The 57,671-nt window shown below is 62.5% G+C and carries 37 protein-coding genes (1 of these 37 running past the window's edge); 26 read left to right on the forward strand and 11 right to left on the reverse strand.

Annotated elements, in window-relative coordinates:
- The 3 genes from B9A31_RS04575 to B9A31_RS04585 all read left to right on the forward strand — a co-directional run.
- Nucleotides 1-5,955: non-ribosomal peptide synthetase (locus B9A31_RS04575; RefSeq protein WP_084296698.1), on the forward strand; the 5,955-nt coding region annotated here is incomplete at its 5' end.
- Complete coding sequence (locus B9A31_RS04580; protein ID WP_084296699.1) at nucleotides 5,952-15,068, forward strand: non-ribosomal peptide synthetase; 9,117 nt, start codon at nucleotides 5,952-5,954, stop codon at nucleotides 15,066-15,068. The genes B9A31_RS04575 and B9A31_RS04580, both read left to right, overlap by 4 nt.
- Nucleotides 15,069-15,106: 38 nt before the next feature.
- Complete coding sequence (locus B9A31_RS04585) at nucleotides 15,107-16,078, forward strand: alpha/beta hydrolase (protein ID WP_084296700.1); 972 nt, start codon at nucleotides 15,107-15,109, stop codon at nucleotides 16,076-16,078.
- Between the two features lie 83 nt (nucleotides 16,079-16,161).
- On the opposite strand, the gene B9A31_RS04590 is transcribed toward B9A31_RS04585, so the two are convergent.
- The 5 genes from B9A31_RS04590 to B9A31_RS04610 all read right to left on the reverse strand — a co-directional run bounded on the left by B9A31_RS04590 (nucleotide 16,162) and on the right by B9A31_RS04610 (nucleotide 23,819).
- Nucleotides 16,162-18,573: a TonB-dependent siderophore receptor gene (locus B9A31_RS04590; RefSeq protein ID WP_019096332.1), complete on the reverse strand. Its 2,412-nt coding sequence runs from the start codon at nucleotides 18,571-18,573 to the stop codon at nucleotides 16,162-16,164.
- Nucleotides 18,574-18,691: 118 nt separating this feature from the next.
- Nucleotides 18,692-20,341 carry a cyclic peptide export ABC transporter gene (locus tag B9A31_RS04595; RefSeq protein WP_084296701.1) on the reverse strand — a complete coding sequence of 550 codons (1,650 nt, stop codon included), beginning with the start codon at nucleotides 20,339-20,341 and terminating at the stop codon, nucleotides 18,692-18,694.
- Between the two features lie 113 nt (nucleotides 20,342-20,454).
- Nucleotides 20,455-21,549, reverse strand: coding sequence for a pyoverdine biosynthesis transaminase PtaA (locus tag B9A31_RS04600; RefSeq protein WP_084296702.1), 1,095 nt, complete (start codon nucleotides 21,547-21,549; stop codon nucleotides 20,455-20,457).
- A gap of 21 nt (nucleotides 21,550-21,570) precedes the next feature.
- Nucleotides 21,571-22,446, reverse strand: coding sequence for a dihydropyoverdine dehydrogenase (locus tag B9A31_RS04605; protein WP_019096330.1), 876 nt, complete (start codon nucleotides 22,444-22,446; stop codon nucleotides 21,571-21,573).
- An 8-nt stretch (nucleotides 22,447-22,454) separates the two neighbouring features.
- Complete coding sequence (locus B9A31_RS04610; RefSeq protein ID WP_050580620.1) at nucleotides 22,455-23,819, reverse strand: dipeptidase; 1,365 nt, start codon at nucleotides 23,817-23,819, stop codon at nucleotides 22,455-22,457.
- Between the two features lie 146 nt (nucleotides 23,820-23,965).
- On the opposite strand from B9A31_RS04610, the gene B9A31_RS04615 reads away from it, so the two are divergent.
- Nucleotides 23,966-25,576 (forward strand): pyoverdine maturation tyrosinase PvdP, encoded by a 1,611-nt coding sequence (locus B9A31_RS04615; RefSeq protein WP_081011234.1) that lies wholly within the window; start codon nucleotides 23,966-23,968, stop codon nucleotides 25,574-25,576.
- 56 nt (nucleotides 25,577-25,632) lie between these two features.
- Here B9A31_RS04615 and B9A31_RS04620 read toward each other — a convergent pair whose 3' ends face one another.
- The 3 genes from B9A31_RS04620 to B9A31_RS04630 are packed head-to-tail and all read right to left on the reverse strand — an operon-like array spanning nucleotide 25,633 to nucleotide 30,198.
- On the reverse strand, nucleotides 25,633-27,051 hold the full coding sequence (locus B9A31_RS04620; protein WP_084296703.1) for an efflux transporter outer membrane subunit: 1,419 nt from the start codon (nucleotides 27,049-27,051) through the stop codon (nucleotides 25,633-25,635).
- Nucleotides 27,048-29,015 (reverse strand): MacB family efflux pump subunit, encoded by a 1,968-nt coding sequence (locus tag B9A31_RS04625; protein WP_019096325.1) that lies wholly within the window; start codon nucleotides 29,013-29,015, stop codon nucleotides 27,048-27,050. Before B9A31_RS04625 ends, B9A31_RS04620 begins: the two co-directional genes overlap by 4 nt.
- A gap of 1 nt (nucleotide 29,016) precedes the next feature.
- Nucleotides 29,017-30,198, reverse strand: a complete 1,182-nt coding sequence (locus B9A31_RS04630; protein WP_019096324.1) for an efflux RND transporter periplasmic adaptor subunit — start codon at nucleotides 30,196-30,198, stop codon at nucleotides 29,017-29,019.
- 139 nt (nucleotides 30,199-30,337) lie between these two features.
- Between B9A31_RS04630 and B9A31_RS04635 the strand changes: the two genes are divergently transcribed.
- Nucleotides 30,338-30,928: a sigma-70 family RNA polymerase sigma factor gene (locus B9A31_RS04635; protein WP_256204580.1), complete on the forward strand. Its 591-nt coding sequence runs from the start codon at nucleotides 30,338-30,340 to the stop codon at nucleotides 30,926-30,928.
- 37 nt (nucleotides 30,929-30,965) lie between these two features.
- Here B9A31_RS04635 and azu read toward each other — a convergent pair whose 3' ends face one another.
- The gene (azu, locus tag B9A31_RS04640) at nucleotides 30,966-31,427 is read right to left on the reverse strand and encodes an azurin (protein ID WP_016711661.1); all 462 of its coding nucleotides are present in this window, start codon (nucleotides 31,425-31,427) and stop codon (nucleotides 30,966-30,968) included.
- 299 nt (nucleotides 31,428-31,726) lie between these two features.
- Between azu and B9A31_RS04645 the strand changes: the two genes are divergently transcribed.
- Together B9A31_RS04645 and B9A31_RS04650 are read left to right on the forward strand one after the other, a co-directional pair.
- Nucleotides 31,727-32,206, forward strand: a complete 480-nt coding sequence (locus tag B9A31_RS04645; protein ID WP_084296704.1) for a histidine kinase — start codon at nucleotides 31,727-31,729, stop codon at nucleotides 32,204-32,206.
- 72 nt (nucleotides 32,207-32,278) lie between these two features.
- A complete protein-coding gene (locus tag B9A31_RS04650; RefSeq protein ID WP_025753269.1) occupies nucleotides 32,279-33,604 on the forward strand; it encodes an MFS transporter in 1,326 nt (441 codons plus the stop codon).
- Between the two features lie 178 nt (nucleotides 33,605-33,782).
- On the opposite strand, the gene B9A31_RS04655 is transcribed toward B9A31_RS04650, so the two are convergent.
- Nucleotides 33,783-35,465 carry an electron transfer flavoprotein-ubiquinone oxidoreductase gene (locus B9A31_RS04655; protein ID WP_080578077.1) on the reverse strand — a complete coding sequence of 561 codons (1,683 nt, stop codon included), beginning with the start codon at nucleotides 35,463-35,465 and terminating at the stop codon, nucleotides 33,783-33,785.
- A gap of 532 nt (nucleotides 35,466-35,997) precedes the next feature.
- Here B9A31_RS04655 and B9A31_RS04660 point away from each other — a divergent pair.
- The 9 genes from B9A31_RS04660 to B9A31_RS04700 all read left to right on the forward strand — a co-directional run bounded on the left by B9A31_RS04660 (nucleotide 35,998) and on the right by B9A31_RS04700 (nucleotide 42,925).
- Nucleotides 35,998-36,747: an electron transfer flavoprotein subunit beta/FixA family protein gene (locus B9A31_RS04660; RefSeq protein ID WP_016498683.1), complete on the forward strand. Its 750-nt coding sequence runs from the start codon at nucleotides 35,998-36,000 to the stop codon at nucleotides 36,745-36,747.
- Nucleotides 36,748-37,677 carry an electron transfer flavoprotein subunit alpha/FixB family protein gene (locus tag B9A31_RS04665; RefSeq protein WP_084296705.1) on the forward strand — a complete coding sequence of 310 codons (930 nt, stop codon included), beginning with the start codon at nucleotides 36,748-36,750 and terminating at the stop codon, nucleotides 37,675-37,677.
- Between the two features lie 75 nt (nucleotides 37,678-37,752).
- Entirely contained in the window at nucleotides 37,753-38,574 is an 822-nt protein-coding gene (locus B9A31_RS04670; protein ID WP_019096321.1) for a substrate-binding periplasmic protein, read from the forward strand.
- 9 nt (nucleotides 38,575-38,583) lie between these two features.
- A complete protein-coding gene (locus B9A31_RS04675) occupies nucleotides 38,584-38,937 on the forward strand; it encodes a DUF4398 domain-containing protein (RefSeq protein ID WP_019096320.1) in 354 nt (117 codons plus the stop codon).
- The gene (locus tag B9A31_RS04680; RefSeq protein WP_019096319.1) at nucleotides 38,934-39,746 is read left to right on the forward strand and encodes an OmpA family protein; all 813 of its coding nucleotides are present in this window, start codon (nucleotides 38,934-38,936) and stop codon (nucleotides 39,744-39,746) included. The genes B9A31_RS04675 and B9A31_RS04680 overlap by 4 nt, the downstream gene beginning before the upstream one ends.
- Nucleotides 39,747-39,920: 174 nt before the next feature.
- Nucleotides 39,921-41,363 (forward strand): aminotransferase-like domain-containing protein, encoded by a 1,443-nt coding sequence (locus B9A31_RS04685; protein WP_012273358.1) that lies wholly within the window; start codon nucleotides 39,921-39,923, stop codon nucleotides 41,361-41,363.
- Nucleotides 41,364-41,427: 64 nt separating this feature from the next.
- Nucleotides 41,428-41,901 carry a hypothetical protein gene (locus tag B9A31_RS04690; protein WP_027608712.1) on the forward strand — a complete coding sequence of 158 codons (474 nt, stop codon included), beginning with the start codon at nucleotides 41,428-41,430 and terminating at the stop codon, nucleotides 41,899-41,901.
- 130 nt (nucleotides 41,902-42,031) lie between these two features.
- The gene (locus B9A31_RS04695; RefSeq protein ID WP_009684718.1) at nucleotides 42,032-42,286 is read left to right on the forward strand and encodes a YkgJ family cysteine cluster protein; all 255 of its coding nucleotides are present in this window, start codon (nucleotides 42,032-42,034) and stop codon (nucleotides 42,284-42,286) included.
- A 33-nt stretch (nucleotides 42,287-42,319) separates the two neighbouring features.
- Nucleotides 42,320-42,925, forward strand: a complete 606-nt coding sequence (locus B9A31_RS04700; RefSeq protein ID WP_025753288.1) for an START domain-containing protein — start codon at nucleotides 42,320-42,322, stop codon at nucleotides 42,923-42,925.
- 99 nt (nucleotides 42,926-43,024) lie between these two features.
- Here the strand turns inward: B9A31_RS04700 and gltA are convergent, their stop codons facing one another.
- Nucleotides 43,025-44,314: a citrate synthase gene (gene gltA / locus B9A31_RS04705; RefSeq protein ID WP_016711651.1), complete on the reverse strand. Its 1,290-nt coding sequence runs from the start codon at nucleotides 44,312-44,314 to the stop codon at nucleotides 43,025-43,027.
- Nucleotides 44,315-44,666: 352 nt separating this feature from the next.
- On the opposite strand from gltA, the gene sdhC reads away from it, so the two are divergent.
- The 10 genes from sdhC to brnQ form a co-directional block, all read left to right on the forward strand.
- On the forward strand, nucleotides 44,667-45,053 hold the full coding sequence (sdhC, locus tag B9A31_RS04710; RefSeq protein ID WP_012315350.1) for a succinate dehydrogenase, cytochrome b556 subunit: 387 nt from the start codon (nucleotides 44,667-44,669) through the stop codon (nucleotides 45,051-45,053).
- Nucleotides 45,047-45,415 (forward strand): succinate dehydrogenase, hydrophobic membrane anchor protein, encoded by a 369-nt coding sequence (sdhD, locus tag B9A31_RS04715; RefSeq protein WP_003254214.1) that lies wholly within the window; start codon nucleotides 45,047-45,049, stop codon nucleotides 45,413-45,415. The genes sdhC and sdhD overlap by 7 nt, the downstream gene beginning before the upstream one ends.
- Nucleotides 45,416-45,418: 3 nt before the next feature.
- Complete coding sequence (sdhA, locus tag B9A31_RS04720; protein ID WP_016711650.1) at nucleotides 45,419-47,191, forward strand: succinate dehydrogenase flavoprotein subunit; 1,773 nt, start codon at nucleotides 45,419-45,421, stop codon at nucleotides 47,189-47,191.
- A gap of 11 nt (nucleotides 47,192-47,202) precedes the next feature.
- Entirely contained in the window at nucleotides 47,203-47,907 is a 705-nt protein-coding gene (locus B9A31_RS04725; protein WP_016711649.1) for a succinate dehydrogenase iron-sulfur subunit, read from the forward strand.
- Nucleotides 47,908-48,153: 246 nt separating this feature from the next.
- Complete coding sequence (locus B9A31_RS04730; protein WP_084296706.1) at nucleotides 48,154-50,985, forward strand: 2-oxoglutarate dehydrogenase E1 component; 2,832 nt, start codon at nucleotides 48,154-48,156, stop codon at nucleotides 50,983-50,985.
- 42 nt (nucleotides 50,986-51,027) lie between these two features.
- Nucleotides 51,028-52,251: a 2-oxoglutarate dehydrogenase complex dihydrolipoyllysine-residue succinyltransferase gene (gene odhB, locus B9A31_RS04735; RefSeq protein WP_028614360.1), complete on the forward strand. Its 1,224-nt coding sequence runs from the start codon at nucleotides 51,028-51,030 to the stop codon at nucleotides 52,249-52,251.
- A gap of 93 nt (nucleotides 52,252-52,344) precedes the next feature.
- A complete protein-coding gene (gene lpdA / locus B9A31_RS04740; RefSeq protein ID WP_003254207.1) occupies nucleotides 52,345-53,781 on the forward strand; it encodes a dihydrolipoyl dehydrogenase in 1,437 nt (478 codons plus the stop codon).
- A 172-nt stretch (nucleotides 53,782-53,953) separates the two neighbouring features.
- Entirely contained in the window at nucleotides 53,954-55,120 is a 1,167-nt protein-coding gene (gene sucC / locus B9A31_RS04745; RefSeq protein ID WP_003254205.1) for an ADP-forming succinate--CoA ligase subunit beta, read from the forward strand.
- Nucleotides 55,120-56,004 carry a succinate--CoA ligase subunit alpha gene (gene sucD / locus B9A31_RS04750; RefSeq protein ID WP_003254203.1) on the forward strand — a complete coding sequence of 295 codons (885 nt, stop codon included), beginning with the start codon at nucleotides 55,120-55,122 and terminating at the stop codon, nucleotides 56,002-56,004. The genes sucC and sucD overlap by 1 nt, the downstream gene beginning before the upstream one ends.
- Nucleotides 56,005-56,379: 375 nt before the next feature.
- Nucleotides 56,380-57,671, forward strand: partial view of a branched-chain amino acid transport system II carrier protein gene (gene brnQ, locus B9A31_RS04755; RefSeq protein ID WP_016711645.1) — the 5' portion only. It continues 22 nt past the right edge of the window; only the first 1,292 of its 1,314 coding nucleotides appear in the window; the start codon lies at nucleotides 56,380-56,382; the stop codon falls past the right edge of the window.

Here is a 57,671-nt window from a genome sequence, read left to right on the forward strand (position 1 = left end):
ATCTACACCTCCGGCTCCACCGGCCGGCCCAAGGGCGCGGGCAACAGCCATCGCGCGCTGGTCAACCGCCTGTGCTGGATGCAGCAGGCCTACGGCCTGGATGCCGGCGATACGGTGCTGCAGAAAACCCCGTTCAGTTTCGATGTCTCGGTCTGGGAGTTCTTCTGGCCGCTGCTGGCCGGCGCACGCCTGGCCGTGGCGCAACCGGGCGAGCACCGTGATCCGGAGCGCCTGGTGGAGGTGATCAGGCAGTACGCGGTGACCACGCTGCACTTTGTCCCGTCGATGCTGCAGGCGTTCATGGGCAGCGCCGAGGTCGAGCGCTGCAGCAGTCTCAAGCGCGTGGTGTGCAGCGGCGAAGCCTTGCCTGCAGAGCTGGCGCAACAGACCCTGGCACGCCTGCCCGGCGCACAGTTGTACAACCTCTACGGCCCGACCGAAGCAGCCATCGATGTCACCCACTGGACCTGCCGCCCGGGCGACAGCGGCGTGCCGATTGGCCGCCCGATCGACAACCTGAAAACCCACATCCTCGGCGCGGGGCTGCAGAGTGTGGCCCCGCGCGCGGCTGGCGAGCTGTACCTGGGCGGCATCGGCCTGGCCCGTGGCTATCACCGTCGCCCGGCGCTGACGGCCGAACGCTTCGTCCCGGACCCCTTCGACAACACGGCACAAGGCGGCGGTCGCCTGTACCGTACCGGCGACCTGGCGCGCTACCGGGCCGACGGGGTGATCGACTACAAGGGCCGCCTCGATCACCAGGTGAAAATCCGCGGGTTGCGCATCGAGCTGGGCGAGATCGAGACGCGCCTGCTCGAGCAGCCGAGCGTACGCGAGGCGGTGGTGCTGGACATCGACGGGCCGGGTGGCAAGCAACTGGCCGCGTACCTGGTCATGGCCGGCGACCTGCCGAGCGACCCACAGCAACAGCACGCGCTGCGCGGCGAACTGCGCGAGCACCTCAGGCTCGGCCTGGCCGACTACATGGTCCCGACCCACTTGCTGTTCCTCGAACGCCTGCCGGTGACGGCCAACGGCAAGCTGGACCGCAAGGCCCTGCCCAAGCCCGATGCCAGTGTGCTGCAGGACAGCTACGTGGCCCCGCGCAACGCGCTGGAGCAACAGATCGCGACGATCTGGGCCGAGGTGCTGAAGCTTGATCAGGTCGGCGTGACGGACAACTTCTTCGAACTGGGAGGGGACTCGATCATCTCGATCCAGGTCGTCAGCCGGGCAAGGCAGGCCGGTATCCGCTTCACGCCCAAGGCGCTGTTCCAGCATCAGACCGTACAAGACCTAGCCTCGGTGGCCACGCGCATGGAAGGCAACGGTCCGCAGATCGACCAGGCGCCGGTGATCGGCGAGACACGCTTGCTGCCGATCCAGCAGGCGTTTCTCGAGCAGTCGATCGCCGAGCCACATCACTGGAACCAGGCGGTCCTGCTGACCTCGACCAAGGTCATCGATAGCACCGCGCTGGAGAAGGCCTTGCACACGCTGCTCGAGCATCACGATGCGTTGCGCCTGCGCTTCACGCCACCCCAGGGCGCGGGCGCATGGCACGCCGCTCATTGTGCGCCGGGCGATGTCGAGGCCGGGTTGCTGTGGGCCGAGACCCTGACCGATCCGGACGCGCTACACGCCCTGTGCGAGCACGCGCAGCGCAGCCTGAACCTGCAACAGGGGCCGCTGTTGCGCGGTGTGTTGGCGACCCTGCCCGATGGCAGCCAGCGCCTGCTGCTGGTGATTCATCACCTGGCGGTGGATGGCGTGTCCTGGCGCATTCTCCTGCAAGACCTGCAAACCGCCTATGACCGTCACGTGGCAGGTCAGCCTGCCGTGTTGCCCGCCAAGACCACCTCGACCAAAGCCTGGGCCGAACGGCTGCAGGCCTACGCGCAAAGCGATGCGCTGCAGGCAGAGCTCGGCTATTGGCAGTCGCAGTTGCAAGGGGTTGACCCGCAACTGCCTCTGGACAGGGCGGATGGATCGTTGCATGGCCGCCACGGCGCGACGGTGCATGTGCGCCTGGACCGGCAGCAGACCTTACGGCTGTTGCAACAGGCGCCGACGGCATATCGCACCCAGGTCAACGACTTGCTGCTGACCGCACTGGCCCGGTTGGTTTCCCGTTGGACCCAACGCGAAGACGTGCTGGTGCAACTGGAAGGACACGGCCGTGAAGACCTGTTCGATGCAGTCGACCTGACGCGGACGGTCGGCTGGCTGACCAGCCTCTTCCCCGTGAAGCTGACCGCTGCGGCGGACCTGGGCGCCTCCATCAAGCAGATCAAGGAGCAACTTCGCGCCATCCCCGACAAGGGCATCGGCTATGGCGCGCTGCGCTATCTTGGAGATTCGCACGCGCACAATGTGCTGGCTGGCCTGCCAGTGCCCCCCATCACCTTCAATTACCTGGGGCAGCTTGACAGTACCTTTGCCGAAGGCGCGGGCCCGGGCACCGAGCGATTCCTGCAGCCAGCCAGCGAAAGCAGCGGCGCAAGCCAGTCTGCCGAGGCCCTGCTGGAAAACCTGCTGTCGATCAACGGGCAGGTCTATGCCGGTGAGTTGAGCCTGGCCTGGACCTTCAGCCAGGCCATGTTCGACCGCGCCACGGTCCAGGCCCTGGCCGACGACTACGTGACCGAACTCCAGGTGTTGATCGACCATTGCGTCAGCCAGGGCGCGGTCGGCCTGACACCGTCCGATGTGCCGCTGGCTGCGCTGGACCAGGCCCAGCTGGATGCGTTGCCGATCCCGGCGGGCGCAATCGATGACATCTATCCGCTCTCGCCCATGCAGCAGGGCATGCTGTTTCACACGGTCTTCGAGCAGGGCCAGGGTGAGTACGTCAATCAGATGCGAGTCAACGTCTCGGGGTTGGATATCGAGCGTTTCAAGCGCGCCTGGCAGGCAATGCTGGATCGACACGACGTATTGCGCGCCGCATTCGTCGCCCATCTGGAACGCCCGGTGCAGGTGATTCGCAAGCAGGTCGAGTTGCCGTTCGAGGTGCTTGACTGGGCCGACCAGGACGACCTCGAGGGGCGTCTGGATGCCTGGGCCGAGGCGGATCGTCGGCGTGGCTTCGACTTGCAGGCCGCACCGTTGCTGCGACTGACGGCCATCCGGACAGGCAGCGGCCGGCATCACCTGATTTTTACCAGCCACCATATCCTGATGGATGGCTGGAGCAATGCGCAGCTGCTGGGCGAGGTGTTGCAACACTACGCAGGCGTTGCCCTGAAGCACCCGGCAGGCCGCTACCGCGACTATATCGAGTGGCTGCAGCGCCAGGACGCCGGGCAGAGCGAGACGTTCTGGCGTCAGCAATTGCTGCACCTCACCGAGCCCACGCGCCTGGCTCAGGCGCTGCGTCAGGATCGCAGCCGCGTTGACACTGGCCATGGCGAACATCATCAGACGCTCGACCCGGCGTGCTTCCAAGCGTTGAGCGCATTTGCCAGGCAACGGCGGGTGACGGTCAATACCTTGCTGCAGGCCGCCTGGCTACTGCTGTTGCACCGCTATACCGGCCAGGAAGGCGTGGCATTTGGTGCCACGGTTGCCGGACGGCCGGCAGACCTGCGTGGAGTCGAGCAGCAGTTGGGCCTGTTCATCAACACCTTGCCGGTGGCTGGCAGGCTGCAGCCTGACCTGCGGGTGGGGGAGTGGGTCGAACGTCTGCAGGCGCAGAACCTGAGCATGCGCGAACATGAGCACACGCCCCTCTATGACATTCAGCGTTGGGCGGGCTCGGCCGGTGAGCAGCTGTTCGACACGCTGCTGGTGTTCGAGAACTACCCGGTCGGTGAAGTCCTGCAGCAGGGTTCCAGCGCAGGCCTGGTGTTTTCGGGCACGCAGAATCGCGAGCGGACCAACTATCCGTTGACGCTGATGATCGAGTCGGGCAATGCGCTGACGATTCATTACCACTACGACCGCAGCCACCTCGGCGACACCGGCGTCGAACAGATCGCCCGGCACTTTGCCAATCTGCTGCACGCGCTGGTGCAACACGCCGATACCCCTGTCGGTGAACTGCAGATGCTCGATGACCAGGAACAACAGCGCATCGTCCACGACTGGAACCGTACCCAGATGCAGTACCCGCAGGCGCACTGCCTGCCCGCGCTGTTCGAAATGCAAGTTGCGCGTACCCCTGAGGCCCCGGCACTGCGGTTTGCCGAACAGACCTTGAGCTACCGTGAGCTCAACCAGCGAGCCAACCGGCTGGCGAGCAAGTTGCGCACCTTGGGCGTCGGGCCAGATGTGCTGGTCGCGATTGCCGTCGAACGGTCGGTGGAAATGGTCGTGGGCCTGCTGGCGATTCTCAAGGCCGGCGGCGCCTATGTGCCACTGGACCCGGAATACCCCCGCGAGCGCCTGGCGTACATGATGGAGCAGAGTGGGGCGCACTTGTTGCTGACCCTCAGTCATTTGCTGCCGCAGCTGCCCACGCACGGCGAGCAGGCCTGGTGCCTGGACAGCGACTGGCATCAGGTCGAAGGCTTCGATGGCGAGAATCTCGGCGTCGTGCAGCATCCCGAGCATCTTGCCTATTGCATCTACACCTCCGGTTCCACCGGTCGTCCCAAGGGGGTCGAGGTACGCCACCAGGCACTGGTCAACTTCCTCGCCAGCATGGCTGTCGAGCCTGGGATCGACGCCAGCGACCGGGTCCTGGCGCTGACTTCGCTGTCGTTCGACATCGCCGGCCTTGAACTGTACCTGCCGCTGTTGGCCGGGGCTTCGGTGGTACTGCTCGGCGAGCGCCAGAACAAAGACCCGTCGGCGCTGCAGGCGGTGATCGAGCGCCACGCCATCACTACCATCCAGGCCACACCGTCGACCTGGCGCATGCTGCTGCAGGCGCTGCCGGCGCAGACCTTGCGTGGCTGTAAGGTCATCAGTGGCGGTGAGGCACTGCCTGTCGACCTGGCCGAGCAGCTTCTGCCGTTGTGCGGGCGCATCTGGAACCTGTACGGGCCAACCGAAACGACGATCTGGTCGGCGGCGTACTGCCTGGACAACGAACACCCCTTGCCGTTGCTGGGCAAGCCGATCGCCAACACCACCTTGCAGGTCATGGCGCACGATCTCTCGACAGCCGCGGCCGGCATGGCCGGGGAACTGATGATCGGTGGCGATGGCCTGGCCCGGGGGTATCAGCGCCGTGCGGCACTGACCGCCGAGCGCTTCGTCCCGGACCCCTACGACCGCAGCGGACAGGGCGGTGGCAGGCTGTACCGTACGGGTGACCTGGCCTGCTATCGCAGCGATGGCCTGCTCGAGTACGTGGGCCGCATCGACCACCAGGTGAAGGTGCGGGGCTATCGCATCGAACTGGGCGAGATCGAGGCAAGGCTGATTGATGATCCTGCGGTGCGCGAGGCGGTGGTCATCGACATCGATGGCCCTGGCGGCAAGCAACTGGCCGGCTACCTGGTCTCGAACGGCGAAGCGGTCGCGACGGAGGAACAGCGCAGCGCCTTGCGTCGGCACCTGCGCGAACAGCTGCGCGCGTCCTTGCCGGATTACATGGTCCCCGCGTACCTGACCTGGCTCGATGCGCTGCCGCTGACGCCCAACGGCAAGCTCGACCGCAAAGCTTTGCCCCAGCCTGACCTTGGCGTATCGCAGCAAGGCCATGTCGCGCCGCAGAGCGAGGTCGAGCAGCAGGTCGCTGCCGTCTGGGCGCAGCTGCTGAATGTCGAGAAGGTCGGTCTCAATGACAACTTCTTCGACCTGGGAGGGCATTCGCTGCTGGCACTGTCGGTGCTCTCGCGCTTGCAACTTTCCCTGGGATTGACCGTGGAACCGGCCGTGCTGTTCCAACACCCGGTCATGGGCGATTTCGCCAGATACATCGAATCCATCGGCGATGCGTCGGCTTTCGACGAAAAACTGCAGCGTCTGGATAGGCTTTTTGAAGAGTTCGAGGTGAATGAATGAGTAATGATGCCGCGCTGAAAATCGCCAAGCGTTTTGTCACGCTGCCGCTGGCCAAGCGCAAGCTGTATCTGCAGAAGATGCACGCCGAGAACATTTCTCCGGCCAACTTGCCAGTGCCCAGCGTTCAAACACTGTTCGACGTCATCCCGGTTTCGTTTGCCCAGCAGCGCCAGTGGTTCCTTTGGCAGATGGACCCCCAGGGATCTGCCTACAACCTGCCAGTCGCCTTGAGGCTCAAGGGCGAACTGGATAGCGAGGCGTTACGCGCGAGCTTCGAGGCACTGCAGGCACGCCACCAGACCCTGCGAACCACGTTTGGTCTGAACGACGATCAGGTGGTGCAGATCATTCATCCACAAAGCGTGTTCACGCTCGATGTCGAGCAGGTAGACCGCGAACCGGCAATCGATCTTGAACAGCGCCTGCAGGCGCTTGTAGAGGCCGAGGCCCGCGCGCCTTTCGATCTTGAGCACGAACGGCCTGTTCGAGTCAGGTTGCTACAGGTAGCAGAAGATGATCATGTGCTGATCATTACGCTGCACCATATCGCCACTGACGGCTCGTCGATGCACCTGATGGTCGAAGAGCTGATCCAGCACTACGCGCATCACTGCATGGGCCAGCCCCTCGCGCTTCCCGAGATGCCGATCCAGTACGCCGACTATGCCATCTGGCAAAGGCACTGGATGGAAGCGGGGGAGCAGGAACGACAGTTGGCATTCTGGAAGCAGCACCTGGGTACCGAGCACCCGGTTCTCGAGCTGCCCAGCGACCGCCCGCGCCCAGCGAACCAGTGTTTCGAGGGCGCCAGCGTGCACCTTGAGGTCGAACGCCGTCTGGCCGATGCCCTCAAGCAACTGGCGCAGCAGCAGGGTGCGACACTCTTCACGCTGCTGCTGGCCAGCTTCCAGACCTTGCTGCATCGGTACTGTGGGCAGGATGATATCCGCATCGGCATCCCGGTCGCGAACCGCAACCGTGTCGAAACCGAGCGGCTGATCGGCTTTTTCGTCAACACCCAGGTGCTCAAGGCCGAGTTCGGTTCGCTTGTGCACTTCAGCGACCTGCTGGCCCAGACGCGTCAGATGACGCAGGATGCCCAAGCCCACCAGGACCTGCCTTTCGAACAACTGGTCGAGGCGCTGCACCCTGAGCGCAGCCTGAGCCATAGCCCGCTGTTCCAGGTCATGTACAACCACCAGAAAGTCGCCGCAGGTACGCGGCGTAGCTTGCCTGGCTTGCTGGTCGAGAACATTGCCTGGCAACGCAAGACGGCGCAGTTCGACTTGACCCTGAACACCGTCGAGCACGACGAAGGTATCTCGGCAGAGCTCAATTACGCCACGGCGCTGTTCGATGAGCCAACCGTGCAACGCATGGCGCGGCACTGGATCAACCTGCTGCAATCGATCGTCGACCATCCTCGGCAACGGATCGGCGAGCTGCCCCTGCTCGCGGCCGATGAGCAGCAGGAAATTCTCGAACACTGGAACCACACCCAGGCACCCTATCCCGCTGATCGGAGCGTGCATCAGTTGATCGAGGCGCAGGCAGGCGAAACACCTGATGCCTCGGCCGTTCTGTTCGGCGAACAGCAGCTTACCTATCGACAGCTCAATCAGCGCGCCAACCGCCTCGCTCACGCATTGCGCGAGCAGGGGGTAGGGCCCGACGTGCTGGTCGGCATCGCGGTCGAACGCTCGCTGGAAATGGTCGTGGGCCTGCTGGCTATCCTCAAGGCCGGCGGCGCCTACGTTCCCTTCGACCCTGAGTATCCGAGGGATCGGCTTGCTTACATGATGGACGACAGCGGTATCGGGTTACTGCTGACGCAGCGTGCGTTGCTCGAACACCTGCCGATCCCTTCCAGTGTACGCAGCATCGTGCTGGATGACGACGACAGTTGGCTGACGGCTTTCAGCGCCAACGATCCCGTGCACCTCACCCACCCCGAACACCTTGCCTACGTGATTTACACTTCGGGCTCGACAGGGCGACCGAAAGGTGCGGCCAACGCGCACCAGGCATTGGTCAACCGCCTTTTCTGGATGCAGAAGGCCTATGGTCTGGGCGCCACTGATACGGTCCTGCAAAAGACCCCCTTCAGCTTCGACGTCTCGGTGTGGGAGTTCTTCTGGCCCCTGTTGACCGGCGCCAGGCTGGCGCTTGCGCAACCGGGTGACCACCGCGACCCTGAGCGCTTGGTGAGCACCATTCAGAGGCACGGCGTGACGACGTTGCATTTCGTGCCATCGATGTTGCAGGCCTTCATGACCTGCGAGCATGTCGAGCGCTGCGATACCTTGCGACGTGTCGTCTGCAGTGGCGAGGCGTTGCCTGCCGATCTGTCGGAGCAGACCTTGGCCCGATTGCCACACGCCAGCCTGTACAACCTTTATGGCCCTACCGAAGCTGCGATCGACGTAACCCACTGGACCTGCCGGCCATCGTGCCCGGGCAGCGTCCCGATCGGCACGCCCATCGACAACCTCAAGACGCACATTCTCAGCCGCGATCTGCTTGCGCTTCCTCATGGCGCAAACGGCGAGCTCTACCTGGGCGGTGTCGGCTTGGCGCGAGGCTACCATCGCAGGCCGAGCCTCACCGCCGAACGGTTCGTCCCGGACCCTCATGATGCCAGCCAGCAGGGTGGGGGGCGGCTGTACCGCACCGGTGACCTGGCGCGTTATCGAACAGGGGGCGTGATCGAGTACGCGGGGCGTATCGATCATCAGGTGAAGATCCGTGGCTTGCGCATCGAGCTGGGCGAGATCGAATCCAGCCTGCTTGAGCATCCGGGTGTTCGCGAGGCGGTAGTGATCGACATCGACGGGCTCCATGCCAAGCAGCTGGCTGCGTACCTGGTGCTTGAGGAAGGGGCGGCCAGTCATGAGGAAATCCTGCAACATCTCAAAGCGGCATTGCCCGACTACATGGTGCCGAGCTACCTGGTGTCGCTGCAGGCCTTGCCGCTTACCCCCAATGGCAAGCTGGATCGCAAAGCGCTGCCCAAGCCGGATGTGAGCCAGCAGCAGAAAGCCTACGTGCCGCCGCAGAGCGCGCTGCAAGCGAAGCTCGCGAGCATCTGGGCCGATGTGCTGAAGCTTGAAAGAGTGGGCATCACCGACAACTTCTTCGAGCTTGGAGGCGACTCGATCGTGTCGATCCAGGTCGTCAGTCGGGCCCGCCGGGAAGGTATACGTTTCACGCCCAAGCAGTTGTTCCAGCATCAGACCATCCAGGGGCTGGCGTGCGTGGCAGAGCAGGATGACGGCGGCACGTCGACCCTCGACCAGGGGCCGATCATCGGCAAGGTGCCCTTGCTGCCCGCCCAGGCACGCTTTTTCGAACTGCAGGGCAATGGTGATGCGCCTGGCTGCGTGGTGATGACGCTCAGGCCCACCCGTGCGCTTGACCCCGACACGACGGAAAAGGCCTTGCAGGCTGTATTGGCGCACCACGACGGGTTGCGGTTGGCGTTCAATGTGGCGCAGGAGGCGCACGGGGCGCCGCTTTCCGAACACCAGACGCTTTGGCAGAAGGACCCCGTGCTGTGGCTTGCAGCTGTGCAGGACCCGGCACAGTTGGATGCGTTGGCCAGGCAGGCGAGTGCCAGCCTCGATGTGCATAGAGGCATCCTGGTCCGGGCAGTCCTGGCGACGCTGGCAGATGGCAGCCAACGGCTGCTGCTGGTAAACCATGCGCTGGCGATGGACGAGGCATCCCGGGACATCGTCCTGCAGGATCTGCGCCTGGCCTGCGAGCAGCTCGACGCAGGGCAGCCTGTGGCGCTTCCTGCCAAGTCCACCTCGGTTCAGAGCTGGGCGTATTCCGTGCATGCCTCGCTCGAGGATGCCCCGAGCGCATTGATCCATTGGCAGAAGGCACTGGCCGGGATCAGTCACGAGCTGGTTGGCAGCCCACGAGAAGCAGGGGCGCCCGCCGACAGTGCAACGTTCGGTACCTGGCTGGACATCGACCTGACCCGGCGCCTGACAGAGCAGGCCGCCGCAGCCTACCGCGCCGAGCCCGGCGACCTGCTGCTGGTCGCGCTGACGCGTGTGCTGGCCCGCTGGACAGGCCAGGACAGGGTCTTCCTTGGCGTGCAGGCTGATACCCGTCGCCAGGCAGGCTCGGGTGTCGACCTGGGCCGCACGATTGGCTGCCTGGATTATCCGTTCCCTGTCGTGCTCGACATTGACAAGACCACGCTGGATGGCGCGATCAAGGGGCTCAAGCAACAGTTGCGTACGGCTGCCGACAAGCGCCTGTCGTTCGCCGCGTTACGCTATCTGGGAGACGAAGCCAGCAGGGAAACCTTGGCCGCATTGCCGGTGCCGCAGTGCTCTTTCAGCTACCGCAAGGCGCTGGCCAACGTGCTATTCGAGCCATTGAAGAACGGGGAAGGGCGTGAATCGTCGTGCGGCACCGGTCTGTCGGTCGATGCTCGGGTATGGCCGGAGGGGTTGCGCATCGACTGGCGCTTCAGCTCACGGCGTTTCAGCGAGTCCACCATTCAAGGCCTGGCTGAAGCGTTCCATCTGGAGCTTCTGGCGCTGATCGAGCACTGCACCCTGCCAGGTGTCGCAGGGGCCACCCCGTCCGACTTCCCGCTGTGTTCGCTCAGCCAGACGCAACTGGACGAGCTGCCGGTTCCGATCGCCGAGATCGCAGACATGTACCCGCTGTCGCCTGCACAGAAGGGCATGCTGTTCCATTCGATTGAAGACAGCGGCAATGATCTTTACATCAACCAGGTCAGCCTGCCAATCAGCGGGCTCGATATCGAGGCGTTCGTCGGCGCATGGGCAGCGGTCATCGCCCGGCACGAGGTATTGCGCACCAGTTTCCACTGGGTCGGGCTGGATGAGCCGGTACAGATCGTGCACGCCCAGGCGCACATGCCGATGCGCGAAATCGACGCCCGGGTGGATGCAGCGCCGGACAGGGTGGCCGGTGAGGTCGCGCGTGAGGAACTGGTGGCAGGTTTTGACCTGACGCAGGCGCCGTTGCACCGCATGGTTCTGGTTCGACTGACGTCTTCGAGTTACCAGATGATATGGACGAGCCATCACCTGTTGATGGATGGCTGGAGCAAGTCCAGGCTGTTTGCCGAACTGATGCAGCATTACGCCGGCCAACCGGTCACTGGCACCAGCGGCCGCTACGGCGATTTCATCGCCTGGTTGCAGGCGCAGGACAAATCTCGTCAGGAAGCGTTCTGGCGCGACAGCCTGGCGCACAGCGAGGTGACCTCGCTCAGTCAGGCCGTGTACCCACGGCACACTTCGGATGAACCGGGCCACCACGCGCTGTATACCCGGCGTGACGCCGCATGGACCAAACGCCTTCAGCAGTACTGCCGAACGTTGCGTATTACCCCTAACACCTTGATCCAGGGCGCCTGGCTTCTGCTGCTGCAGCGCTACACGGGCAAGCGCAACGTCACGTTCGGCGCGACCGTGGCCGGGCGCCCAGAGTCGCTGCAGGATGCCGATACCACCTTGGGCCTGTTCATCAATACCTTGCCTGTATCGCAGACGCTGGACCCTCAGATGCGCCTGGCGGACTGGCTGCAGGCCTTGCAGGCCTACAACGTCGAGCTGCGCAACTGGTCGCATACGCCGTTGAACGAGGTTCAACGCTGGTCGGCCGTGCCGGGGCAGAAACTCTTCGACAGCATCATCGTCTTCGAGAACTACCCCATCGACGAAGGTTTGCGTGAGGCGCCCGAGGCAGGTCTGGAGTTTGGTGATTCCAATGACGTGGGGGTCACCAACTTCCCCATGGACCTTGCGGTTCACCTCAACGATACGCTGATGATCGAGTACCTTTACCTGCGCAATGCGTTCAGCGAACAGGCGGTCGACGGTATTCGCCAGACCATGGAGTCGGTGCTTGAAACCCTGCTGCAGGATGCGCAGGCACGCCTTGGCAACCTGGACATTGTGCCCGCTGCGCAGCGCGCCCCTGTCGCCGAAACTGCCACGCAAGCGCTGGCAAGCTACCGCCCGGAACGGATGGCAGAGCTGATCATCGAGCACGCCCACGATCGCCCCGATGCCATCGCCCTGGTCTGCGGGGATGAGCGCATCAGCTATGCCGAGCTGGACCGCCGTTCGGGGCGCCTGGCGCTTGCCTTGCAGGCAAGCGGTGCCGGACCTGAAACGGTGGTTGGGGTGGCATTGCAACGCTCGGCGGAGCTGGTGGTCGCGCTGCTCGCCGTAATGCGTACAGGCGCCGCCTATGTGCCCTTGGACCTGGAGTATCCGATGGAGCGCCTGGCCTGGATGATCCAGGATTCAGGCATGTCGTTGATGATCACCCGGCCAGCGTGCCGCGACGCTCTGCCGGAGCATGGCCACCTGCCCGTTCTCGCGCCTGATGCGCAGCCTGCCGATGCAGGCCCGGCGTTCGTCGACATTGCCGTGGACGAGCGTTGCCTGGCCTATCTGATCTATACATCGGGATCGACCGGCAGGCCCAAGGCCGTGGCGGTGTCTCAAGGCCCTCTGAGCCGGCATTGCCAGGCGATCATGCGGCTCTATGAAATGGGGCCTGCGACGCGAGAACTGCACTTCATGTCCTTCGCCTTCGACGGGGCCCAGGAGCGCTGGCTCAGCGTGCTTGCGAGCGGAGGCGCTCTGGTCATTCGCGATGGCGAGTTGTGGACCGCCGAACAGACGCTTCAGGCACTTTGGCAGCATGAAATCACGATCGCCTGCTTCCCTCCCGCCTACCTGAAACAGCTGGCAGAAGCAGTGCATGACGCGGGGCACGAGCCACCGCCAGTGGATATCTACTGCTTTGGCGGCGATGCCGTGCCCGAGCAGACCTTCGAGCAGGTCAAGGCTGCACTCAGGCCACGGCTGTTCACCAATGGCTATGGCCCGACCGAGACCGTGGTCACGCCGTTGCTATGGAAGGCGGGCGGCGGCGCACGCTGCGAGGCTGCCTATGCACCCATCGGCCATGCGGTCGGCTGCCGTACGCTGCACATCCTCGACAATGACCTCAATCCGTCTGGTATTGGCTTTGCCGGTGAACTGATGATCGGCGGTGATGGCATCGCCCGTGGTTACCATGGCCGTGCGGGCCTGACGGCGGAACGTTTCGTGCCTGATCCGGCTGGCGAGGGCGGGCGCATGTACCGCAGTGGCGACGTAGTCCGACAGCGCCTGGATGGGCTGGTCGATTACGTGGGGCGTGCCGACCATCAGGTCAAGCTGCGTGGCTTCCGGGTCGAGCTTGGTGAAATCGAAGCGTGCCTGCGGGCGCAGCCTGGCATCCGCAATGCCCTGGTGGTAGTCAGGGAAAGCCCGGTAGGCAAACAGCTTGTAGGCTACGTTGTCAGTGAGCAGGCGGGTATCGCTGGCGAACTGAAGGCGCGCCTGGCCGACCAGTTGCCCGATTACATGGTGCCTGCCTACCTGATCGAGTTGGCGCAATTCCCTGTCACGCCCAATGGAAAGATCGACCGCCTGCGATTGCCCGAACCCGAGTTCGTTTCGACGCAGTTCCAGCCAGCGAGAAACCAGCGGGAATCGATCCTGGTGGATATCTGGGAGCAGGTTCTGCAGGTCGACGATTTGAGCATCACCGATAATTTCTTCGAGCGGGGAGGGGACTCCATCCTCAGCCTGCAAGTCGTCTCTCGTGTCAGAAACCATCCGCAGCTTGACCTGGACCTCAAGCTGCGCGACTTGATGCGTTATCAGACGATCGAGGCGATCGTTGCCCATTGGGAGGCCGCGCCTGCGGTGGTTGAGGCGCAGCTGTCGACAGAGGTCGACCAGCGCCTTTTCAACCTGCTGCCTATCCAGCAGTGGATGTTCGAGCAGCAGCTGCCCGATCCGGCCCATTTCAACCAGGCATTGATGCTCAGGCCCCGGGCGGCCCTGGACCTCGTCGCCCTTGAGCAGGCGCTGCAGCATATCGAACTGCATCACGACGCGCTGCGGCTGCGTTTCTCCCAGCCGCACGGGCAGTGGATGCAGTGCTATGGCGAGCCTTCCGGTAGCACGACGCCCAGGCTGAACCTGCACCGTGTCGAGAGCATGGAGGCGATGACGGCACTGGCCAACCAGGCGCAACGCAGCCTCGATCTGGCGCAAGGCCCACTCTGGCGCACCCTGCATATCCAGCTGCCGGATGGGCAGGCGCGGTTGCTGTTGATCCTTCACCACTTGGTCATGGACGGTGTGTCATGGCGCATTCTCCTCGAGGACCTGCAGACTGCCTATGCGGCGTGCTGCCTTGGAACAGACCCTGTGCTGCCTGCACGGACCAGCAGCTACCGATCATGGGTCGAGCGCCTGCAGGCCGAGGCAACATCCATTGAAGCGCAGCAGGGCGCCTGGTGGCTTGATCAGGTTCGTCCTTGCGCCGGGAAGCTGCCCTGCGATAACCCGCGCGGTCGCAATCACTCCAGCCAACAGGCGGTGAGCCATTTCCGGCTGACGCCGCAACAAACGACGCAGCTCCTGAAGCAGGCGCCGGCTGCCTATGGCACGCAGGTCAATGACATCTTGTTGACGGCGCTCGGGCGTGCACTGGGCCGCTGGACCGGCCAAGAGGCGGTGATGGTGCAACTGGAAGGCCATGGCCGCGAGGACCTGTTCGAGGGCGTCGATGTCTCGCGTACCCTCGGCTGGTTCAACAGCCTGTTCCCGGTCCGCCTCACATCACGCCTGGACGACACGGCAGCGCAAGCCATTCGCAGCACGCAGCGGCAGCTGGCAGCCATCCCCGAAAAGGGTATCGGCTACGCGGTCTTGCGCCAGTTCGGTTCGGGTGAGATGCGTCGGCAACTGCTTGAAGGTGCCCAGGCCGAGGTCACCTTCAACTACTTCGGGCAGTTCGATCAGCACTTCGACGAGCATGCGTTGCTGGAGCCAGCCGCCGACGATCCGGGCGATTGCTACCACGCCGATGCCAACCTGGTGAACCAGCTGCAGACGGTAGGGCAGGTCTACGACGGGGTGCTCTCGTTCCGCTGCATCTACAGCAAACGCCGCTACAGAGCCGAGACGATAGAGCGGCTGATGGAACAGTTCCAGCGCGAGCTGGTGGCACTGATCGAACATTGTGTGGACGTGACTGTCCCGGCCTGACGGCCGGGAACAGCAGCGCCGAACATTTAGGGAGTTTCATGTTGAATAACGCGTTGGAAGCCTTCCTCGACCTGGCTGGCTTGAACCTGGATATCAAACCGCTGCACACGCTTTCTCCGGCCCAGGCACGGGCAACCTTCGAGTCGTCTTCGCAACGACTGCGCTGGCCCGTGCCTTGGGATCTGCGGGTCGAAGACCTGTCGGCTGTCGTGCGCGATGGCAGTTCGCTTGCGTTACGGCTTTACCGACCCTCGGTTGACGCGGGCGCGAACTTGCCAGTGGTGCTGTATTTCCACGGTGGGGGCTACGTGGTGGGTAGCCTGGATTCGCACGACGGCGTATGCCGAGAGCTTGCCGGACGTACCCGTTGCGCGGTGCTTTCGGTCGGTTACCGGCTTGCCCCGGAACACCGGTTTCCGACGGCCCACGAGGACTGCGCAGATGCCGTGCAGTGGCTGGCGACCCAGGGTCGCCGCCTGGGGCTCGACCCGGCCCGGGTCGTGTTCGCCGGCGACAGCGCAGGTGCCACCTTGGCCACTGCGCTGGCGATCGAAGCTGCAAGGCAGGGCCCGCAGGCGGCGATAACGCCTGTTGGCCAGCTGCTGTGCTACCCGATAACGGATGCAAGCTGCAAGCGTTCGTCGCACACCGTGTTCGGTGAAGGGTATTTGTTGGAAGACGAGACACTCGACTGGTTCTACGCGCAGTACGCGCAGTCCGACGAAGACCGCCGGGATTGGCGTTTCTCACCGTTGCTGGCGGATGAGCTTGCGGGGCTTGCACCTGCGATCATTCTGTTGGCAGGCCTGGACCCGCTGCTGGATGAAGGCAAGGTCTACGCGGCGCGGCTTGAGCAGGCCGGGGTGGACGTTGAATGTATCGTGGCAGAGGGCCTGACTCACGATCTGCTGCGAACACTGTCCATCGTGCCGGAAGTCACGGAGGTCTACGACCAGCTGGCCGACGGCGTGCGCCGTTGGTTGCAGGCCGAAGGTATCGGCAGCCGATAACGTTGGCCGGGACGCAAAAAATCCGATGCTCGTTTCCGGGCATCGGATTTTTTGCATTCCGGGCTAAGGTCAGCCCAGCGGCTTCAGTTTTCGTAGCGCAGGGTAAGGCCGAAGTTACGCGGTGCGCCGAAGTAGTTGCCCAGGTTGCTGTTGAAGACAGACGAATAGTACTTCTTGTCGAACACGTTGTTCAGGTTGAGTTGCACGCTCAAGTTGTTGTTGATCTTGTACTGCGTGTTGAGATCGACAAGGTTGTAGGCGCTCTGCTTCACATCGCCCAGGTAGATCTTGCTCTGGTGGTAGACGTTGCCACCGACTCTCCAGTCCTGGAAGCGGCCAGGCAACTGATAGTTGGTCGCGACCTTGAACAGTCGTTGCGGGGCCGTTTCGGTCGAGTAGTCAGTACCTTTCCTGGCGCCGGCGACATACTCGGGATGGCTGTAGGTGTACCCCGCCATCACGTTCCACTGCGGCAGGACCTCACCCCCGACCTCGATGTCGAAACCACGGTTGCGTACCTTGCCGCCTTCCTCATAGCAACTGGAGGCACCGCCTGGGCCACATTTGCCATCTCCGTTGATCTTCTGGGGCATGTGGCTCTGGTCTACCTGGAAGAGCGCGATGGCGGTGTTGACGCGGCCACCCAGAAACTCGTTCTTGATCCCGACTTCGTAGTTGGTGCCGGTGATCGGGCTGAGCAACTTGTTATCCAGGCCATAGTTGGCCTGCAGTTGGTAGATTTCGGTGTAGCTGGCATAGACCGAGGTGTTGTCGGTGACATCGTAGACGATGCCGCCATACGGGATGATCTTGTTCTTTTCCTCGAACGGTTCCATCTCATCCGGTGACTCGTACTTCACCGAGCTCAGGCGGCTGCCCAGGATCACGTGCAGATCGTCGGTAGCGTTCAGGCGCGTCGCGGCATAAACCCCCTTGTCCTTGCGCACCGCCCGGTACTGCTCGCGCTCGCCACTGTAGGTAGGGGTGGCGACCAGGTGAGGGTCGAAATCGAGAATGTCGACGGTCGTGGGGTTGTTGTTGTAACGCGATTCGTTAATGAAGCGATCCTTGCGTGCCGTAGCACCGAAGACCAGCTCGTGCTTGCGACCGAACAGGTCGAACGCACCATTGAGCGCCGCATCGAGGCTGATCTGCTCGTCGTCGTACTTGGTATCGTTGGTACGCAGTTGGAGCTGGTCGTTGCCCACGTTGGTGCCGTACAAGGCCAGGAAGTCAGCATTGGACCAGGTCATGCTGCCGTTCACGGTCAGCTTCCAGTCCTCGTTGAATTCGTGGCGAACGTCGCCGAACACGGTGCGGTTGATCTTGTTCAGGTGTGCCCAGCCCGGCGCGAAGGAAGTCGATCGGGAGAAGGGGTAAAAGCTGCCGCTTTTCTGAGTTGGCAAGCCGCCCCAGTCATATCCGCCATTGTTGTCCTTCTGCAACACAGTACCCAGGCTGACCGTTGTCCAGTCGCTCAGGTCGGCTTCGCCGATCGCATAGAACAGCTGGTTGTCCTTGTTGGCCCTGTCCACGAAACTGTTGCCGGCACTGTAGAGCATGACCGTGCGCCCGCGAAGGGTTCCTTCGGCATTGAGCGGGCCACCAACGTCGATCTGGCCGCGGTAGTTGTCCCAGGACCCTGCGCCGATCTCGGCCTTCATCTGGTAGGTATCGCCCGGGCGCTTGCGCACCAGATTGATCGCTGCCGAGGGCGAGCCGGCGCCTTGCATCAGGCCGTTCGCGCCGCGAACGATCTCGACCCGATCATAGATCGCCATGTTGTTCACCGAAGTGACGTCCATGGAGAAACTTTCCGAGATGCTGCTTGGCACACCGTCGTACTGCAGGTCGTTGACCTGGAAACCCCGTGAGAAGTAACGCGAACGCTCGGTACCGAAGTCCTTCACGGTATTGATACCGGTGGCAGCGCGCGCGACATCGTCGAGTGACTGCATGTTCTGGTCGTCCATCTGGCGACGCGTCACCACACTGACCGACTGTGGGGTTTCGCGAGGCGACAGGGCCAGCTTCGTTGCGGTATTGGTGGAACCGGTGATGTAAGACCCTGTTCCCTCGGTCGTGGCACCCAGGGTTCTGGACTGGATACTCGTGGCGTCGAGTAGCATCGCGCTGCCACCTTCGTAGGCCGCCTGCAAGGTCAAGGTGTTGTCGCGCAGCTGATAGCGCAAGCCACTTTCCCTAAGCAGCACGCGTACCGACTCATCCAGACTGTAGCGGCCGCTCAACGCACCTGAGCGCAGGTTCTGTACGGCATCGGGCTCATACAACACCTGCACGTCGGTCTGCTCCGCAAATGCCTTCAGCGCCGAGTTCAAGGGCTGTGCCGGGATATTCAAGGTCAGTTGCTGATCTTGCGCCTGGGCAGCCAAGGGCAGGGCCAGGCTCAGGGCCAGTGCTGGCAGTTGGGCGTTGAATGCGCGTCGAAGGCCAAGCGCCCGGGTCAGGTGATTCAATCGAAGGTGGGTGGGCATTTCGGTGCTCGTTGTAGATGTTGAGTGGATAGGCTGGGCAGATCTTTTTTTAGGGTGACTAGGGGTATGACGCACGGCTGATGACAAACCGGAATGCAAATGTTTCGCTTTTATTGCATCAGGCGACGCACGCCTCGACGACCACCTTGCCGGCCGCCATGCGCACCAATTGGTCGGCGACATCGAAATAGCGGTCATCGTGGCTGATGACGATGATTGTCTTGCCCAGGCGTTTCAGTTCGGGCAGCAGTTCGGTGTAGAAGATGCGCCGGAAGGTCGGGTCCTGGTCTGCAGCCCACTCATCGAACACCAGCACCGGGCGTTCTTCGAGCCAGGCATTGATCAGCGCCAGCCGCTTGCGTTGCCCGGTCGAGAGGTCGGTGGTGGTGAAGCTGCCGTCGCGGATGCTGACCTTGTGTGCGATTTCAAGCCTCTTGAGATAGACCTCGGCGCTCTCTGGCACCTGCCTGGCGCCCAGGAAGGGGTCGTCGAACAGGTAGTAATCGGAAAAGATGGTGGTGAAGAGCTGGCGATAATCGTCGCGATCCTGCGCGGTGATGGGCTGGTCGTTGATGCGAATCTCGCCCTGTTGCGGCGGGTACAGGCCGAGCAGCAGCTTGATCAGGGTGGTCTTGCCACAGCCGTTCTCGCCGACGATGAAAACGATATCGCCCTGGCGGATCAGCAGGTTTACCGGCCCCAGGGTAAACGGTGCGTTGCCGTCGACCGGGGGGAAGGCAAAGCGCACATCACGCAGCTCGAGGGTGCGCAAGGCGGGCAGCTGGCTGGCCTTGTCTTCGAGCAGCAGGTGCGGCTCTGGCGAGGAGAACCGTTCGGAGAGCTCGGCAACCCGGCGCAAGGCGATCTGGGCGCGGCTGATGATTGGCAGCGTGCCTATCAGGTATTCCAGTGGGCCTTTCATGTACAGCAGCACCAGGACGAAACCGCTCATGACCGCTTTGTCGCTGTTGGGCCATAACGATTGCAAGGCGAGCGCCAGGCCGATGACCACGAAGAACAGCATCGAGCCGAAGGTCTTGGCGATGACGAAGGTATTGATGGAGCGGATCTGGGTATCACGAATCAGGTCGGCCGTGCCCTGGATGTTGCGGCTGAACATGCGTTGGCGGCGAGCGCGGTGGATGCGCAGCTCCTTGGCGCCACCGGCGATCGCATTGTAGTGTCGTTGCAGCTCATCCTCGGCATCACGCGCCGCGACGAACCCCTGCATGCCCCGGGCCCGTGCGATGTACTGGACGACGGTGCCGAGGGCGATAGCGGTCAGGATCAGCAGGAACATGGGCAAGGACAGCATGGCCAGGTAGCCCAGGCAGCCCAGGGTGACGGTCAGGGCGATCGCCAGGGGCGCGAAGGCGAAGGCGAAATCGCTGATGGTGTCTACGTCGTGCGTCAACACCGGGATCAGCCGATGGCTGCGATAGCGCTCGATTTGTTCGATGGGGGCCGACAGCACCTTCTCGCCCAGCGTTTTGCGCAAGGCGGCAATGATGTGCTGGCCCACTCGGTTGCTACCGATGTCGGAAAACACCGAGCTGGCGAGGGCCACCAGGCAAAGCCCGGCGAAGCCCCAGACCACGCCTTGGGTCAGGCCGGAATCGTCGTGCAGGGCCCGGTTGATGGTGGCCAGCAGAAAGGTGATGCTGAGGCCGCCGACCATGCCCAGGATGACGGAAAGCGCGACGGTGTATTTAAACGGCTTGAGCAGGGCGAAGAGGTCCTGCACGGCGCCGCGGGTGGGCTGGGACATGATGTGCTCCTGAGTAGATCAGCCGACGCTGGCGGGGGGAGCAGCGCCTTGCGTGCGCTGCTGTTGGGTAGGTGTTAAACGAAGCCGCGGAGGGTGGATTTAGGCGGCTGACCTCAGCCGTGCATGACTTCAAGAAACGCCTTCAGGAAGGCCTGCATCTGCGCCGGCGTACCCACACTGACACGCATCCATTGCGGCCACGCCTCGAATACCCGCCCGACCCGGATGTTGCGTTGCGCGAGTGCCTCGATCACAGGTTTGGCGGGGCGGCCGAGGGCCACCATGAAGCAGTTGGCCTGGGCGTCGGTGCAGCGGTAGCCGGCCTTTTGCAGGGCCTCGATAGTGTTCCGCAGAATGCTTCGATTGATGTGTTTTCGTTCACTGACCAGGCCTTCTTGTTGCAGGCTGGCGATGCCGCCCATGGCGGCGGCAAGTGGCACGAAGTTGTAGCCGTTCAGGCGTTGCAGGTCGGCGAGCAATGCCGGTTTGCCGACCACTAGCCCCAGGCGGGCACCGGCCATGCCATAGAGCTTGGAGAACGTTCTCAGGACCATGACGTTGTCATGGCTGACCGCCAGGTCCAGGCAGGAGGGCGCGTCGGTAAAGTGGATATAGGCCTCATCGATGATCGCCAGGCTGCCTGCCGGCTTGTGGGTGACCAGGTGCTCGATGTCGGCGCGTGGGGTCAGCGTGCCCGTGGGATTGTTGGGGTTGCACAGGTACAGCACCCCGGGTTGCCGGGTGGCGGCAAGCATGCCGCGTACGTCATGGGCGTGACGGGCATCGAGCGGCACCTCATGCACGGTTGCGCCCACAGCCCTGGCGCCATTGGCCACCGAGTCATAGGTCGGCGCGGCGGTGACCACGCTGAGCTTTTCGGCGTGGCGAGCCAAGGCGTACTGCAACGGCGAGCGGGAGCCGCAGAAGACAGCCACATGGTCTTCGGGTACCTGGTTTTGCCGGGCGAACAGCTCAGCCAGGCGATATTCGTGTTCCGGAAAGTAGTGGCCGCTCTGGCGAGCACCCTGGTGCATTGCTGCGAGTGCCGAAGGGCAGGGGCCATACGGGCTCTCGTTGTAATCCAGGCGGATGATGGCATCGTCCGCCGGTGGGTCGCTCGCGGCGTCTGCCGCCCAGGCGGGCATGGCGGGGGCGAGGCCGGTCAAGGTAGCGGCGGCGACGAAACGGCGTCTGCTCAAGGTGGGCATGGTCACTCTCCCTGTGGATTGTCAGTTGGGTTCACCGTCCTGAAGGGCGCGGGCTACCCGAAAGCCCAGCCAGTCGCCGCGCACGTCGGGTTCGCGTTCGTTGCGGTTGCCCGAGCGGGAGAAGATGGGCGGTTCCAGGTAGTCGTTGCCGCGAATCTGCCGGTGTGTGCAGGTACCACCGGTGGTCCAGGCGCTGCCGTCGGTGGGCGCGCCGACATAATCGGTATGCCAGCAGTCCTCGACCCACTCGTAGACGTTGCCATGCATGTCGTACATGCCGAATGCATTGGCAGGGAAGCTGCCGACCGGTGCCGTGTAGGTGAAGCCATCGCGCGGCCCGTAGGTGTTGGCATGCTTGCTGATCTGATATTCCCCTTCCTGGTCGAAGGGGAACGGGAAGGGGCCGGTGGAGCCGGCGCGGCCGGCGTACTCGCGTTCGGCCTCGCTGACCATGCGGTAGGGCTTGCCGGTCTTCTTGGCGAGCCAGGCGATGTAGCCGCGCGCCTCATCCCAGGTCATGCAGACCGCAGGCTGCGTCGGGCCTTGCGGGTAGCTGGGCTTGCCGTTCTTGCACAGCCGCCCCGGGCGGTCGTCGCCGTCGGGCAGCACCGTGTGGGTTTCCTTGGCATAGGCCTGCCATTGCCCGGCAGTCACATGGAAGCGACTCATGGCGAACGCCTTGGCGAATGTCACAGTGTGCAACGGACCTTCATCGTCCTGTTTGCCCAGTTCGTCATCGGGGGTACCCATCACGTAGCTGCCGGCAGGCAGCACGACCATTTCCGGGCAATCCTTGCAGTCTTTGAAAACCTTGCCCGGTGCAGCCGGGTCGGCAGCGAGGGCTTCGAGCGACAGCGAGAGACAACCGAGGGCAATCAGTGAGGTCAGCCGTTTCATGGGTTTCCTTACGGGTAGTGGGCAACGGGAGGAGGGGCCGGCCTGGCGGCCTTCTGGGCGGCTTCCCACACACGCAGGAAGTTGGCGCCCCAGAGCTTGGCGATGTCTTCGTCGGAGTAGCCGCGCTGCATCAGTTCGGCAGTGACGTTGCGGCTCTGGCTGACATTTTCCCAGCCAACCACACCGCCGCCGTCGTTGAAGTCGGAACTGATGCCGACATGGTCGATACCGATCTTCTTCACCGCGTAGTCGATCGAGTCGACGTAGTCGGCGAGGGTCGCTTCGGGCTCGGCGCCGAGGATGTCGTAGAACGGCGTGAGGTATTCACCGAACTTTTTCTCCGACCAGATCGAGAACACCGGGTCGGTGGTGGTGCCCATCTGGGTTTGGTTCTGTACGTCTGGCAGGCCGTGCTTGGCGCGTAACGCGTTCATCTTTTCGATGGTCGGGCGCGAGAACGGCTTGAGGTAGTGGGAGTAGGCCACGATGTTGACCAGCCCGTCGGTGGCCTTGATGTGTGCCAGGTCCGCGTCGCTGAGGTTGCGGCGAATGTCCATCATGCCTTGCACCCCCGTGTGCGAGGCCATGACCGGTGCGCGGCTCAGCTGGGTTACCTGGGTCAGGGCCTGGCTGGACATCTGCGAGACGTCGATGACCACGCCAAGGTCGTTGAGCCGGGTGATGGCGCGACGACCGATGTCGGAAAGACCGCCCAGCGGGTCGACCGAATCGCCCAGGAAGGGCAGTGGGCGCGCCGAGTCGACCCAGCTGTTGTTGCCGACGTAGCCTGGCCCGAACACCCGCATGCCGCGTGCGGCCCAGTGGTCCAGCTTGTCGATGTCGTCGCCAAGGGGGGCGGCGTTGAGCAGGCTGATGATGATGGCGAACTTGCCTTCACTGACCAGTCGGCGGAAGTCGGCAGGGGTGTAGGCGATGCCGGCCTGCGCAGGGTAGTCCTTGGCGATGCTGGTGATGATCCGATAGCGAACTTCCAGTTCGTTGGCCATCGCCGCCTCGAACCCGGGTGTGGGGCGGTGCGGCCAATTGGGCCCACTCCAGAACTCCGGCCATGACCAGATTGCGATCGAGGCGCCGCTCAGGCGGCCTTTGGCGGCTTTCACCAGGTCGAACTGGGTCGGGCCGTCACGGTTTGCTTCCTCGCCATCGGTGCCATAGCTCAGCGGCACGTCAAGGTGCGCATCCAGGGCCGGGATGCGCGCCTGCAGGGCGTTGGCCCGCTGTTCGATTTCCCGGCCGTAGGGGTGTTTGGCAAGGTAGACCCAATACCACCAGGCGCCTGCGGCCACCAGGAGCAAGAGCAGAAGTGCCAAAGCCCATGGCCATCTGCGCGAAAAAAAAGCCTGTTTCTTCATTGCGTACTCGACCGCCTGCACGACGGCCCCATGCCGTTCGAACTTGCTGGGTGAAACGAGCCGAGCCCAAGAGAATTTAGCAACCCTCTAAATCGCTCCCTCAACCATTCGTTTTCGCAGCAGGAGTCACGTCATGAGTACAGTGGATGAAAGTGTCACGTCGTAAGATCCTGGCGGGCCTGGTGGCCGCCGGTGTAGCACTGCCTGCCGGCTATTACGCACGGCAGGCGTGGCAGCGGGCCGAGGAAGCGGAGCTGAGCAGTGACGAGCCTGCGGTGCCGGTCGATGACCTGCCCAATGCGCTGTTAGGTGAACGCCTGGTCGGGATCTGGGACTGGCGCATGACGAGCGATCACCCGGCACTGGCCGAGCTGGCCCGGCCGCAGCAGCTGCTGCTCGACGTAGGGCAGGGTGCCCGTGCCGTGCGCGGCTACCTGGGTGCTGCGCCCTATGGCGGTCAGGGTTTGCAGGTATACGGCCCGCTGGCTGCCGACCGGCTGCCGAAGGTGCAACTGAAGATGATGGCGGGTCCTGGCGAGGCCTATGATTGCGATGCCGTGCTGGATGAAATATGGGGCGACTGGAGCGAGGGTGGAGGCAGCGCAACCCTGAGCGGGCACGTACGCCTGGCAGGGACGCAGGCGGGGCATTCCGGGGCGCAAGCGAGCTTTGTCGCCGTCCGCCGACCGTTCGTTCTGGCGCGTGAGCGGCTGCCATACGTGGCGGCCCTGCACGAGGACCTGATTTCACCGCAGCGTCGCTACTATCACCAGCTCTGGCACGCCAGCCGCGATCGCTGGCACCGCATCGATGAGTCCCGGCGGCAGATGGTGCGTGCGCTGGGTTGGCAGGTCGGCCCGTTGGGCAAGGAGCGCAACGCACGCGGGCATGATCGCCATCGCAACGGCTCCGGCGAGGATTTTCTGTTCATGCATCGGCACATGCTGCATGGCGTGCGCGAGGTCCAGGACCTGCGTTCCTGGGCAAGCCTGCCTGCGGCACGTCCATCGATCGGGCAGGGTGTTCAGGCGTTTTTCGATTACCTCGACAATCGCGACGGCTACAGCGTCCCGCCCAACTGGCAGGCGGCCGGCGATGAAGCCTTCAGCCAGTGGCTGTACTACGTCAAGAGCAGCCAGGGGCTGCACGCCAACTTCCAACTGTGGGAGGCCCAGCTGCATGATCCGCAATACCTCAGCACCCTGTGTCTGGGAGAGTTGGGTTCACGCATCGAATTGGGGATCCACGATTGGCTGCACATGCGTTGGGCATCCCTGGGGCGCGACCCGAACTCGGATTACCCGATGCCTTACGGGCGTCGCAACTACGATTTTTCCGAACGCTGGTTCCGCGCCGAGAACGACTTCCTCGGCGATCCGTTTTCCTCCCACGTCAACCCGGTGTTCTGGGCCTTTCATGGCTGGATCGACGACCGCCTGAACGATTGGTACCTGGCCCACCAGCAGGCGCACCCGGGGGAAGTGAAGCCGAAGATGATCGATGGCATTCCGTGGTTTGCGCCAGGGCGCTGGGTGCGTGTGGCCGAGCCTTGGCTGGGGCCTTCGCGTGAAGGTTGCGGTGCCTGGGGGCTGGGCAATGGCGGCGGCACCGGGAAACTGGACATCGAGACCATGAAGCTGGCCTTGCAGGTCATTTTCAGCCCTGAAGAAGACGGCGATCGCCTGGCCGACAGGGTGCCTCAGCGGCCTTGGTATGCCCGCCATCTGGCACCCGGCCCGCGACGTGACGGTTTGTAGCGTTGACGATTTTTGGCCGGTGTTGCAGCAGGTAGGGCTCCCGTCGGGGGGCTTGCCTACCTCGCTGTCATCAGTGTGTCCGATGCCGTCCAGCCACCGCCCAATGCCTTGTAAAGCGCAACACTGGCCTGCAAACGCGCCTTGCGCAGCCGTACCCGTTCGGCCTGTGCTGTAAACAGGCTGCGTTGCGCTTCCAGCACGCTGAGCAGGTCTTCGGCCCCGGCCCGGTAGCGGTTCTCGGCCAGATCGAACGCGCGTTGCGCTTGGGTGAGCGCTTCATGCTGCCAGTGTGTCTGGCGGTCCAGGCCGTCGACGCTGTTCAAGGCCTTCTCGACTTCGCCGAAACTGGTGATCAGCACGGTGCGATAGGCCTCGAGCAGCTCGTCCTGGCGAGCGATGGCGCGATCACGTTCGGCGCGCAAGGCGCCATTATTGAAAATGGGCGCCGTCAGACCGGCACCGAGGTTGAGCGCCGGATTGCGCAGCAGGTCGATGGCTTTTCTGTCGCCAGTGGCCAGGCTGGCCGTCAAGCTCACCGTGGGGAACAGTGCTGCCCGCGCAACGCTGACATCCGCCTGAGCCGCAGCCAGGCGCGCCTCTGCGCCAGCGATATCCGGGCGGCGCGTCAGCAGTTGGCTGGGAATGCCGGCGGCAATGCTCGGGCCGCTCAGTTGATCGAAAGGCTGATCGGCCAGTTCCAGCGCCTGGACCGGCACGCCAAGCAGGGTTGCCAGGGTGATCTGCGCATCGCGGGCCTCTTGTTGGTAGAGCGGCAACTGTTGTCGCTGGTTGGCCACAAGGCTCTCTTGCTGGGCCAGTTCCAGGGCAGTCGACGACCCGGCCTGGAATCGTGTGCGCACAAGGCTCAGGACCTTGTCGGCGTTTTCCAGGTTAAGCGCGGCGATGCGTGCCTGCTCGCGAGCGGCGAGGGCGCTCAGGTAGGTATCGGCAACGCTGCTCGTCAGGCTCAGTTCGAGCGTGTCACGGTCACGTGCAGTGGCTTGCAGGCCAAGGCGGGCACTGTCACGCGCAGCGGCATTTTTACCCCAGAAGTCCAGCTCGTAGCTGGTCGTCAGGGCCGTGTTGAAGTAGCGGTAGGTCCGCTCGCGGTTCGACGTGTCCTGCTCGCTGTACCCTTGGCCTCGTAGCAAGCGCTGGTGATAGGCGTCGGCGCTGGCGTCGAGGCGCGGTAGCAGGGGGCCGCCGGCAATACGCAGGTCGGCCTGTGCCTGCCTGACCCTGGCCATGGCGGCACGCAGGTCATGGCTGCCCTGGCGCGCCTGCTCGATCAGTTGGCTCAGTTGAGCGCTATTGAACGTTGTCCACCATTGCGCGGAGGCCGCCGTGCCGCCAGCCGGACTTTGCCAGCGGGCAGGTGCAGCGATACCGCTGTCCAATGGCGCAGGGGTGTGGCTGCAAGCACCCAGTATGGTCAGCAGCGGTAGCAGAAAAAACGGGGTTCTGGTCATGGTCATTCACTGGTCAGGGCGGCGACAGGGTCGAGGGCGGCGGCTTTGCGCGCGGGCATGAAACCGAAGATGACGCCCGTGGCTACCGAGCAGGCGAAGGCGCCCACTATCGCCAGGGCAGAAAACGCCACGGCCACCTTGGCCAGGCTGAGTACCACGCCGATCAGCAACGCCAGACAGACGCCGATCAGGCCGCCGGTCAGCGAAAGCACCACGGCTTCAGTCAGGAACTGGCGCAGGATGTCGCGCTGTCGGGCGCCAGTGGCAATGCGGATGCCGATTTCGCGGGTGCGTTCGCGGACGGTCATGAGCATCACGTTCATCACACCGATCCCGCCGACCAGCAGCGAAATGGCGGCAATGGCGCCAAGCATCAGGGACAACCCGTTGCGTGTCGCCGCCTCGGCCTGGATCATCGCCGCGCTGTTGTCGATCTCGAAGTCTTCGATGCCACCGTGCAGGCTCAGCATCAGTTGGCGTATCGCGCGTTCGGTGTCATGCACCTGGGTACTGTCCGCGGCGCCGATGATCACGTATTCCGGGTGTTGCGTGCCGGAAAGACGTATGGATATCGCTGAGTACGGCACGGCGATGCGCAGGTCGTTTCGCTGGTTGGCGCCACTGGAGCCTTTGCTGGCGAGCACGCCGATCACCTGGAAGGGCACGTTCTCGATGAGGATGTACTGGCCGATCGGGTCCTGGCCGTCGACGAACAGCTTCTTGCGCACCTCCGAGCCGATCACCGCCACGGTCGCAGCCGTGGCCAGGTCGTTGTCGGTAAAGAAGCTGCCTTCGCTGACGGGCCAGCTCATCAGCGTCGGGAACACAGGCGAATAGCCGCCGATGGTCGATTCCAGGTCGCGATTGCCGAAGCGCACCTGCGCTTCCACTGTCATGGCCGGCATGATGGACTTCACTTGCGGTAGCTCGGCCAGCGCCTGCACGTCGCTGAGGCGAACGTTGCCGGGCGGAGCGCGCGGTGTTGGAGGGGCACCGTTCATGAAGATGATGTTCGAGCCGAACGCGCCCATCTGGGCCATGACCTGGCGCTTGCTGCCTTCACCCACTGCCAGCATGACGACCACCGACGCGACGCCGATGATGATCCCCAGCAGGGTTAGGGCGGTGCGTGTGCGGTTGCTCCATATGACCCGCCAGGCGGCCTGCAGGGCGTCCCGGGTTTCGCCCAGCCAGGGGCTGCCCTGGCTGTCGGCACGCACCAGGCGCCCGGCCAGATCGACGGCTTGCAGCGCACCTGGGCGACGCGGTGGCGGCGCCTGGTCGGCGCCGCTGTCACTGATGACTTCGCCGTCGCGGATCTCGATGATGCGCTGGGCCCGGGCGGCCACATCGCGGTCGTGGGTGATCAGGATCACCACATGGCCTTGCTCGGCCAGTTCATCCAGCAGACGCATGACCTCGGTGCCACTGTGGCTGTCCAGCGCACCGGTGGGCTCATCCGCCAGGATGATGTGGCCGCCGTTCATCAATGCCCGGGCGATGGACACCCGTTGTTGCTGGCCGCCTGAAAGCTGGCGCGGGCGATTGCCGGTGCGCTCGCCCAGGCCCAGGCGTTGCAGCAGGGCCTTGGCCCGTTCGGCGCGCGGGGCCGCCGTGGTTCCGGCGTAGATCGCCGGCATCTCCACGTTTTCCTGCGCCGAGGCGGAGGGGATCAGGTGATAGCCCTGAAACACGAACCCGAACGCTTCGCGGCGCAACCAGGCCAGTTCGTCATTGCTCAGGCCGGCAACATCCTGGCCGGCGAAGCGATACTGCCCGGCGCTTGGGCGGTCTAGGCAACCCAGGATGTTCATCAGGGTCGACTTGCCAGAGCCCGAGGTGCCGACGATGGCGATGAACTCTCCGGCATGGACTTTCAGGTCGATGCCGCGCAACACATCGACCTGGGGGCTGTCGCCGCCCCCGTAGGATTTGCGGATGCCGACCAGCTCTATCAGCGGAGTGCTCATGTCAACCCTCACCGCCAACAGGGCCGATCAGCAGTTTGTCACCTTCCGCAAGCCCGTCGAGTATCTGCACGCGCAGGCGGTCACTGAGCCCGGTACGTACCTGGCGTGTCTGTACGTCGCCTTTGCCGGTCAGCACATGGGCAGTCTGCAGCCCCTCGCCCTGGCCCCGTCCCTGAAGCGCCGCGATGGGCACGGTCAACACATCCTTGGCAGACCCGGCGACGAAGAACACTTGGGCAGTCATGTCGGCCATCAGCGCGTTGTCATCGTTGTCGACATCCAGCAGCACGGTGTAGAGCACCACGCGGCCGGTCCCGCTGCCGCTTGCCGTACCGGCGGCAACCGGGCTGCCGCCGCCCTGGCTGAGCTGATCCAGCGGTTTGGGCGGGATCGGCAGAATCTGCCTGACAGTGCTGGTCCAGCGCCTGCCGCCGCTGCCCAGGGTGGTGAAGTAGGCTTGCATGCCGGTCTTGACCTGGCCGATGTCGGCTTCCGAGACCTCGGCCCATACCGTCATCGGCGACAGCTTGGCGATCCGCAGGATCAGCGGGGTGCGCTGCTGCGCGTTCAGGGTTTGCCCTTCTCGTGCATCGACAGCCACCACGGTACCGCCGATCGGGGCGTAGATGCGGGTGTAGCCCAACTGAGCCTGCGCGCTGCGCAACGTGGCCTGCGCCTGGAGAATCTGCGCCTCATACATGTCGATGCGCGCCTGGGTAGTCAGCACCTTGGCCTGGGCGGTCTGCACATCCTCTTCACGCGTGGCGCCGTCGCTGGCCATCCGCTGCTGGCGACGCAACTGTTGTTCGGCCAGGACATGCTCGGCACGCTGCTCCTTGACCTGCGCTTTCAGGGTCTGGATGGCATAGCGCTCGGCATCCAGCTGGGCCTGTTGCGTGGCAGGGTCGATTTCCACCAGCAACTGCCCCTGCTCGACGGTGTCACCGACTTCTACGTGCAACGTGCGGATCTGCCCGGAGGCTTGTGCGCCCACGTCGACGTACTGACGGGGCTGCAGGGTGCCCAGCGCGGTGACACTGGATTCGATGTTGCCACGGCTGACGCTGACGAACGGCCGCTGCTCGGCCGCGGCGGGCAACAGTTGCCAGGTGGCGAATGCGGCCACGGGGATCAGGCACAGCGCGAGCGTTAAGGCACGACGGGTAAGGCGTTGAGGGATCATGCAGGATTTCCGACCATGAGAGGGCCGCTGTCACCAAGGATCAGCTAGGGAGGCTGCCGATTAAACGAAAGCGATCAGGGCGGATTTAGCGGGGAGCACGCGTTGCGGGCGTGGAAATGTAACAACGTCTTTAAGCTTGATGAGAATTATTATATTTTATGCGCTCGCGGTGCCACTACTTGGCCTGCAGCGGTCTTCTACCATCATCGACAACAGGGAAAGCGCTTCGATGCCGTCTTCGGGTGTACTGCTCGAGCATTACTACCGTGAACTGGTCGGGTTCCTTCGTTCGCGTCTGGGTAGCCGCCATGCTGCCGAAGATATCGCGCAGGAGGCGTATCTGCGGGTACTCGAGCGGTGTGATGACACGCAGATCTCCCATCCGCGCGCTTTCCTTTACCGCACCGCCCTGAACCTGGTCACCGATGGTCATCGGCGCAACCAGCTTCGTCGCGCCGAGCCTCTGGAGGTTCTGGAAACCGATGAGCGATTCTTCGTCGCCCCCGTGCACGGCGCCTGTCGCCAGGAAGAGCGCCTGGAGTTGCTGCAGCGTGCAGTGGCGGAGCTGAGCGAAACCTGCCGGGCGTGTTTCTTGCTGCGCAAGCTCGAAGGCCTGTCACATGGGGAGATTGCCGCGCGTCTGGGCCTGTCCAAGGCCATGGTGGAGAAGCACATCGTCAACGCCATGAAGCATTGCCGGCTGCGTATGCGCGAGTGGGCCGAGGCCTGAGCGCACGTTCGGCTGTGCGGCCCACTTTCCGATAGCGTCAGCTGCCTGACGAGGTACCGAATGTGAGGGTGCCCTTCATCATGGTGGAGTGGAAAGGATAGGAGCAGAAAAACGCGTACGCCTGGCCTGCCTGCAGCATGCCGGTGTCGAAAGTGACCGAATCTTTTTCGCCACCCCCGATCAGTCGGGTATGGGCGAGCACGCGCTTGTCGCCCGGCTGGAGGTAGTTATCGGCCTCACCTGCCGCAGCGCCATCGGTGGTCACGCCTTTGATGTCGTCCTTTTTGGCCAGCACCCAGTTGTGGCCCATGATGTTCCTGGGCAGTGTGCCGGTGTGCAGCAAGTTAACGGTAAAGCGTTGGCAGGTCTGCGGTACGGTGATCGTTTTCAGGTCGTAGGTCATCTGGTCAGTACTGTGAATGTCTACCGAACAGGGCTCGGCGGACCATGCGACGCTGGACAGGGTCAGGGCGAAAAAGGCTAGGGCCGGGCGAAACATCTGGGTTCTCCGCGAATGTAAGAGGCGATGCCTTGGGGCATGAGCCTCCTTTAAACGAAGTGCGAGCGTCTGGGTTTAGGCGCGCGGTTACCTGACCGGCTTGACGGGGTGAGCGCAAGTGGCAAACCGGAGTACCGGGCTAAAGGCAAATGCAAATTCCGTCAGTCAATCACTTGATTTATGCGGCTTTCCCGACTTCTATCAAAGTAGACCGCTGCCAGGCATGGCCTTGGCAGTCGCCATAACGGGCGCAGTAAGGTCATGGAATGTACCCATTACCCAGCTGCCCAGGCCCGACCATGGCAAACAAGACCCTGCGCATTCTCATTGCCGACACCCACCCCTGCCAGCGGCTGCAGTTGGAGCGGCTGCTCAATGGCCTGGGCTACTATCGGATCGCCCCCGTTGACAGTTTCGAGGAGCTGCAGCGTTTGGTGCAGTGCGCCTTGCAGCCTTTTCACTTGCTGCTGGGCAATATCGAACTGGCCAGCCATGCCGGGGTTGACCTGGAGCGTTTTTGTCGCGTCAGTACCCAGATCCAGCACGCCCTGCTTTACCATTCCAGCCAGTTGAAAGTGCCTGCGGTGCCGCAGGCCGAGCGCCAGGCGGTCAGCCTGAGCCTACCGCAGGTGCCCGATAACGAGGCGCTGGAGTCATTCATGGCGATCATCGACGGACCGGTGCTGGTCGGCAAATTGCCGCTGCCGGGCGCCATCCCGGCGGCTACGGCCAGGCCACGGCCGCGCGCCAACTTCGCGCATACGGTGTTCAACCGCTAGCCGCGCAGCAGGCGGGGCAACGGGGCAGCTATTTGCTATCCTCTTGCCCTTTGCCGATTTGCGGACCCTGCCATGACTGCCATCGATACCGCTCGCCCGCCCCGGTTCAGCCGCGGCGACCATCGGACCCTGGGCCTGGCGGCACTGGGCGGCGCGCTGGAAATCTACGACTTCATCATTTTCGTATTTTTTGCGCTGACCCTCAGCCAGCTGTTCTTCCCGCCCGAGATGCCAGAGTGGCTGCGCCTGCTGCAAAGCTTCGGGATCTTCGTCACCGGCTACCTGGCGCGGCCGCTGGGCGGCATCTTGATGGCGCACTTCGCCGACCACCTGGGGCGCAAGCGGGTGTTCAGCCTGAGCATCCTGATGATGGCCCTGCCATGCCTGCTGATCGGGGTAATGCCGACCTATGCCGACATCGGCTACGCCGCACCGTTGATCCTGCTGGCGCTGCGCATCCTCCAGGGCGCGGCCGTGGGGGGCGAGGTGCCAAGTGCCTGGACCTTCGTCGCCGAGCACGCGCCTGCCGGGCGGCGCGGGTATGCGTTGGGCTTCTTGCAGGCCGGGCTGACCTTCGGCTACCTGCTGGGGGCATTGACCGCGACGTTGCTGGCGCAGGTGTTCACGCCGCAGGAGATCCTCGACTACGCCTGGCGCTACCCGTTCCTGCTGGGTGGAGTGTTTGGTGTGATTGGCGTGTGGCTGCGCCGCTGGCTCAGCGAAACACCGGTGTTCCTTGCCCTGCGTGCGCGCCAGGAACAGCCGGTGAAATTCCCGCTGCGGCGGGTGCTGGGCGAGCACCGTCGGGCGTTGATTCCGGCGGCGTTGCTGACCTGTGTGCTGACCTCGGCCGTGGTGGTGCTGGTGGTGATCACCCCCACGGTAATGCAGCAACGCTTTGGCATGAGCGCCGGGCACACCTTCGCCCTGAGCAGCGTGGGCATTGTTTTCCTCAACATCGGCTGCGTGCTGGCCGGGTTGCTGGTCGACCGCGTAGGGGCTTGGCGTGCGCTGATGCTCTACAGCGTGTTGCTGCCGCTGGGGATCGGTGCGCTTTACGCCAGCCTGGTGGGGCAGTGGGAGATGACCTGGCTGGCTTATGCGCTGGCGGGGCTGTCCTGCGGCGTGGTCGGTGTGGTGCCGTCGGTGATGGTTGGATTGTTCCCGGCCGAGATCCGTGTGTCGGGGATTTCCTTCACCTACAACGTGGCCTACGCGCTGTGGGCCAGTACCACGCCGCTGGCGCTGATTGCGCTGATGCCGTGGAGCCCGTGGGTGTGTGTCGGGTTTTGTCTGGTCATGGGCACGGTGGGGCTGCTGACGGCCTTGTATTTCGGGCGGCGTGAGCCATTGGCGTTTGCGGCGGAGCCGATGCCGATCATGTGCGGTGACAAATGAGCCGGTGCATGTCTTGGGTTGTGCAGCAGGGCATAAACCGAGCGCCGCCCGCGCGGCGCTCGATCTGATAAGCGCTGAGCCTCTCACGGCGAACACCTCGCAGCCCAGACGCAATTCACAACAAAAAGCCCCCGGCTCGTGAGAGCCGGGGGCTTTTTGTTACGGCAGGGCCGGGGCCTTACATGTTCGGGTAGTTCGGCCCGCCTGCGCCCTCAGGGGTAACCCAGGTGATGTTCTGGGCCGGGTCCTTGATGTCGCAGGTCTTGCAGTGCACGCAGTTCTGCGCGTTGATCTGGAAGCGCTTGTTGCCGTCTTCCTGGGTGACCACTTCGTACACGCCGGCCGGGCAGTAGCGTTGTGCCGGCTCGTCGTACAGCGGCAGGTTGCTGGCGATCGGCACGTTCGGGTCGGTCAACTTCAGGTGGCAGGGTTGTTCCTCTTCGTGGTTGGTGCTGGAGAGGAATACCGAGCTGAGCTTGTCGAAGCTGAGCTTGCCGTCCGGTTTCGGGTAGTCGATCTTTTTCGAGTCGGCCGCGAGCTTGAGGCAGGCGTAGTCCGGCTTGGTGTCGTGCAGGGTGAACGGCAGCTTGCCGCCGAACCAGTTCTGGTCCACATAGTTGAACGCAGCGCCCAGCAGTGGGCCGAACTTGTGCATGGCCGGGCCGAAGTTGCGGCTGGCGAACAGTTCTTCGTACAGCCAGCTGGCCTTGAAGGCGCTGACGTAGCCGTTCAGCTGGTCACCGCCCTCGCTGCCGGCGAGCAGCGCGTCGGCCACCGCCTCGGCGGCGAGCATGCCGGACTTCATCGCCGTGTGGCTGCCTTTGATCTTGGCCACGTTCATGGTGCCCAGGTCACAGCCGATAAGTGCGCCGCCGTTGAACACCATTTTCGGCAGCGAGTTGATGCCGCCCTTGGCCAGGGCGCGGGCGCCGTAGCTGATGCGTTTGCCGCCTTCGAGATACTGGCTGATCACCGGATGGTGCTTCAGGCGCTGGAACTCGTCGAATGGCGACAGGTACGGGTTGGCGTAGGACAGGTCGACGATCAGGCCGACCACCACCTGGTTGTTTTCCAGGTGATAAAGGAACGAACCCCCGGTGTTGTCCTTGGCCATCACGTCCAGCGGCCAGCCGGCGGTGTGCACCACCAGGCCCTGCTCGTGCTTGGCAGGGTCGATTTCCCAGATTTCCTTCAGGCCGATGCCGTAGTGCTGCACATCGGACTCGCTGTCCAGGTTGAAGCGCTTGATCAGCTGCTTGCCGATGTGGCCACGGCAACCTTCGGCGAACAGGGTGTACTTGCCACGCAGCTCCATGCCCGGGGTGTACATGCCGTCCTTCGGGTTGCCTTCACGGTCCACACCCATGTCGCCGGTGACAATGCCACGCACCACGCCGTTTTCATCGAACAGCGCTTCCTGGGCGGCGAAGCCCGGGTAGACCTCCACGCCCAGGTTCTCGGCCTGCTGGGCCAGCCAGCGGCACAGGTTGCCCAGCGAGATGATGTAGTTGCCTTCGTTGTGCATGGTTTTGGGCACGAACAGGTCAGGCACCTTGGTGGCGCTGCCGGCATCCTTGAGCACGTAGATGTCGTCGCGCTTCACTTCGGTGTTCAGGGGTGCGCCGAGTTCCTTCCAGTCGGGGAACAGCTCGTTCAGGGCGCGGGGCTCGAACACTGCGCCGGAGAGGATGTGGGCGCCCACTTCAGAGCCTTTTTCCACCACGCAGACGCTGATTTCGCTACCGGCTTCGGCGGCCTTCTGCTTCAGGCGGCAGGCGGCGGACAGGCCCGCCGGGCCGGCGCCGACGATGACCACGTCGAATTCCATGTATTCGCGTTCCACTGGTTCTCTCCTACTCATCAAGGCTCGTGCTGTTGCTTTGTCTTATGGGTGCTTGCGCGCAGTGGCTCATCACGGGAGCGGAACTGTAGCTGCGCAAATGACGGACTACACCGTTTTGTCTTGGCCGCGCATTATATCTACACCACTTGGCGGGTCCAATACAAACGTTTGTTTGAATTTGCCGCAGGCCAGTAAAATCACAGGAGCGCGGCTGGAGGGTGACCGATTTGCCGTATTGACCGGATGGGGTGTTACGGTCAAGATACGAGCGGTTTTACGTTCGCCGTAGGCTTGCAGCCGGGCGCAGGTACACCTCTAAAGACCAGGTGTGGAGCAGGGTTTTGCGGCCTTTGGCCGGTTTGTAGTGGAGTTTACACGCCACGACAGAAAATGACCCGTGAGGATTTGTCGCAATGGTCCGAACAAGACTGTTCGGTCACTGTGAAGTTATTGCCTCCCGATACGTTTTTAGAGGTGCCCTTGTACCCACGCGCATCGCAGGGCTCAGTCCCAGGCGACTATCTATTCACCGGAGAGTAACGAGGAATCCATGAAGGTTCTTGTAGCTGTCAAACGAGTGGTCGACTACAACGTCAAGGTTCGCGTCAAGGCGGACAACTCCGGCGTCGACCTTGCTAACGTCAAGATGTCCATGAACCCCTTCTGCGAAATCGCCGTGGAAGAGGCTGTCCGCTTGAAGGAAAAGGGCGTTGCGACCGAGATCGTCGTCGTTTCCGTCGGCCCGACCACTGCCCAGGAGCAACTGCGTACCGCCCTGGCCCTGGGTGCCGACCGCGCCATCCTGGTAGAAGCCGCTGACGAACTGAACTCCCTGGCTGTGGCCAAGGCGCTGAAAGCCGTTGTCGACAAGGAGCAGCCACAGCTGGTCATCCTCGGCAAGCAGGCCATCGACAGCGACAACAACCAGACCGGCCAGATGCTGGCTGCGCTGACCGGCTACGCGCAAGGCACCTTCGCCTCCAAGGTCGAAGTGGCTGGCGACAAGCTGAACGTCACCCGTGAAATCGATGGCGGTCTGCAGACCGTATCGCTGAACCTGCCAGCCATCGTCACCACCGACCTGCGCCTGAACGAGCCGCGCTACGCGTCGCTGCCGAACATCATGAAGGCCAAGAAGAAGCCGCTGGAGACCGTTACTCCGGACGCGCTGGGCGTTTCCCTCGCCTCCACCAACAAGACCCTGAAGGTTGAAGCCCCGGCTGCCCGCAGCGCTGGCATCAAGGTCAAATCGGTGGCCGAACTGGTCGAGAAGCTGAAGAACGAAGCGAAGGTAATCTAAATGACTATCCTGGTTGTCGCTGAATACGAAGCCGGTGCCGTAGCTCCGGCCACCCTGAACACTGTTGCCGCTGCCGCCAAGATCGGTGGGGATGTGCACGTACTGGTCGCTGGCCAGAACGTCGGCAGCATTGCCGAATCTGCTGCCAAGATCGCTGGCGTGGCCAAGGTGCTGGTTGCCGATAACGCTGCCTACGCCCATGTGCTGCCAGAGAACGTCGCGCCGCTGATCGTCGAGCTGGCCAAGGGTTACAGCCACGTGCTGGCCCCGGCTACCACCAACGGCAAGAACATCCTGCCGCGCGTTGCCGCGCTGCTGGACGTGGACCAGATTTCCGAGATCATCTCGGTCGAGTCCGCTGACACCTTCAAGCGCCCGATCTACGCCGGTAACGCCATTGCCACCGTGCAGTCGAGCGCTTCGGTCAAGGTCATCACCGTGCGTACCACCGGCTTCGACGCCGTGGCCGCCGAAGGTGGCTCGGCCGCTGTTGAGGCTGTTGGTGCTGCGCACAACGCTGGCATTTCTGCCTTCGTTGGCGAAGAGCTGGCCAAGTCCGACCGCCCAGAGCTGACCGCTGCCAAGATCGTCGTATCCGGCGGCCGTGGCATGGGCAACGGTGACAACTTCAAGCACCTGTACAGCCTGGCCGACAAGCTTGGCGCTGCAGTCGGTGCCTCGCGCGCCGCAGTCGACGCCGGCTTCGTGCCGAACGACATGCAGGTCGGCCAGACCGGCAAGATCGTTGCGCCACAGCTGTACATCGCCGTCGGTATCTCCGGCGCGATCCAGCACCTGGCCGGCATGAAAGACTCCAAAGTGATCGTTGCGATCAACAAGGACGAAGAAGCGCCGATCTTCCAGGTAGCCGACTACGGCCTGGTCGCAGACCTGTTCGAAGCGGTTCCGGAGCTGGAAAAGCTGGTCTGATCCGCCTGCTTCACTTATAAAGAACCCGGCCCTCGTTTCGAGGGTCGGGTTTTTTTATGGGTTGAGGAGTGAGGGATGACGTTGCGTGAAACGGGCAGGGCGCTGGCATGCATGGCGGCGCTGTTCTCACCGCTGGTCATGGCGGCAGGCAAGTGCGAACGCCTGGTGGCAACCGGCAGCCCTGATGCACCGCCCTATTCATGGCAAGACCCACAAGACCCTGAACACCTGATCGGCGCCAACGTAGACCTGTTGCGTCAGGTGGCTGGCGAGTTGGGTGTAAAAGTTGAAGTACTGAGCGCAGGTCGTCGCGACCAGGCACTGGAGGAAGTGCGCAGTGGCCGCATGGATCTGCTACTCGACACCCCCATGCAGGTGGAGCAATTGACCGCGCTGGACTACATCCACCCGCCGTTGCAGCTCAACGAGTACCTGGTGTGGACGCGTCATGATGCCCAGCTGACCTTCGACGGGCCGGCGGACCTGGCCAGGTATCAGGGCAGCTTGTCCGAGCGCGCACGGCTGACACCGGCCTTCACCGCCTTCGCCAAGGCCCAGCTCAAGCTGGTGCCGGCGCAGAACCTTACCCAGGCCTTCCAGAAACTGGTGCTCGGCCAAGTGGACTATGTGCTGGCTGGCCGCTATTCAGGCATGGCCATGGCCCAGAGCCTGGGTATGAGCAATGACCTGATCGCCCGTGGCCTGCCGGTGGACCGGCCAGGCCTGTACTTGGCCCTTTCACACAACTCGGCCTGCAATGACAGCTGGTTGCGTGGGCAATTGGCGAAAAAACTGACAGAATTGCCGATCTCCGGTGCGTCCGAGGCGGTCCTGCAACGAAATGTCGAGCGCTGGAAAGCGCAGTTGCAGGTGCCGGCGGACGCCCCCAAACACTAGGAAGATTGCGTGAGAACCCAACCACTAATCCTTGCCTTGGCCATGCTTGGCCTGGCTGGCTGCGCCAATGATCCGGCCCCTGACGAGCAGATGCGCATTTCCGAACAGGCCCTGGAGCAGGCCAAGGCCGTAGGTGCCACCGAGCAGGTCGAAACGCTGAAGCTGGCTGAAGACAAGCTGGCCCGGGCCAAGGCCAACATGCTGAGCGAAGACTATCGCGATGCGCGCATGCGTGCCGAGCAGGCCGAGCTGGATGCGCGCCTGGCCGAGGCCCAGGTGCTGAACCAGAAGAGCGAAGAGCAGCTCCAGCTGTTGCAGTCGCGGGTCAAGCGCCTGCGCAAGCAACTGGAGGTGCAGCCATGATCCGCCGCACACCGTTGGCTGCGCTGGTAGTGCTGGCGCTGGCCGCAGGCTTGCAAGGCTGTGCCAGCCAGCGCAGTTCTGCAGCGCTGGATGAAGCCAGTGCCGCCTTCGCCAAGGTCAAGGATGATTCCGATGTGCTGCGCAGTGCGCCGCGCGATGTGATCCGCGCGGGCGAGTCGCTGGCCCGTGCCGAGCGTTTGTCCAGCTACATCGGCACCGGTTCCGATGTGCGCCATTACGCTTACCTCAGCCAGCGCTACAGCGAGATTGCCCGTGAGCATGCCAAGCTGGCGCTGAACCAGGAGCGCCAGACCAAGCTCGACCTGGAGCGCCAGCGCCTGCAGCTGGCCTTGCGCGAGGCCAAGCTGGCCAGCGTGCAGCAGCAGGGCAAATGGGTCGAGTCGCAAATCGCGGCACTGGCCTCCGAGCAGACCGACCGTGGCTTGGTGATGACCTTGGGCGACGTGCTGTTCGATACCGGCCGTGCCGACCTGAAGAACTCGGCCAGCCGCACGGTACTCAAGCTGGTGCAGTTCCTTCAGCTTAACCCGCGTCGGGTGGTACGTATCGAAGGCTATACCGACAGCACCGGCGCGGCCGAGGACAACCTGAAACTGTCTCGCGATCGGGCGCAGGCCGTGGCTGACATGCTGGTGGACCTGGGCATAGACGAAAAGCGTTTGCAGGTCGAGGGCTATGGCGACCAGTACCCGATCGAGGCCAACGCCTCTGAGCGGGGCAGGGCGCAGAACCGTCGGGTAGAAATCGTGTTCTCCGACGACAAGGGCAGGCTCGCGCCTGCGCGCTGAGTTCGACTCAAAGAAGGGCCGCCATGCGGCCCTTCTTTTTGTCGGTTTAATCGTTTCGATAGTTATCACGCTGTTGTATTGTCGACTATGTTGCATTCTGTCCCAGTACACTTTGCAACTGTTACGGTATCCTTTACCGTCATCGAGCCGCACAAGAACAACGAGCCTGCCGCCATGACCAACCTGCTGCTGTACCAGCGTATCGCCCAGCAACTGGCCGATGACATCCGCCGCGGTGTCTACCAGCCAGGCGAGCGGGTACCCTCCGTGCGCAAGATGAGCGCCCAGCTCAATGTCAGCCATGCCACGGTGCTGCAGGCCTATGCCAACCTCGAAGATCAAGGCCTGATCCGTGCGCGGCCGCAGTCTGGCTACTATGTGCACCAGACGCCGGCCCTGACTGCGCAAACCCCCGACATTGCCCGGGTGGAGCGCCCTGGTCTGGTGACCCGTGCCAGCATCATCCAGCAAGTGCTCACCGAAGCGCGCCGCGATGGTGTATTTCCGTTCGGCGCTGCGGTGCCGCATGTCGACTACCTGCCGGTGCGTGCCCTGCACCAGCAAATTGCCAAGGTCACCCGCTTTCACAGCCCGCGCGCGTTCAGTTACATGTTCAGCCCGGGTTTCGAGCCGTTGCGTCGGCAGATTGCCATTCGCATGCGCGATGCCGGTGTACTGGTCGACCCGCGTGAAGTGATCGTGACCCACGGTTGCGTCGATGCGCTGCAAATGTCATTGCGTGTGCTGACGCGTCCGGGGGACTTGATCGCCGCCGAGTCGCCGACGTATTACGGCTTGCTGCAGCTGGCGGACCTGCTGGGCCTGAAGGTGATCGAAATCCCCAGCGACCCGTCCACGGGCATCAGCCTTGAAGCTTTGCAGCTGGCGGCCAACCAGTGGTCGATCAAGGCCCTGGTGCTCACCGCGCGGCTGAGCAACCCCTTGGGTGGCACCGTCCCGGAAGAGCGGCAGAAACAACTGCTGCGCCTGGCATCGGACTTCGATATCCAGATCATCGAGGACGATATCTATGGCGAGCTGATGTTCGAGCAGGGCAAGACCAAGGCGCTGAAGGCGTTCGACCGGCTGGACCGGGTAATCTATTGCTCAAGCTTCTCCAAGACGCTGTCCCCCGGCGTACGTGTTGGCTGGATGATTGCCGGGCGTTACCAGGACGAAATCCAGCGGCTGCAAACCTTCACTACCCACTCGGCGTGCAGCGTCACGCAAATGGGGGTGGCGGCCTACCTGGAGAATGGCGGCTACGACCGGCATCTGCGCTACATCCGTCAGGAGTATCGCAAGAACCTCAGCGCCTACCAGTTGGCAGTGCAGCAGCACTTCCCCGAAGGCACCCAGATGACCCGGCCTACGGGCGGTTTCATTCTGTGGGTGAGCCTGCCCGGGCGGGTCAACACGCAGGAGCTGCATGTGCGGGCGCTGGAGCAGGGCATCAGCATTGCGCCGGGGTTAATATTCAGTAATACAGAGCAGTTCAACCACTGCATCCGCCTTAATTGCGGTATTCCGTGGAACAAGGAGGCCGAGCGTGCCGTGATTACCCTCGGCTTGCTGGCTCAGCAGTTGTGCCGGGAGCCTGCGCTCACACTTTTGTAAGGCTTGCCAGCTGCCTGTGGAACAGGGAGCATACGCACTTTTCCTGCCAGTCTGTCCATTTGCCATGAATGCTTTACGCCGTTTTGCCCTGATCTTGTGCCTCGCACCGTTCTGCTGTGCGCCAGCCATGGCTGCGCAGCCGGCCAGCCAGGCTCCGGTCACCCAGGGCAAGCCAGTGCAGAAAAAGGCGGCAGCCAAGCCTGTCCAGAAGCAGGCGGTAAAAAAAGCCGCCAACAGCAAGGCCAAGGCGCCCAAGCCGGTCAGCAAGGCGGTGGCCAAGCCGCTGCCAAAGGCAAAGCTTGACCTCAGCCTGCCGGTCGATATGGTCAACTCACTTGAGCCGAACGTTGGCACCCCGTCGCCGATTCAGCGACGCAAACCCTTGCTGCCGCCCATGTTCACCGAGAAACCAGAAACCAACGACAGCCCGTTCCAGCTCAATGGCCGGCTGATCAACAACGAAATGCAGTTGCAATTGCGCAACGACAGCCGTCATGACGTTGAAGGGGCGGCCATCGATTTCGAGTACCGGCAGTAGCAGTCAAACTGACTGCCGGGTCACTGCACATTTCATCGTGCCAGTAATTTCAAACGCCTGTTTGAGCGGTTACTATCCAGGGACGTTCGTCCCGTTTTGTTCCAGGGAGTCCTGATTTTGGTGAATAGCCATGAATTGTCGTGAGGGCTGCGGTGCCTGCTGCATCGCCCCGTCCATCACTTCTGCGATGCCGCGCATGCCCAATGGCAAGCCGGCGGGCGAGCGCTGCCTGCACCTGACGGCTGCCAACCTCTGCGACCTGTTTGGCAAGCCCGAGCGGCCGGCGGTGTGCGGTGGCTTCAAGGCGGATGTCGAGGTGTGCGGCAGCGACCGTGACGAGGCAATCAGGATTCTGGGTTGGTGGGAGCAGATGACGGCGGCGTGAGAGGCTGGATCTTCGACAACAAGGATAAACATGATGAGATCGTTCAAGCGTATTGCACTGCTGTGTGGCATGGGTGTTTTGCTGTCGCCGGTGGCCTGGGCCGAAAACTGGCAAGTGGCCAAGGACGAGGAGGGGATCAAGGTATCTCTCAGTGAAGTAGCCGGTTCCAAGTACAAGGCCTATCAAGGCGTTACCGTGATCAAGGCGCCGCTGGCCAAGGTGCAGGCGTTGCAGGAAGACGTGGTCGGCGCCTGTGCATGGATTCACGAGTGCAAGTCGCAAAAGCTGCTCAAGCATGAAGGCGACCAGAGCTGGACCTACACCCAGTTCAACACGCCGTGGCCAGTGACGCCGCGTGATTCGGTGTTGCATATCACCACGGTCAAGGGGGCTGATGGCAGCTTGACCCGTAATCTGGTCGAAGAGCCGACCTATGTCCCGGAAGAGAAGGGCTTTGTGCGGGTGGCGAAAGTGGAAGGCTTCTGGAAACTGGTGCCCAAGGGTGACAGCACCGAAGTGACCTACCAGGTGCACACCGAGCCGGGTGGTAGCGTGCCGGCGATGGTGGCCAACAAGTTCGTGGTGGATGCGCCGTTCAATACCCTGAAAGGGCTGCGGGAGCGGGCTGAGAAGAACTGAGGTTTGGTGTTGCCTGTGCCGGCCTCTTCGCTGGCACAGGAAAAAGCCAATAAAAAAAGGCTGCCCAAGGGCAGCCTTTTTGCGTTCGGCCAGTAAAGCTTACTTGCGGTCCTGCAGCGCAACGATGTCGCGCTTCTGCTCGCCGGTGTACAGCTGGCGCGGGCGGCCAATCTTGTACGGGCTGGAGAGCATTTCTTTCCAGTGCGAGATCCAGCCCACGGTACGTGCCAGGGCGAAGATCACGGTGAACATGCTGGTCGGAATGCCGATCGCCTTGAGGATGATCCCCGAGTAGAAGTCGACGTTCGGGTACAGCGAGCGCTCGATGAAGTAAGGATCGGTGAGGGCGATCTCTTCCAGGCGCATGGCCAGTTCCAGCTGCGGGTCGTTCTTGATGCCCAGCTCGCGCAGGACTTCGTCGCAGGTCTGCTTCATCACGGTGGCGCGCGGGTCGCGGTTCTTGTACACGCGGTGACCGAAGCCCATCAGCTTGAACGGGTCGTTCTTGTCCTTGGCCTTGGCGATGAACTTGTCGATGTTCGAAACATCGCCGATTTCATCGAGCATGGTCAGTACGGCTTCGTTCGCACCGCCGTGGGCCGGACCCCACAGTGCGGCGATACCGGCGGCGATACAGGCGAACGGGTTGGCACCCGACGAGCCGGCCAGGCGAACGGTGGAGGTGGAGGCATTCTGTTCGTGGTCGGCATGGAGGATGAAGATCCGGTCCATTGCCTTGGCCAGTACCGGGCTGATCGGTTTGATCTCGCACGGGGTGTTGAACATCATGTGCAGGAAGTTTTCCGCGTACGACAGGTCGTTGCGCGGGTACATCATCGGCTGGCCCATGGAGTACTTGTAAACCATCGCGGCCAGGGTCGGCATCTTGGCGACCAGGCGCACCGCGGAAATTTCGCGGTGTTGCGGGTTATTGATATCCAGGGAGTCGTGATAGAACGCCGACAGGGCGCCGACCACGCCACACATCACCGCCATCGGGTGAGCGTCGCGACGGAAACCGTTGAAGAAGGACTTCAGCTGCTCGTGAACCATGGTGTGGTTCTTGACGGTGCTGACGAACTGGGCCTTCTGCTCGGCATTCGGCAGTTCGCCGTTGAGCAGCAGGTAGCAGGTTTCGAGGTAGTCGGATTGTTCGGCGAGTTGTTCGATCGGGTAGCCGCGGTGCAGCAGGATCCCTTTGTCGCCGTCAATGTAGGTGATCTTCGACTCGCACGAGGCAGTCGCCATGAAACCAGGGTCGAAGGTGAAGTGACCAGTGGCCCCCAACCCGCGGACGTCGATTACATCAGGACCAACGGTGCCGGTTAAAATGGGCAGCTCGACGGGGGCAGCGCCCTCGATGACCAACTGCGCTTTTTTGTCAGCCATGTGGCCTCCTATTAATGCTAGAAATCATCAGACAGACCCCCCACGCAGGGCCCGCACCACTATAGAGGGATAAATTCAGATGTCAATTTGCCTAAAGGCTTGTTGAATCAAGCATTCAAGCCTGATTTTTCCCGAAATTCTCGCCCATTTACGCCTTTTGTTCGCTAAAGGCAATGCGCTATTTGGGCTACCCCGTCACGTTGTCATAAGCAGCCTAACTGTCTATACTCGGCACCCGACCGCCAGGGGCTTGCAAGCCCGAACTGCTGGGGGTCGCCGTTCCCTGGGTGGTGGGTACCTGACCAGTACACTTACCAACAACTTTGCCCTGATTCGCTAGGGGCTCTTCAGTGTGAAAAAAGCCGTGAAAAGCCAACGACCTGTAAACCTAGACCTAAGGACCATCAAGCTCCCCGTCACTGCGTACACGTCCATCCTGCACCGTATCTCCGGCGTCATCCTGTTCCTCGGCCTTGCCATCATGCTTTATGCACTGGGCAAGTCGCTGGGTTCCGAGGAAGGCTTCGGTGAGGTGAAGGCGTGTCTGACCAGCCCGCTGGCCAAATTCGTGACCTGGGGGCTGCTGTCTGCCCTGCTTTATCACCTCGTGGCAGGTGTTCGTCACCTGATCATGGACATGGGTATCGGTGAGACGCTGGAAGGCGGCAAGCTGGGCTCGAAAATCGTGATCGTCATCTCCGTGGTGCTGATCGTTCTGGTGGGAGTTTGGGTATGGTAACCAATGTCACGAACCTGTCGCGTTCGGGCCTCTATGACTGGATGGCGCAGCGCGTTTCTGCGGTCGTTCTCGCGGCTTACTTCCTCTTCCTGATCGGCTACGTGGTCGCCCACCCAGGCATCGACTACACCCAGTGGCATGGTCTGTTCTCCAACAACGCGATGCGGATCTTCAGTCTGCTGGCCCTCGTTGCCCTGGGCGCTCACGCCTGGGTCGGCATGTGGACCATTGCAACCGACTACCTGACGCCTATGTCGTTCGGCAAGTCGGCAACTGCGATTCGTTTCCTGTTCCAGGCGGTATGCGGCGTTGCGATGTTCGCTTACTTCGTCTGGGGTGTGCAGATTCTCTGGGGTATCTGATCCATGGCTAGCATTCCAACCATTTCCTTCGACGCCATCATCATCGGTGGCGGCGGCGCCGGCATGCGCGCCGCGCTGCAACTGGCTCAAGGCGGCCACAAGACTGCCGTAGTCACCAAGGTCTTCCCGACCCGTTCGCACACTGTATCCGCCCAGGGTGGCATCACCTGTGCCATCGCTTCGGCCGACCCGAACGACGACTGGCGCTGGCACATGTACGATACCGTCAAGGGCTCCGACTACATCGGTGACCAGGACGCTATCGAATACATGTGTCAGGAAGGCCCGGCTGCGGTCTTCGAACTGGACCACATGGGCCTGCCGTTCTCGCGTACCGAAACCGGTCGTATCTACCAGCGTCCGTTCGGTGGCCAGTCCAAGGACTTCGGTAAAGGTGGCCAGGCTGCCCGTACCTGTGCCGCTTCCGACCGTACCGGTCACGCGCTGCTGCACACCCTGTACCAGGGCAACCTGAAAGCAGGCACTACCTTCCTCAACGAGTACTACGCGGTTGACCTGGTGAAAAACCAGGACGGCGCGTTCGTCGGTGTGATCGCAATCTGCATCGAAACCGGCGAAACCATGTACATCAAGTCCAAGGCCACCGTTCTGGCCACTGGCGGTGCCGGTCGTATCTACGCCTCCACCACCAACGCCCTGATCAACACCGGTGACGGTATCGGCATGGCCCTGCGTGCAGGCGTACCGGTGCAGGACATCGAGATGTGGCAGTTCCACCCGACCGGTATCGCCGGCGCCGGTGTACTGGTAACCGAAGGTTGCCGTGGTGAAGGTGGCTACCTGATCAACGCCCACGGCGAGCGCTTCATGGAGCGTTACGCGCCGAACGCGAAAGACCTGGCCGGCCGCGACGTGGTTGCCCGTTCCATGGTCAAGGAAATCATCGCCGGCAACGGCGTGGGCCCGAACAAGGACCACGTACTGCTGAAGCTGGACCACCTGGGCGAGGAAGTGCTGCACAGCCGCCTGCCAGGTATCTGCGAACTGTCCAAGACCTTCGCCCACGTCGACCCTGTGGTCGCGCCTGTTCCGGTCGTACCGACCTGCCACTACATGATGGGCGGCGTTGCCACCAACATTCATGGCCAGGCCATCACCATGGACGCCGAAGGCAAGGACCAGATCATCCCGGGTCTGTTCGCCGTGGGTGAAGTGGCGTGCGTATCGGTACACGGTGCCAACCGCCTGGGCGGCAACTCGCTGCTCGACCTGGTGGTATTCGGTCGCGCCGCTGGCCTGCACCTGGAAAAATCGCTGTCCGACGGCGTGGAATACCGCGACGCCAGCGACACCGATATCGATGTGGCCCTGAACCGCCTGAACAAGCTCAACGAGCGTACTTCTGGCGAAGACGTTGCCAGCCTGAAGCGCGAGCTGCAGAGCTGCATGCAGAACTACTTCGGTGTATTCCGTACCGGCGAATACATGCAGAAGGGTATCGAGCAGCTGGCCGGCCTGCGTGACCGCATCGCCAACGTCAAGATCAACGACAAGTCCCAGGCCTTCAACACCGCGCGTATCGAAGCGCTGGAGCTGCAGAACCTGCTGGAAGTCGCCGAAGCTACCGCCATCGCGGCCGAAGCCCGTAAAGAGTCCCGCGGCGCTCACGCCCGTGAAGACTTCGAAGACCGTGACGACGAAAACTGGCTGTGCCACACCCTGTACTACCCGGGTGAGAAGCGCGTTGCCAAGCGTGGCGTCAACTTTGCGCCGAAGACTGTTCCAGCCTTCGAACCAAAAGTCCGGACTTACTAAGGGTGGCTGCTATGTTGAAAGTCGAAGTTTATCGTTACAACCCGGACACCGACTCGGCGCCCAAAATGGAGTCGTTCGACGTCGATACCGGCGGCAAGGACCTGATGGTTCTCGATGTATTGGCGCTGATCAAGGAAAAGGACGAAGGTTTCTCGTACCGTCGCTCCTGCCGTGAAGGCGTGTGCGGTTCCGACGGCATGAACATGAACGGCAAGAACGGCCTGGCCTGCATCACCCCGCTGTCGGCGGTGGTGAAGGGCAACAAGCTGGTGCTGCGTCCGCTGCCAGGCCTGCCGGTCATTCGTGACCTGGTGGTCGACATGAGCATCTTCTACAAGCAGTACGAGAAGGTGAAGCCGTTCCTGCAGAACGATACCCCGGCACCGGCCATCGAGCGCCTGCAGTCGCCGGAAGACCGTGACAAGCTGGACGGCCTGTACGAGTGCATCCTGTGCGCGTGCTGCTCGACGTCCTGCCCGTCGTTCTGGTGGAACCCGGACAAGTTCCTGGGCCCGGCTGCACTGCTGCAAGCCTACCGCTTCCTGGCTGACAGCCGCGATACCAAGACTCAGGAGCGCCTGGCGTCCCTGGATGACCCGTTCAGCGTATTCCGCTGCCGCGGGATCATGAACTGCGTAAACGTTTGCCCGAAAGGTCTGAACCCGACCAAGGCAATCGGTCACGTACGTAACATGCTGCTGCAAAGCGGCACCTGATACAAAGTGTTGTACCTGCAGTAAGCCGAGGTGCGGGTGGTGAGCCCGCACTGAGGTAAAACCCGAACAAGGGCCCACAAAGCCTGCGTTCATTACCTATGAAGATATGAGACCAGCAGGGGCTTTCCGGGCTGGTACCCGGAAAATCAGCAGGATCCAAGTGGCGTGGTTCAGTCGCTGTATTCGGACTTTTCCAGGTTTGCTGTGGCTCTCGCCGATCAGTCCCCTAATCGAGGGTGACCAAGCATGCAAGAAAGCGTGATGCAGCGCATGTGGGAAAGCGCCCACCTTTCAGGTGGTAACGCTGCATATGTGGAAGAGCTCTACGAGCTCTACCTGCACGACCCTAACGCTGTGCCAGAAGAGTGGCGCACCTACTTCCAGAAGTTGCCCGCCGACGGCAGCACCGCTACCGATGTATCGCACTCGACAATCCGCGACCATTTCGTACTGCTGGCAAAGAACCAGCGCCGCGCCCAACCGGTATCCGCCGGGAGCGTGAGCAGTGAACACGAGAAGAAGCAGGTTGAAGTTCTGCGACTGATCCAGGCCTATCGTATGCGCGGCCATCAGGCTGCCAAGCTCGACCCGTTGGGGTTGTGGCAGCGTCCTGCGCCCGTAGACCTGTCGATCAATCACTACGGCTTGACCAATGCCGATCTTGATACGACCTTCCGTGCCGGCGACCTGTTCATCGGCAAAGAGGAGGCGAGCCTACGCGAGATCTTCGAGGCGCTCCAGAAGACATATTGTCGCACCATTGGCGCCGAGTTCACCCACATCGTCGATTCCGAGCAGCGCAGCTGGTTCCAGCAGCGCCTGGAAAGCGTGCGCGGTCGTCCGGAGTTTTCCGCTGACGTGCAGGCTCACCTGCTCGAGCGCGTGACGGCCGGTGAAGGCCTTGAGAAATACCTGGGCACCAAGTACCCAGGCACCAAGCGTTTCGGCCTTGAGGGCGGCGAAAGCCTGATCCCGATGCTGGACGAGATGATTCAGCGCTCCGGCTCCTACGGCACCAAGGAAGTCGTGATCGGCATGGCCCACCGTGGCCGTCTGAACGTCCTGGTGAACACCTTCGGCAAGAACCCGCGCGAGCTGTTCGACGAGTTCGAAGGCAAGAAGATGAACGAGCTGGGCTCCGGTGACGTGAAGTATCACCAGGGCTTCTCCTCGAACGTGATGACCGCCGGTGGCGAAGTGCACCTGGCCATGGCGTTCAACCCGTCCCACCTGGAAATCGTATCGCCAGTGGTCGAAGGTTCGGTGCGCGCCCGTCAGGACCGCCGCAACGACACCGTTGGCGACAAGGTACTGCCGATCTCGATCCACGGCGACGCAGCGTTCGCCGGCCAGGGCGTGGTCATGGAAACCTTCCAGATGTCGCAGACCCGCGGTTTCAAGACCGGCGGCACCGTGCACATCGTGATCAACAACCAGGTGGGTTTCACCATCAGCAACCCGCTGGACGCGCGCTCTACCGAGTACGCCACCGACGTTGCCAAGATGATCCAGGCGCCGATCCTGCACGTGAACGGCGATGACCCGGAAGCGGTGCTGTTCGTCACCCAGCTGGCGATCGACTACCGCATGCAGTTCAAGCGTGACGTGGTGATCGACCTGGTCTGCTACCGTCGTCGCGGCCACAACGAGGCCGACGAGCCAAACGGTACCCAGCCGCTGATGTATCAGCAAATCAGCAAGCAGCGCACTACCCGTGAGCTGTACGCCGAGGCACTGATCCAGGCTGGCCGCATCGATGCCGAGCGCGCCCAGGCCAAGATCGACGAGTACCGCAACGCGCTGGACAACGGCCTGCACGTTGTGAAGAGCCTGGTCAAGGAGCCGAACCGCGAGCTGTTCGTCGACTGGCGCCCGTACCTGGGCCATGCCTGGACCGCACGTCACGACACCCGTTTCGACCTCAAGACCCTGCAAGACCTGTCGGCCAAGCTGCTGGAAATCCCGGAAGGCTTCGTCGTTCAGCGTCAGGTCGCGAAGATCTACGAAGACCGCCAGAAGATGCAGGCCGGTGGCTTGCCGATCAACTGGGGCTATGCAGAGACCATGGCTTACGCCACCCTGCAGTTCGAAGGTCACCCGATCCGCATGACCGGCCAGGACATCGGCCGTGGCACCTTCTCGCACCGTCACGCGGTGCTGCACAACCAGAAGGACGCCAGCACCTACGTACCGCTGAAGAACCTGTTCCCGGGCCAGCCGATGTTCGAGCTGTACGACTCCTTCCTGTCGGAAGAAGCGGTACTGGCGTTCGAATACGGCTACTCCACCACCACGCCGAACGCGCTGGTGATCTGGGAAGCCCAGTTCGGCGACTTCGCCAACGGTGCGCAAGTGGTGATCGACCAGTTCATCACCAGCGGCGAGCACAAGTGGGGCCGGCTGTGTGGCCTGACCATGCTGCTGCCCCACGGTTATGAAGGGCAGGGCCCGGAGCACTCCTCCGCGCGTCTGGAGCGTTACCTGCAGCTGTGCGCCGAGCACAACATCCAGGTGTGCGTACCGACCACCCCGGCTCAGATCTACCACCTGCTGCGTCGTCAGGTCATCCGTCCGCTGCGCAAGCCGCTGATCGTGCTGACGCCAAAGTCGCTGCTGCGCCACAAGCTGGCCGTCTCTACCCTGGAAGACCTGGCCGAGGGCTCGTTCCAGACCGTGATCCCGGAAATCGACACCCTCGATCCGGCCAAGGTCGAACGCCTGGTCCTGTGCGGTGGCAAGGTTTACTACGACCTGCTGGAAAAACGCCGTACCGAAGGCCGCGAAGACATCGCCATCGTGCGTATCGAGCAGCTGTATCCGTTCCCGGAGGACGACCTGGTCGAAATCCTGGCGCCGTACACCAACCTCAAGCATGCGGTCTGGTGTCAGGAAGAGCCGATGAACCAGGGCGCCTGGTACAGCAGCCAGCACCACATGCGCCGTATCCTGGGCCGCCTCAACAAGGCGCTGGTCCTGGAATACGCCGGCCGCGACGCTTCTGCCGCGCCAGCCTGTGGTTACGCTTCGAAGCACGCCGAACAGCAGGAAAAACTGCTGCAAGACGCCTTCACTGTCTAACGCCTTCGCGCACCTGAAACCGAATTTAAGGAAACACTGATAATGGCTATCGAGATCAAAGCCCCAACCTTCCCGGAATCGGTTGCCGATGGCACCGTTGCCACCTGGCACAAGCAGCCGGGCGAAGCCGTCAAGCGTGACGAGCTGATCGTCGACATCGAGACCGACAAGGTCGTCCTGGAAGTGCTGGCCACCGCCGACGGCGTGCTGGGCGCCATCGTCAAGGGCGAGGGCGACACCGTCCTGTCCGACGAAGTGCTGGGTTCGATCGTTGAAGGCGGCGCTGCCGCCGCTGCACCTGCTGCTGCCCCGGCCGCTGCTGCTCCGGCTGCCGCTGCTGCCGATGCTGGCGAAGACGACCCGATCGCTGCCCCGGCCGCGCGCAAGCTGGCTGAAGAAAACGGCATCGACCTGGCTGCCGTTGCCGGCACTGGCAAAGGTGGCCGCATCACCAAGGAAGACGTCGTAGCTGCCGTCGCCAACAAGAAGTCGGCGCCTGCCGCTGTCCCGGCTGCCAAGCCTGCTGCCGCTGCTGCTGCCCCGGTTGTCGTCGCCGCTGGTGACCGCACCGAGAAGCGCGTGCCGATGACCCGCCTGCGTGCCAAGATCGCCGAGCGTCTGGTCGAAGCCCAGTCGAGCATGGCCATGCTGACCACCTTCAACGAAGTGGACATGACCGAAGTCATGGCCCTGCGTTCGAAGTACAAGGACCTGTTCGAGAAGACCCACAACGGCGTACGCCTGGGCTTCATGTCGTTCTTCGTCAAGGCCGCCACCGAAGCCCTGAAGCGCTTCCCGGCTGTCAACGCCTCGATCGACGGCAACGACATCGTCTATCACGGCTACGCCGACGTCGGTGTTGCCGTGTCCAGCGACCGTGGCCTGGTGGTACCGGTACTGCGTAATGCCGAGTCGATGAGCCTGGCTGAAATCGAGAACGGCATCGCCACCTTCGGCAAGAAGGCCCGTGACGGCAAGCTGGCCATCGAAGAGATGACCGGTGGCACCTTCACCATCACCAACGGTGGTACCTTCGGTTCGATGATGTCGACCCCGATCGTCAACCCGCCGCAGGCCGCTATCCTCGGCATGCACAACATCATCCAGCGTCCGATGGCCATCAATGGCCAGGTCGTGATTCGCCCGATGATGTACCTGGCGCTGTCGTACGATCACCGCCTGATCGATGGCAAGGAAGCGGTAACCTTCCTGGTCACCATCAAGAACCTGCTGGAAGATCCGTCTCGCCTGCTGCTGGACATCTAACCCTCTGGCTGCGTACCGTGCCGGCCCTGGCTTCGCAAGAAGCCATGCCGCGCGGTTCGCGGCTTGTAGCTTGTAGCTGATAAGGAATCTTTTATGACCCAGAAATTCGACGTAGTGGTGATTGGTGCAGGTCCTGGCGGCTATGTGGCTGCCATCAAGGCTGCCCAACTTGGTCTGAAGACTGCCTGTATCGAGAAGTACACCGACGCCGAGGGCAAGCTGGCCCTGGGCGGTACCTGCCTGAACGTAGGTTGCATTCCTTCCAAGGCGCTGCTGGACAGCTCCTGGAAATACAAGGAAGCCAAAGAGAGCTTCAACGTCCACGGTATCTCCACGGGTGAAGTGAAGATGGACGTCGCCGCGATGGTTGGCCGCAAGGCTGGCATCGTCAAGAACCTGACCGGTGGCGTTGCCACCCTGTTCAAGGCCAACGGCGTTACTTCGATCCAGGGCCACGGCAAGCTGCTGGCAGGCAAGAAAGTCGAAGTCACCAAGGCTGACGGCACCACTGAAGTCATCGAAGCCGAGAACGTGATCCTGGCTTCCGGTTCGCGCCCGATCGACATTCCGCCGGCTCCGGTCGACCAGAACGTCATCGTCGACTCCACCGGCGCCCTGGAATTCCAGGCCGTACCGAAGCGCCTGGGCGTTATCGGTGCCGGCGTGATCGGCCTGGAGCTGGGCTCGGTCTGGGCTCGCCTGGGTGCTGAAGTCACCGTCCTGGAAGCCCTGGACACCTTCCTGATGGCTGCTGACACCGCCGTGTCGAAAGAAGCCCAGAAGACCCTGACCAAGCAAGGCCTGGACATCAAGCTGGGCGCTCGCGTCACCGGCTCGAAAGTCAACGGCAACGAAGTTGAAGTGACCTACACCAACGCCGAAGGCGAGCAGAAGATCACCTTCGACAAGCTGATCGTTGCGGTCGGCCGTCGCCCTGTAACCACCGACCTGCTGGCGGCCGACAGCGGCGTGACCATCGACGAGCGTGGCTACATCTTCGTCGACGACTACTGCGCTACCAGCGTGCCGGGCGTATACGCCATCGGTGACGTGGTACGCGGCATGATGCTGGCCCACAAGGCCTCGGAAGAGGGCATCATGGTTGTCGAGCGCATCAAAGGCCACAAGGCCCAGATGAACTACGACCTGATCCCTTCGGTTATCTACACCCACCCGGAAATCGCGTGGGTCGGCAAGACCGAACAGGCCTTGAAGGCCGAAGGCGTTGAGGTTAACGTGGGCACCTTCCCGTTCGCGGCCAGCGGCCGTGCGATGGCAGCCAACGACACCGGTGGTTTCGTCAAGGTCATCGCCGATGCCAAGACCGACCGCGTCCTGGGTGTACACGTGATTGGCCCATCGGCTGCCGAACTGGTGCAGCAGGGCGCAATCGCAATGGAATTCGGCACCAGTGCCGAGGATCTGGGCATGATGGTCTTCAGCCATCCAACCCTGTCCGAAGCGTTGCATGAAGCAGCGCTGGCAGTGAATGGCGGCGCCATTCACGTGGCCAACCGTAAGAAGCGTTAATTATAAGAAACCACGGCGGGCAGCCCGTCGTGAGTCTTGCGTGCATGACTCACCGCGGAACGTCCGCCGGACCGGATCACACGGGAAAACCCGGGGTCAACGGTCACAGGTGGTGCGGCGCCAGTAATGGCGCAGCGCCGAAGCGCAGTACCTAACGAAGACGGTAAAAAGCATGAATCTTCACGAGTATCAGGGTAAGCAGCTGTTCGCTGAATACGGCCTGCCAGTTTCCAAGGGTTTCGCAGTCGATACCCCTGAGCAAGCTGCAGAAGCCTGCGACAAGATCGGCGGGAACGAGTGGGTGGTAAAAGCCCAGGTTCACGCGGGTGGTCGCGGTAAAGCGGGCGGCGTCAAGCTGGTTCGCAGCAAGGAAGACGCCAAGGCGTTCGCTGCACAGTGGTTGGGCAAAAATCTGGTTACCTACCAGACTGATGCCAACGGTCAACCCGTCTCCAAGATTCTGGTCGAATCCTGCACTGACATCGCCAAAGAGCTGTACCTGGGCGCTGTAGTCGATCGTTCGAGCCGCCGTATCGTGTTCATGGCTTCCACCGAAGGTGGCGTGGACATCGAGAAAGTCGCTCACGAAACGCCTGAGAAAATCCTCAAGGCCACCATCGACCCACTGGTCGGCGCTCAGCCGTTCCAGGGTCGCGAGCTGGCATTCCAGCTGGGTCTGGAAGGCAAGCAAGTTCAACAGTTCGCCAAGATCTTCGTGGGCCTGGCCAAGCTGTTCAAGGATCACGACCTGGCGCTGCTGGAAGTGAACCCGCTGGTGATCAAGGCCGACGGCGACCTGCACTGCCTCGATGCCAAGATCAACATCGACGCCAACGCCATGTACCGTCAGCCTAAGCTGAAAACCTTCCACGACCCGTCGCAGGACGACGCCCGTGAAGCCCACGCTGCCAAGTTCGAACTGAACTACGTTGCCCTCGAAGGCAACATCGGCTGCATGGTCAACGGTGCCGGCCTGGCCATGGGTACCATGGACATCGTCAACCTGCACGGCGGCAAGCCGGCCAACTTCCTCGACGTTGGCGGCGGTGCTACCAAAGAGCGCGTTACCGAAGCGTTCAAGATCATTCTGTCCGACAGCAACGTCGCGGCCGTTCTGGTCAACATCTTCGGCGGCATCGTTCGCTGCGACATGATTGCCGAAGGCATCATCGGTGCAGTGAAAGAAGTCGGCGTTAAAGTTCCGGTTGTTGTTCGCCTTGAAGGTAACAACGCCGAACTGGGCGCTAAAGTACTGGCAGAAAGCGGTTTGAACATCATTGCGGCAACCAGCCTGACCGACGCTGCTCAACAAGTTGTCAAAGCTGCGGAGGGCAAGTAATGAGCGTCCTGATCAATAAAGACACCAAAGTCATCTGCCAGGGCTTCACCGGCTCGCAGGGTACTTTCCACTCCGAACAAGCCATCGCCTACGGCACCAAGATGGTCGGCGGCGTAACCCCAGGCAAGGGTGGCACCACCCACCTGGGCCTGCCGGTGTTCAACACCGTCAAGGAAGCCGTTGAAGCTACCGGCGCTGACGCTTCGGTCATCTACGTACCAGCTCCGTTCTGCAAAGACTCGATCCTGGAAGCGGCCTTCGGCGGCATCAAGCTGATCGTGTGCATCACCGAAGGCATTCCTACCCTGGACATGCTGGATGCCAAGGTCAAGTGCGACGAGCTGGGCGTTACCCTGATCGGCCCTAACTGCCCAGGTGTCATCACCCCGGGCGAGTGCAAGATCGGCATCATGCCAGGCCACATCCACCTGCCAGGCAAGGTCGGTATCGTTTCGCGTTCCGGCACCCTGACTTACGAAGCTGTGAAGCAGACCACCGACGCCGGCTTCGGCCAGTCGACCTGCGTCGGCATCGGCGGTGACCCGATCCCGGGCTCCAACTTCATCGACATCCTGAAGCTGTTCCAGGAAGACCCGAAGACCGAAGCGATCGTCATGATCGGTGAGATCGGCGGTTCGGCTGAAGAAGAAGCTGCGGCCTACATCAAGGCCCACGTGACCAAGCCAGTCGTTTCCTACATCGCCGGTGTTACCGCACCTGCGGGCAAGCGCATGGGCCACGCTGGCGCCATCATCTCCGGCGGCAAGGGCACTGCGGACGAGAAGTTCGCTGCTCTGCAGGACGCGGGTGTGAAGACCGTGCGTTCCCTGGCTGACATCGGCAAGGCCCTGGCCGAGCTGACTGGCTGGGAAGCCAAGAAGTAATACTGCTACACCCCCCACGCGCACAGAGGCCACCTTCGGGTGGCCTTTGTCGTTTTAGCGTTGGGTATTTTTGTAAAGGTGGAAAATTCGATGGCCCTCATCAGGTTTTTCCACCAGACATTCGCACTAATTGGCAATAAATTATCGCCCGACACAGATAACCAGACGACAAACATGTACGCACATCGGACAAGCAGCACTGTAACAGTGCGTTTGTCGGGTAAAACGGTTAGTCTACGCGTTCACTTTGTGCCCGCTCCCCAAAAGGGAACGACACGCTAAACGGGTCTGGCCTATAAGGCCGGGCAGCATTTCCCTCACCCATAGGGAAATCCCCTCTCGAATCCCGATTTCAGCAGTGTGGTACTACCTTAAATGAAAGTTCTCAAAGGCCAGGACATCCTGGCGCTTGGCTTTATGACGTTTGCGCTTTTCGTAGGTGCAGGCAATATCATCTTCCCGCCTATCGTCGGTCTGCAGTCTGGCCCGCACGTATGGATGGCTGCACTGGGCTTCCTGGTGACCGCCGTGGGCCTGCCGGTCATCACCGTGGTCGCCCTGGCCAAGGTCGGCGGCGGTATGGATGCGTTGAGCAGCCCGATCGGCAAGTTCTTCGGCGGCCTGCTGGCGGCTGTGTGCTACCTGTCGGTCGGCCCGCTGTTCGCGACGCCGCGTACGGCGACCGTGTCGTTCGAAGTGGGTGTGGCGCCGCTGACCGGTGAAAGCCCGTTGGCGCTGTTTATCTACAGCCTGGTCTACTTCATCGTGGTGCTGGCAGTGTCCATGTACCCGGGCAAACTGCTCGATACCGTGGGCCGCTTCCTGGCACCGTTGAAGATCATCGCCTTGGCCGTGCTGGGCATTGCTGCCTTCGCGCTGCCGGCCGGCACCATTGGCGAAGCACAGCCTGCCTATGCCGCCGCTGCGTTCTCCAAGGGCTTCTCCGATGGCTACCTGACCATGGATACCCTGGGTGCCCTGGTGTTCGGTATCGTCATCGTCAACGCCATCCGTTCGCGCGGTGTCGAGTCGCCGAAGCTGATTACCCGCTACGCCATCATCGCCGGCCTGATCGCCGGTGTCGGCCTGGCTTTGGTGTACATCAGCCTGTTCCGCCTGGGCGCCACCAGCCACGACATCGCGGCTGACGCCACCAACGGTGCGGCGGTTCTGCATGCCTACGTGCAGCATACCTTCGGTTCGTTGGGTAGCGGTTTCCTGGCCGTGCTGATTGCACTGGCCTGCCTGGTGACCGCTGTCGGCCTGACCTGCGCCTGCGCCGAGTACTTCAGCCAGATTCTGCCGCTGTCGTACCGGGCACTGGTGGTGATCCTGGCGGGCTTCTCGCTGTTGATCTCCAACCTGGGCCTGACCAAGCTGATCATGTTCTCGATCCCGGTGCTTACCGCCATCTACCCGCCTTGCATCGTGGTGGTTGGCCTGAGCTTCGTGAAGGACCTGTGGAACTCGCCGACCCGCATTCTGGCGCCGGTGATGCTGGTGTCGCTGGTGTTCGGCATGGTTGATGCGATCAAGGGCAGCAGCATTGCCCATGTGCTGCCGGACTTCATGGCGCACTTGCCGCTGAGCGACCAAGGCCTGGCCTGGCTGGTGCCTTCGGTGGTGACCCTGGTGGGTGCCGTGGCCTGCGACCGCATGCTCGGCAA

This window comes from Pseudomonas sp. URIL14HWK12:I5, assembly GCF_900176445.1.
Taxonomy (GTDB): Bacteria; Pseudomonadota; Gammaproteobacteria; order Pseudomonadales; family Pseudomonadaceae; genus Aquipseudomonas; species Aquipseudomonas monteilii.

Coding starts and splice junctions, on each gene's coding strand:
- B9A31_RS04580 (WP_084296699.1), top strand. CDS start 5,952: ATGAGTAATGATGCCGCGCTGAAAATCGCCAAGCGTTTTGTCACGCTG.
- B9A31_RS04585 (WP_084296700.1), top strand. CDS start 15,107: ATGTTGAATAACGCGTTGGAAGCCTTCCTCGACCTGGCTGGCTTGAAC.
- B9A31_RS04590 (WP_019096332.1), bottom strand. CDS start 18,573: ATGCCCACCCACCTTCGATTGAATCACCTGACCCGGGCGCTTGGCCTT.
- B9A31_RS04595 (WP_084296701.1), bottom strand. CDS start 20,341: ATGTCCCAGCCCACCCGCGGCGCCGTGCAGGACCTCTTCGCCCTGCTC.
- B9A31_RS04600 (WP_084296702.1), bottom strand. CDS start 21,549: ATGCCCACCTTGAGCAGACGCCGTTTCGTCGCCGCCGCTACCTTGACC.
- B9A31_RS04605 (WP_019096330.1), bottom strand. CDS start 22,446: ATGAAACGGCTGACCTCACTGATTGCCCTCGGTTGTCTCTCGCTGTCG.
- B9A31_RS04610 (WP_050580620.1), bottom strand. CDS start 23,819: ATGAAGAAACAGGCTTTTTTTTCGCGCAGATGGCCATGGGCTTTGGCA.
- B9A31_RS04615 (WP_081011234.1), top strand. CDS start 23,966: ATGAAAGTGTCACGTCGTAAGATCCTGGCGGGCCTGGTGGCCGCCGGT.
- B9A31_RS04620 (WP_084296703.1), bottom strand. CDS start 27,051: ATGACCATGACCAGAACCCCGTTTTTTCTGCTACCGCTGCTGACCATA.
- B9A31_RS04625 (WP_019096325.1), bottom strand. CDS start 29,015: ATGAGCACTCCGCTGATAGAGCTGGTCGGCATCCGCAAATCCTACGGG.
- B9A31_RS04630 (WP_019096324.1), bottom strand. CDS start 30,198: ATGATCCCTCAACGCCTTACCCGTCGTGCCTTAACGCTCGCGCTGTGC.
- B9A31_RS04635 (WP_256204580.1), top strand. CDS start 30,338: ATGAGAATTATTATATTTTATGCGCTCGCGGTGCCACTACTTGGCCTG.
- azu (WP_016711661.1), bottom strand. CDS start 31,427: ATGTTTCGCCCGGCCCTAGCCTTTTTCGCCCTGACCCTGTCCAGCGTC.
- B9A31_RS04645 (WP_084296704.1), top strand. CDS start 31,727: ATGGCAAACAAGACCCTGCGCATTCTCATTGCCGACACCCACCCCTGC.
- B9A31_RS04650 (WP_025753269.1), top strand. CDS start 32,279: ATGACTGCCATCGATACCGCTCGCCCGCCCCGGTTCAGCCGCGGCGAC.
- B9A31_RS04655 (WP_080578077.1), bottom strand. CDS start 35,465: ATGAGTAGGAGAGAACCAGTGGAACGCGAATACATGGAATTCGACGTG.
- B9A31_RS04660 (WP_016498683.1), top strand. CDS start 35,998: ATGAAGGTTCTTGTAGCTGTCAAACGAGTGGTCGACTACAACGTCAAG.
- B9A31_RS04665 (WP_084296705.1), top strand. CDS start 36,748: ATGACTATCCTGGTTGTCGCTGAATACGAAGCCGGTGCCGTAGCTCCG.
- B9A31_RS04670 (WP_019096321.1), top strand. CDS start 37,753: ATGACGTTGCGTGAAACGGGCAGGGCGCTGGCATGCATGGCGGCGCTG.
- B9A31_RS04680 (WP_019096319.1), top strand. CDS start 38,934: ATGATCCGCCGCACACCGTTGGCTGCGCTGGTAGTGCTGGCGCTGGCC.
- B9A31_RS04685 (WP_012273358.1), top strand. CDS start 39,921: ATGACCAACCTGCTGCTGTACCAGCGTATCGCCCAGCAACTGGCCGAT.
- B9A31_RS04690 (WP_027608712.1), top strand. CDS start 41,428: ATGAATGCTTTACGCCGTTTTGCCCTGATCTTGTGCCTCGCACCGTTC.
- B9A31_RS04695 (WP_009684718.1), top strand. CDS start 42,032: ATGAATTGTCGTGAGGGCTGCGGTGCCTGCTGCATCGCCCCGTCCATC.
- B9A31_RS04700 (WP_025753288.1), top strand. CDS start 42,320: ATGAGATCGTTCAAGCGTATTGCACTGCTGTGTGGCATGGGTGTTTTG.
- gltA (WP_016711651.1), bottom strand. CDS start 44,314: ATGGCTGACAAAAAAGCGCAGTTGGTCATCGAGGGCGCTGCCCCCGTC.
- sdhD (WP_003254214.1), top strand. CDS start 45,047: ATGGTAACCAATGTCACGAACCTGTCGCGTTCGGGCCTCTATGACTGG.
- sdhA (WP_016711650.1), top strand. CDS start 45,419: ATGGCTAGCATTCCAACCATTTCCTTCGACGCCATCATCATCGGTGGC.
- B9A31_RS04725 (WP_016711649.1), top strand. CDS start 47,203: ATGTTGAAAGTCGAAGTTTATCGTTACAACCCGGACACCGACTCGGCG.
- B9A31_RS04730 (WP_084296706.1), top strand. CDS start 48,154: ATGCAAGAAAGCGTGATGCAGCGCATGTGGGAAAGCGCCCACCTTTCA.
- odhB (WP_028614360.1), top strand. CDS start 51,028: ATGGCTATCGAGATCAAAGCCCCAACCTTCCCGGAATCGGTTGCCGAT.
- lpdA (WP_003254207.1), top strand. CDS start 52,345: ATGACCCAGAAATTCGACGTAGTGGTGATTGGTGCAGGTCCTGGCGGC.
- sucC (WP_003254205.1), top strand. CDS start 53,954: ATGAATCTTCACGAGTATCAGGGTAAGCAGCTGTTCGCTGAATACGGC.
- sucD (WP_003254203.1), top strand. CDS start 55,120: ATGAGCGTCCTGATCAATAAAGACACCAAAGTCATCTGCCAGGGCTTC.